At 41.6% G+C, this 57,671-nt stretch carries 64 protein-coding genes and 5 tRNA genes; 54 read left to right on the top strand and 15 right to left on the bottom strand.

Going from position 1 to position 57,671, the window contains the following annotated elements; all coding sequences use genetic code 11:
- The first annotated feature begins 69 nt into the window (after window positions 1–69).
- Genes CSV61_RS04535 through CSV61_RS04520 form a run of 4 tightly spaced genes read left to right on the top strand, consistent with a single transcriptional unit; the run spans window position 70 to window position 4,208 of the window.
- Window positions 70–732 carry a uracil-DNA glycosylase gene (locus CSV61_RS04535; RefSeq protein ID WP_099638273.1) on the top strand — a complete coding sequence of 221 codons (663 nt, stop codon included), beginning with the start codon at window positions 70–72 and terminating at the stop codon, window positions 730–732.
- Window positions 733–752: 20 nt separating this feature from the next.
- On the top strand, window positions 753–2,489 hold the full coding sequence (locus CSV61_RS04530; protein ID WP_099638272.1) for an ABC transporter ATP-binding protein: 1,737 nt from the start codon (window positions 753–755) through the stop codon (window positions 2,487–2,489).
- A gap of 21 nt (window positions 2,490–2,510) precedes the next feature.
- Window positions 2,511–3,107: a DNA-3-methyladenine glycosylase gene (locus tag CSV61_RS04525; protein WP_083034184.1), complete on the top strand. Its 597-nt coding sequence runs from the start codon at window positions 2,511–2,513 to the stop codon at window positions 3,105–3,107.
- A gap of 51 nt (window positions 3,108–3,158) precedes the next feature.
- Window positions 3,159–4,208 (top strand): YkvI family membrane protein, encoded by a 1,050-nt coding sequence (locus CSV61_RS04520; RefSeq protein ID WP_099638271.1) that lies wholly within the window; start codon window positions 3,159–3,161, stop codon window positions 4,206–4,208.
- Between the two features lie 39 nt (window positions 4,209–4,247).
- Here the strand turns inward: CSV61_RS04520 and hmpA are convergent, their stop codons facing one another.
- Window positions 4,248–5,435 (bottom strand): NO-inducible flavohemoprotein, encoded by a 1,188-nt coding sequence (hmpA, locus tag CSV61_RS04515; protein WP_099638270.1) that lies wholly within the window; start codon window positions 5,433–5,435, stop codon window positions 4,248–4,250.
- Window positions 5,436–5,649: 214 nt separating this feature from the next.
- Here hmpA and CSV61_RS04510 point away from each other — a divergent pair, with 214 nt between their 5' ends.
- Together CSV61_RS04510 and CSV61_RS04505 are read left to right on the top strand one after the other, a co-directional pair.
- On the top strand, window positions 5,650–6,096 hold the full coding sequence (locus tag CSV61_RS04510) for an RrF2 family transcriptional regulator (RefSeq protein WP_099638269.1): 447 nt from the start codon (window positions 5,650–5,652) through the stop codon (window positions 6,094–6,096).
- A 53-nt stretch (window positions 6,097–6,149) separates the two neighbouring features.
- A complete protein-coding gene (locus CSV61_RS04505; RefSeq protein WP_099638268.1) occupies window positions 6,150–7,076 on the top strand; it encodes a manganese-dependent inorganic pyrophosphatase in 927 nt (308 codons plus the stop codon).
- Between the two features lie 49 nt (window positions 7,077–7,125).
- On the opposite strand, the gene CSV61_RS04500 is transcribed toward CSV61_RS04505, so the two are convergent.
- A complete protein-coding gene (locus CSV61_RS04500) occupies window positions 7,126–8,505 on the bottom strand; it encodes an FAD-dependent oxidoreductase (protein WP_099638267.1) in 1,380 nt (459 codons plus the stop codon).
- A 98-nt stretch (window positions 8,506–8,603) separates the two neighbouring features.
- On the opposite strand from CSV61_RS04500, the gene CSV61_RS04495 reads away from it, so the two are divergent.
- Complete coding sequence (locus CSV61_RS04495) at window positions 8,604–9,314, top strand: DsbA family oxidoreductase (RefSeq protein WP_083034178.1); 711 nt, start codon at window positions 8,604–8,606, stop codon at window positions 9,312–9,314.
- Between the two features lie 125 nt (window positions 9,315–9,439).
- Here CSV61_RS04495 and CSV61_RS04490 read toward each other — a convergent pair whose 3' ends face one another.
- Window positions 9,440–9,955, bottom strand: coding sequence for a YceI family protein (locus CSV61_RS04490; RefSeq protein WP_099638266.1), 516 nt, complete (start codon window positions 9,953–9,955; stop codon window positions 9,440–9,442).
- A gap of 166 nt (window positions 9,956–10,121) precedes the next feature.
- Between CSV61_RS04490 and murB the strand changes: the two genes are divergently transcribed.
- Window positions 10,122–11,042: a UDP-N-acetylmuramate dehydrogenase gene (gene murB, locus CSV61_RS04485; protein ID WP_099638265.1), complete on the top strand. Its 921-nt coding sequence runs from the start codon at window positions 10,122–10,124 to the stop codon at window positions 11,040–11,042.
- 206 nt (window positions 11,043–11,248) lie between these two features.
- Here the strand turns inward: murB and CSV61_RS04480 are convergent, their stop codons facing one another.
- Window positions 11,249–11,923: an adenine nucleotide alpha hydrolase family protein gene (locus tag CSV61_RS04480; protein ID WP_099638264.1), complete on the bottom strand. Its 675-nt coding sequence runs from the start codon at window positions 11,921–11,923 to the stop codon at window positions 11,249–11,251.
- A gap of 297 nt (window positions 11,924–12,220) precedes the next feature.
- Here CSV61_RS04480 and CSV61_RS04475 point away from each other — a divergent pair, with 297 nt between their 5' ends.
- From CSV61_RS04475 to CSV61_RS04435, 9 genes are all read left to right on the top strand, one after another.
- A complete protein-coding gene (locus CSV61_RS04475; RefSeq protein ID WP_199173587.1) occupies window positions 12,221–14,635 on the top strand; it encodes a Na+/H+ antiporter subunit A in 2,415 nt (804 codons plus the stop codon).
- Entirely contained in the window at window positions 14,622–15,047 is a 426-nt protein-coding gene (locus CSV61_RS04470; protein ID WP_083035955.1) for a Na(+)/H(+) antiporter subunit B, read from the top strand. The genes CSV61_RS04475 and CSV61_RS04470 overlap by 14 nt, the downstream gene beginning before the upstream one ends.
- Complete coding sequence (locus tag CSV61_RS04465) at window positions 15,047–15,379, top strand: Na(+)/H(+) antiporter subunit C (protein WP_083034174.1); 333 nt, start codon at window positions 15,047–15,049, stop codon at window positions 15,377–15,379. The genes CSV61_RS04470 and CSV61_RS04465 overlap by 1 nt, the downstream gene beginning before the upstream one ends.
- Entirely contained in the window at window positions 15,372–16,856 is a 1,485-nt protein-coding gene (locus CSV61_RS04460; protein ID WP_099638263.1) for a Na+/H+ antiporter subunit D, read from the top strand. Before CSV61_RS04465 ends, CSV61_RS04460 begins: the two co-directional genes overlap by 8 nt.
- Window positions 16,857–16,871: 15 nt before the next feature.
- A complete protein-coding gene (locus tag CSV61_RS04455) occupies window positions 16,872–17,354 on the top strand; it encodes a Na+/H+ antiporter subunit E (RefSeq protein ID WP_099638262.1) in 483 nt (160 codons plus the stop codon).
- Window positions 17,351–17,623, top strand: coding sequence for a Na(+)/H(+) antiporter subunit F1 (locus CSV61_RS04450; protein ID WP_099638261.1), 273 nt, complete (start codon window positions 17,351–17,353; stop codon window positions 17,621–17,623). Before CSV61_RS04455 ends, CSV61_RS04450 begins: the two co-directional genes overlap by 4 nt.
- Window positions 17,613–17,981 (top strand): monovalent cation/H(+) antiporter subunit G, encoded by a 369-nt coding sequence (gene mnhG, locus CSV61_RS04445; RefSeq protein ID WP_099638260.1) that lies wholly within the window; start codon window positions 17,613–17,615, stop codon window positions 17,979–17,981. Before CSV61_RS04450 ends, mnhG begins: the two co-directional genes overlap by 11 nt.
- Window positions 17,982–18,080: 99 nt before the next feature.
- Window positions 18,081–18,440 (top strand): ArsR/SmtB family transcription factor, encoded by a 360-nt coding sequence (locus CSV61_RS04440; RefSeq protein ID WP_099638484.1) that lies wholly within the window; start codon window positions 18,081–18,083, stop codon window positions 18,438–18,440.
- 48 nt (window positions 18,441–18,488) lie between these two features.
- A complete protein-coding gene (locus CSV61_RS04435) occupies window positions 18,489–19,586 on the top strand; it encodes a GNAT family N-acetyltransferase (protein WP_099638259.1) in 1,098 nt (365 codons plus the stop codon).
- Window positions 19,587–19,617: 31 nt separating this feature from the next.
- Here CSV61_RS04435 and CSV61_RS16535 read toward each other — a convergent pair whose 3' ends face one another.
- A complete protein-coding gene (locus CSV61_RS16535; protein WP_143561055.1) occupies window positions 19,618–19,773 on the bottom strand; it encodes a lmo0937 family membrane protein in 156 nt (51 codons plus the stop codon).
- A gap of 119 nt (window positions 19,774–19,892) precedes the next feature.
- On the opposite strand from CSV61_RS16535, the gene mntR reads away from it, so the two are divergent.
- The 5 genes from mntR to CSV61_RS04410 all read left to right on the top strand — a co-directional run bounded on the left by mntR (window position 19,893) and on the right by CSV61_RS04410 (window position 23,081).
- Complete coding sequence (gene mntR, locus CSV61_RS04430; RefSeq protein WP_099638258.1) at window positions 19,893–20,300, top strand: transcriptional regulator MntR; 408 nt, start codon at window positions 19,893–19,895, stop codon at window positions 20,298–20,300.
- A gap of 15 nt (window positions 20,301–20,315) precedes the next feature.
- Complete coding sequence (locus CSV61_RS04425) at window positions 20,316–21,167, top strand: CvfB family protein (protein ID WP_083034166.1); 852 nt, start codon at window positions 20,316–20,318, stop codon at window positions 21,165–21,167.
- Between the two features lie 66 nt (window positions 21,168–21,233).
- The gene (locus tag CSV61_RS04420; RefSeq protein WP_099638257.1) at window positions 21,234–22,121 is read left to right on the top strand and encodes a DUF1002 domain-containing protein; all 888 of its coding nucleotides are present in this window, start codon (window positions 21,234–21,236) and stop codon (window positions 22,119–22,121) included.
- Between the two features lie 55 nt (window positions 22,122–22,176).
- Window positions 22,177–22,494 (top strand): GNAT family N-acetyltransferase, encoded by a 318-nt coding sequence (locus CSV61_RS04415; RefSeq protein WP_369824290.1) that lies wholly within the window; start codon window positions 22,177–22,179, stop codon window positions 22,492–22,494.
- A gap of 113 nt (window positions 22,495–22,607) precedes the next feature.
- Window positions 22,608–23,081, top strand: coding sequence for a DUF4064 domain-containing protein (locus tag CSV61_RS04410; RefSeq protein WP_158233778.1), 474 nt, complete (start codon window positions 22,608–22,610; stop codon window positions 23,079–23,081).
- A gap of 126 nt (window positions 23,082–23,207) precedes the next feature.
- On the opposite strand, the gene CSV61_RS04405 is transcribed toward CSV61_RS04410, so the two are convergent.
- Complete coding sequence (locus CSV61_RS04405; protein ID WP_099638255.1) at window positions 23,208–23,705, bottom strand: GNAT family N-acetyltransferase; 498 nt, start codon at window positions 23,703–23,705, stop codon at window positions 23,208–23,210.
- A 270-nt stretch (window positions 23,706–23,975) separates the two neighbouring features.
- Between CSV61_RS04405 and CSV61_RS04400 the strand changes: the two genes are divergently transcribed.
- From CSV61_RS04400 to CSV61_RS04385, 4 genes are all read left to right on the top strand, one after another.
- Complete coding sequence (locus CSV61_RS04400) at window positions 23,976–24,368, top strand: hypothetical protein (RefSeq protein ID WP_233193516.1); 393 nt, start codon at window positions 23,976–23,978, stop codon at window positions 24,366–24,368.
- Window positions 24,369–24,541: 173 nt separating this feature from the next.
- Complete coding sequence (locus tag CSV61_RS04395; protein WP_158233777.1) at window positions 24,542–25,324, top strand: helix-turn-helix domain-containing protein; 783 nt, start codon at window positions 24,542–24,544, stop codon at window positions 25,322–25,324.
- 57 nt (window positions 25,325–25,381) lie between these two features.
- Complete coding sequence (gene yidC, locus CSV61_RS04390; protein ID WP_083034160.1) at window positions 25,382–26,164, top strand: membrane protein insertase YidC; 783 nt, start codon at window positions 25,382–25,384, stop codon at window positions 26,162–26,164.
- A 63-nt stretch (window positions 26,165–26,227) separates the two neighbouring features.
- On the top strand, window positions 26,228–26,476 hold the full coding sequence (locus CSV61_RS04385) for a hypothetical protein (protein ID WP_083034159.1): 249 nt from the start codon (window positions 26,228–26,230) through the stop codon (window positions 26,474–26,476).
- 39 nt (window positions 26,477–26,515) lie between these two features.
- On the opposite strand, the gene CSV61_RS04380 is transcribed toward CSV61_RS04385, so the two are convergent.
- Window positions 26,516–27,676 carry an MFS transporter gene (locus CSV61_RS04380; RefSeq protein ID WP_099638252.1) on the bottom strand — a complete coding sequence of 387 codons (1,161 nt, stop codon included), beginning with the start codon at window positions 27,674–27,676 and terminating at the stop codon, window positions 26,516–26,518.
- Between the two features lie 172 nt (window positions 27,677–27,848).
- Between CSV61_RS04380 and CSV61_RS04375 the strand changes: the two genes are divergently transcribed.
- Window positions 27,849–28,799 (top strand): M15 family metallopeptidase, encoded by a 951-nt coding sequence (locus tag CSV61_RS04375; RefSeq protein ID WP_233193515.1) that lies wholly within the window; start codon window positions 27,849–27,851, stop codon window positions 28,797–28,799.
- Between the two features lie 41 nt (window positions 28,800–28,840).
- Here CSV61_RS04375 and cls read toward each other — a convergent pair whose 3' ends face one another.
- From cls to CSV61_RS04350, 5 genes are all read right to left on the bottom strand, one after another.
- Window positions 28,841–30,292, bottom strand: a complete 1,452-nt coding sequence (cls, locus tag CSV61_RS04370; protein ID WP_099638251.1) for a cardiolipin synthase — start codon at window positions 30,290–30,292, stop codon at window positions 28,841–28,843.
- Between the two features lie 99 nt (window positions 30,293–30,391).
- The gene (locus CSV61_RS04365) at window positions 30,392–31,567 is read right to left on the bottom strand and encodes an MFS transporter (RefSeq protein ID WP_083034156.1); all 1,176 of its coding nucleotides are present in this window, start codon (window positions 31,565–31,567) and stop codon (window positions 30,392–30,394) included.
- Window positions 31,568–31,940: 373 nt separating this feature from the next.
- Window positions 31,941–34,346, bottom strand: a complete 2,406-nt coding sequence (locus CSV61_RS04360; RefSeq protein WP_099638250.1) for a heavy metal translocating P-type ATPase — start codon at window positions 34,344–34,346, stop codon at window positions 31,941–31,943.
- Window positions 34,347–34,366: 20 nt separating this feature from the next.
- Window positions 34,367–34,576, bottom strand: coding sequence for a copper chaperone CopZ (gene copZ / locus CSV61_RS04355; protein WP_099638249.1), 210 nt, complete (start codon window positions 34,574–34,576; stop codon window positions 34,367–34,369).
- A 12-nt stretch (window positions 34,577–34,588) separates the two neighbouring features.
- Window positions 34,589–34,915 carry a metal-sensitive transcriptional regulator gene (locus tag CSV61_RS04350; protein ID WP_099638248.1) on the bottom strand — a complete coding sequence of 109 codons (327 nt, stop codon included), beginning with the start codon at window positions 34,913–34,915 and terminating at the stop codon, window positions 34,589–34,591.
- 232 nt (window positions 34,916–35,147) lie between these two features.
- On the opposite strand from CSV61_RS04350, the gene CSV61_RS16695 reads away from it, so the two are divergent.
- Entirely contained in the window at window positions 35,148–35,297 is a 150-nt protein-coding gene (locus CSV61_RS16695) for an Lmo0850 family protein (RefSeq protein ID WP_156890545.1), read from the top strand.
- 69 nt (window positions 35,298–35,366) lie between these two features.
- On the opposite strand, the gene CSV61_RS04345 is transcribed toward CSV61_RS16695, so the two are convergent.
- Both CSV61_RS04345 and CSV61_RS04340 read right to left on the bottom strand, forming a co-directional pair.
- On the bottom strand, window positions 35,367–35,711 hold the full coding sequence (locus CSV61_RS04345; RefSeq protein WP_099638247.1) for a zinc ribbon domain-containing protein YjdM: 345 nt from the start codon (window positions 35,709–35,711) through the stop codon (window positions 35,367–35,369).
- A gap of 74 nt (window positions 35,712–35,785) precedes the next feature.
- Window positions 35,786–36,970 carry an FtsW/RodA/SpoVE family cell cycle protein gene (locus tag CSV61_RS04340; protein WP_099638246.1) on the bottom strand — a complete coding sequence of 395 codons (1,185 nt, stop codon included), beginning with the start codon at window positions 36,968–36,970 and terminating at the stop codon, window positions 35,786–35,788.
- Between the two features lie 217 nt (window positions 36,971–37,187).
- On the opposite strand from CSV61_RS04340, the gene CSV61_RS04335 reads away from it, so the two are divergent.
- The 6 genes from CSV61_RS04335 (at window position 37,188) to CSV61_RS04310 (ending at window position 44,415) form a co-directional block, all read left to right on the top strand.
- Complete coding sequence (locus CSV61_RS04335; RefSeq protein ID WP_099638245.1) at window positions 37,188–38,249, top strand: D-alanine--D-alanine ligase; 1,062 nt, start codon at window positions 37,188–37,190, stop codon at window positions 38,247–38,249.
- Window positions 38,250–38,263: 14 nt separating this feature from the next.
- Window positions 38,264–39,634 carry a UDP-N-acetylmuramoyl-tripeptide--D-alanyl-D-alanine ligase gene (locus CSV61_RS04330; RefSeq protein ID WP_099638244.1) on the top strand — a complete coding sequence of 457 codons (1,371 nt, stop codon included), beginning with the start codon at window positions 38,264–38,266 and terminating at the stop codon, window positions 39,632–39,634.
- Window positions 39,631–40,323: an alpha/beta hydrolase gene (locus CSV61_RS04325; RefSeq protein ID WP_099638243.1), complete on the top strand. Its 693-nt coding sequence runs from the start codon at window positions 39,631–39,633 to the stop codon at window positions 40,321–40,323. The genes CSV61_RS04330 and CSV61_RS04325 overlap by 4 nt, the downstream gene beginning before the upstream one ends.
- Before the next feature lie 429 nt (window positions 40,324–40,752).
- A complete protein-coding gene (gene cshA, locus CSV61_RS04320; protein WP_083034147.1) occupies window positions 40,753–42,270 on the top strand; it encodes a degradosome RNA helicase CshA in 1,518 nt (505 codons plus the stop codon).
- Window positions 42,271–42,407: 137 nt separating this feature from the next.
- Window positions 42,408–42,887, top strand: coding sequence for a PH domain-containing protein (locus tag CSV61_RS04315; RefSeq protein ID WP_099638242.1), 480 nt, complete (start codon window positions 42,408–42,410; stop codon window positions 42,885–42,887).
- Window positions 42,880–44,415: a PH domain-containing protein gene (locus tag CSV61_RS04310; protein WP_099638241.1), complete on the top strand. Its 1,536-nt coding sequence runs from the start codon at window positions 42,880–42,882 to the stop codon at window positions 44,413–44,415. Before CSV61_RS04315 ends, CSV61_RS04310 begins: the two co-directional genes overlap by 8 nt.
- Window positions 44,416–44,587: 172 nt before the next feature.
- On the opposite strand, the gene CSV61_RS04305 is transcribed toward CSV61_RS04310, so the two are convergent.
- Window positions 44,588–45,193, bottom strand: a complete 606-nt coding sequence (locus CSV61_RS04305; protein WP_083034144.1) for a rhomboid family intramembrane serine protease — start codon at window positions 45,191–45,193, stop codon at window positions 44,588–44,590.
- Between the two features lie 68 nt (window positions 45,194–45,261).
- Between CSV61_RS04305 and acpS the strand changes: the two genes are divergently transcribed.
- From acpS to CSV61_RS04205, 20 genes are all read left to right on the top strand, one after another.
- Complete coding sequence (gene acpS, locus CSV61_RS04300; RefSeq protein WP_099638240.1) at window positions 45,262–45,618, top strand: holo-ACP synthase; 357 nt, start codon at window positions 45,262–45,264, stop codon at window positions 45,616–45,618.
- A 95-nt stretch (window positions 45,619–45,713) separates the two neighbouring features.
- A complete protein-coding gene (locus CSV61_RS04295) occupies window positions 45,714–46,763 on the top strand; it encodes a LolA family protein (RefSeq protein ID WP_099638239.1) in 1,050 nt (349 codons plus the stop codon).
- Window positions 46,764–46,850: 87 nt separating this feature from the next.
- The gene (gene alr, locus CSV61_RS04290) at window positions 46,851–47,963 is read left to right on the top strand and encodes an alanine racemase (protein WP_099638238.1); all 1,113 of its coding nucleotides are present in this window, start codon (window positions 46,851–46,853) and stop codon (window positions 47,961–47,963) included.
- A 154-nt stretch (window positions 47,964–48,117) separates the two neighbouring features.
- Complete coding sequence (locus CSV61_RS17285) at window positions 48,118–48,423, top strand: transcriptional regulator (protein WP_099638237.1); 306 nt, start codon at window positions 48,118–48,120, stop codon at window positions 48,421–48,423.
- Between the two features lie 4 nt (window positions 48,424–48,427).
- Complete coding sequence (locus CSV61_RS04280) at window positions 48,428–48,778, top strand: type II toxin-antitoxin system PemK/MazF family toxin (RefSeq protein WP_029054722.1); 351 nt, start codon at window positions 48,428–48,430, stop codon at window positions 48,776–48,778.
- A 186-nt stretch (window positions 48,779–48,964) separates the two neighbouring features.
- Window positions 48,965–49,792: an RsbT co-antagonist protein RsbRA gene (locus CSV61_RS04275; protein ID WP_099638236.1), complete on the top strand. Its 828-nt coding sequence runs from the start codon at window positions 48,965–48,967 to the stop codon at window positions 49,790–49,792.
- Window position 49,793: 1 nt separating this feature from the next.
- The gene (locus tag CSV61_RS04270) at window positions 49,794–50,156 is read left to right on the top strand and encodes an STAS domain-containing protein (protein ID WP_083034138.1); all 363 of its coding nucleotides are present in this window, start codon (window positions 49,794–49,796) and stop codon (window positions 50,154–50,156) included.
- Between the two features lie 2 nt (window positions 50,157–50,158).
- Window positions 50,159–50,560 (top strand): anti-sigma regulatory factor, encoded by a 402-nt coding sequence (locus CSV61_RS04265; RefSeq protein ID WP_083034137.1) that lies wholly within the window; start codon window positions 50,159–50,161, stop codon window positions 50,558–50,560.
- A 13-nt stretch (window positions 50,561–50,573) separates the two neighbouring features.
- Window positions 50,574–51,578 carry a PP2C family protein-serine/threonine phosphatase gene (locus CSV61_RS04260; RefSeq protein ID WP_199173586.1) on the top strand — a complete coding sequence of 335 codons (1,005 nt, stop codon included), beginning with the start codon at window positions 50,574–50,576 and terminating at the stop codon, window positions 51,576–51,578.
- A 102-nt stretch (window positions 51,579–51,680) separates the two neighbouring features.
- Complete coding sequence (locus CSV61_RS04255; RefSeq protein WP_083034136.1) at window positions 51,681–52,022, top strand: STAS domain-containing protein; 342 nt, start codon at window positions 51,681–51,683, stop codon at window positions 52,020–52,022.
- Window positions 52,009–52,482: an anti-sigma B factor RsbW gene (gene rsbW / locus CSV61_RS04250; protein ID WP_083034135.1), complete on the top strand. Its 474-nt coding sequence runs from the start codon at window positions 52,009–52,011 to the stop codon at window positions 52,480–52,482. The genes CSV61_RS04255 and rsbW overlap by 14 nt, the downstream gene beginning before the upstream one ends.
- Entirely contained in the window at window positions 52,457–53,242 is a 786-nt protein-coding gene (sigB, locus tag CSV61_RS04245; RefSeq protein WP_029054715.1) for an RNA polymerase sigma factor SigB, read from the top strand. The genes rsbW and sigB overlap by 26 nt, the downstream gene beginning before the upstream one ends.
- Window positions 53,242–53,838 carry a PP2C family serine/threonine-protein phosphatase gene (locus tag CSV61_RS04240; protein ID WP_099638235.1) on the top strand — a complete coding sequence of 199 codons (597 nt, stop codon included), beginning with the start codon at window positions 53,242–53,244 and terminating at the stop codon, window positions 53,836–53,838. Before sigB ends, CSV61_RS04240 begins: the two co-directional genes overlap by 1 nt.
- A 111-nt stretch (window positions 53,839–53,949) precedes the next feature.
- Window positions 53,950–56,091 (top strand): Tex family protein, encoded by a 2,142-nt coding sequence (locus tag CSV61_RS04235; protein WP_099638480.1) that lies wholly within the window; start codon window positions 53,950–53,952, stop codon window positions 56,089–56,091.
- Window positions 56,092–56,105: 14 nt separating this feature from the next.
- Entirely contained in the window at window positions 56,106–56,558 is a 453-nt protein-coding gene (locus CSV61_RS04230) for a SprT family protein (protein ID WP_083034133.1), read from the top strand.
- Between the two features lie 257 nt (window positions 56,559–56,815).
- Window positions 56,816–56,887: transfer RNA gene (locus CSV61_RS04225), tRNA-Glu, on the top strand.
- Between the two features lie 52 nt (window positions 56,888–56,939).
- A tRNA-Gln gene (locus CSV61_RS04220) sits at window positions 56,940–57,014 on the top strand.
- Between the two features lie 72 nt (window positions 57,015–57,086).
- Window positions 57,087–57,162 (top strand) — tRNA-Lys (locus CSV61_RS04215).
- 78 nt (window positions 57,163–57,240) lie between these two features.
- Window positions 57,241–57,327 (top strand) — tRNA-Leu (locus tag CSV61_RS04210).
- Between the two features lie 38 nt (window positions 57,328–57,365).
- Window positions 57,366–57,439, top strand: a tRNA-Gly gene (locus tag CSV61_RS04205).
- Window positions 57,440–57,671 lie beyond the last annotated feature (232 nt).

Genomic DNA, 57,671 nt, shown 5'->3' with positions numbered 1-57,671 from the left:
GCTTTTTTGATGGTTAATATTTTTTATTCAACAGCGAAACCTTTATAATTGCAGAAAGGAGTGAATACAATGTTTCGTGTACCAGATGAAATTGCGCGTGTTGCTTTAGAACGTAGCGAAGGATTTCCAGTAGAAGGCTTTGTTCACGGAGAAGGTCCGAAATCACCGACACTCTTACTGGTTGGAGAAGCGCCAGGAGAACATGAAGCGATACATGGTATTCCGTTCATTGGCCGTGCAGGTGACGAATTAATGAAATCCCTTGCATCGATCGGGTTAACACGTGAAGATGTCTATATGACGAGTTCGTTCCGCAGTAGACCGTATAAATGGGGGACCAAGAAAGAACGGGATGGTAGTTTGACGGAGCGTAAGTATAATCGTCCACCCACACAAAAAGAACAATTGGCTCATGCGCTCGTTCTCGATTTTGAAATAGCCAATCTTCAACCGAAGCTCATCGTCACACTAGGCAATATCGGTCTGCAGCGATTGCTAGGCAAACATGCGAAAGTCACGGCGCTTCATGGGCAAATGCTGACGCAACCTGTGCAATATTTAGCGACATTAGAAGATAAGCAATATAGTTTAACGGATGAATCGTACACTATAATTCCGACATTCCATCCAGCGTCCGTGTTTTATCGACCTTCTCTAAGGCCCGATTTGGAAGCCGATTGGCAACGCATTGGTGAATATCTTCAAAGACAAATGCAACACCCGTTTGAATGAGATAGAAAAGAGGAAACACCATGAATGATCAAGTAAAATCTAAAGGATCTGTAAAAAACTTTATGAGTCTGGTCAAGACATTGCATTGGCCAGTTGCCGTAACAATCTTTGCACTAGTACTATCTCTCGTTGAAACCGCTGCAGGACTAGCTGTTCCACTAATCACCAAAGATTTAGTAGACTCGTTCACAAGTGAATTATTGAACTGGAAAACGGGTGTTTTTCTGCTCATTTTATTCGTAGTACAAGCAATTGCTGGTGGTTTCTCCTACTATATGCTGGCCTATATTGGTGAGACGGTAGTGGCGGATCTACGCGATCAATTATGGCAAAAGGTATTGCGTTTACCTGTACCATATTTTGATCAAAATGAAACGGGTGAAACGATGAGTCGGATTACACAAGACACGACTGTATTAAAATCACTTGTTTCAGAGCATTTAGTATCGTTCATTTCGGGCATGATCTCGATTATTGGAGCGGTTATTATTTTATTAGTGCTTGATTGGAAAATGACGGTTATCATGTTGATCAGTGTACCTGTTAGCATGGCGATCTTGTATCCGCTTGGACGTTTAATGCACAAAGTAGCGAAAGCAACACAGGCTGAAATGGCGAAATTTTCAGGACATCTCGGCCGAGTGCTTGGAGATATCCGATTAGTGAAAGCATATCGCGCAGAATCTGCTGAAGGTGAAAAAGGCAAAATCGCTATTCAATCTCTATTTCGATATGGACTAAAAGAAGCAAAAATACAGGCTGTTATTTCACCTGTCATGATGTTGACGATGATGGGTATCCTAGTAGTAATTCTTGGTTATGGAGGAGCGCAAGTTGCAAAAGGCGCGTTGTCAGCAGGAACACTAGTTGCAATTATTTTCTTGCTATTTCAGATCATCGTACCATTTGCGCAGATGGCTCAATTTTTCACTTCATTCCAAAAAGCAGTAGGAGCGACAGAGAGAATTCAAGGGATTCTGCGAATGAACTCAGAGCCAGCAGACGGTGAATATATGCCGAAAACGGAAGGCGCCATTGCATTTTCAACTGTTCACTTTTCATATGAAGAGGGAAAAGATGTAGTGAATGGAATATCGTTCACTGCGGAGCGAGGAACTGTAACGGCGTTCGTTGGACCAAGCGGTGGAGGGAAGACGACGATCTTTTCATTGATGGAGAGATTTTATCAACCGACTTCTGGTGAAATATGGCTTGGGGCAGATCCAATCCAAATGATTCCGTTATCGGAGTGGCGTAGACGTATAGGCTACGTATCGCAGGAAAGCCCGTTATTGAGTGGAACCATCTTAGATAACATTGCGTACGGTCTTGAAAAGAGACCCCCTCTTGAACAAGTAATTGAAGCTGCGAAAGCCGCCAATGCGTATACTTTCATCAGTGATATGCCGGATCAATTCGATACGATGGTAGGGGAGCGTGGGATGAAGCTGTCAGGTGGCCAACGCCAACGTATTGCCATCGCGCGTGCATTATTGCATAACCCTGAAATTTTATTGTTGGATGAAGCGACGTCGAATTTAGATAGCGGTTCGGAAACGCATGTCCAAGAAGCGTTACGCCATTTGATGCAAGGTAGAACTACGCTTATTATCGCACACCGATTGGCAACTGTACTGCATGCAGATCAACTACTATTTTTAGAAAATGGTCAAATTACCGGTAGAGGAAGTCACACCGAACTATTGAAATCACATAATCTCTATCGCGAGTTTGCAGAAGGTCAAGGATTGGCATGAGAACTGAAAGGAGAAGATTGTATGTATGAACCGATTGATTCGTCTTTCTTCAATGTACCTGTACTAGAGCTTGCCCGTAATTTGGTCGGTCAATATATTGTCCATGAACAACCCGAAGGTCTATCGGTGGTCAGAATTGTGGAAACCGAAGCGTATCATGGAGCAGAAGACCGTGCTGCGCATAGTTATGGTAATCGCAGAACAAAGCGTACTGAAATTATGTTCGGTGAACCGGGTTCCGTCTATACATATCAAATGCACACGCACACACTGATGAATGTTGTCTGTGCACAAGAGGGAACACCGCACGCTGTATTACTGCGGGCAGGTGAACCAATAGAAGGAATAAATCATATGCAACAACGTCGTGGCATACACATTAAAAAAGAGACCGATCTTACAAATGGTCCCGGAAAGCTTTCCAAAGCTCTTGGTGTGACGATGTCATACTACGGCCACCATTGGACTCAAAGGCCTCTCTTTATAGCAGAAGGCTTACCTCAGGCTGAAATAGAGGCTGGTCCGCGAGTAGGGATTGGAAACACGGGTGAAGCCGTGTATTATCCTTGGCGTTTTTATGAAAAAGACAACCCGTTCGTCTCAAAATATAGAAAATAGACGAACGAACATCTCAAATTTGTTTGGTTACAGAGAAGAATAGGGGAAATTATGAAAAGAATATTGAAAATGGGCAGTGCGTTTATTGGAATTATCGTAGGAGCAGGATTTGCTTCCGGTAATGAAATCATGACGTATTTTACGAGTTTCGGTTATTTAGGTATGATTGGCGCAGTGATTTGTACAGCACTGTTCGCTTACTTGGGAATGACATTAACGCGTCTAGGAAGTCGAATGCGAACACCTTCACACAAAGACGTGATTTACAAAATCAGTGGGCGCTATTTAGGTGTAATAGTAGATGGCATTATTATCTTTACACTATTTGGCGTGGGTGTAGTAATGCTGGCGGGTGCCGGTGCCAACCTACATCAGCAATTTGGCTTACCGACATTTGTAGGCAGTTTGCTTATGATAGTTTTGGTGTTCTTGACGATATTATTAAACGTAGATAAAGTGGTGGCTGTAATCGGAAGTGTAACACCGTTTTTAATTATTACAGTAGTTGCCGTATCCGTTTACAGTATCGTCACGATGGATACAACATTCGCGATTCTTGATCCAGTTGCACAAGCATTGCCTACGACATTGCCGAATTGGTTCATATCTGCTATTAACTATGTGTCATTTAATATTGCGGTAGGTGCTTCGATGGCAATTGTTATGGGCGGTGCAGAAAAAGATGAAAAGATTGCAGCACGAGGTGGATTCGTAGGTGGCCTTATGTTAGGTATTTTAATACTGTTAAGTCACTTGGCGATTTTTTCACAGGTGGAAAACGTTGCAGGATCAGATCTGCCGATGCTTGCGATTATCAATAATATTTCACCGATCTTTGCAATTTTCATGGCGGTTATTTTATACGGTATGATCTTCAATACAGCAGTCAGTATGTTCTATGCGTTTGGTGCTCGATTCATTCCAGGTGGAACAATGAAGTTTAAGTTATTCGTAGCATTTTCACTAGTCGTGGGCTATGCTTTAAGTTTTTTTGGATTCACGAAATTGGTCAATACACTATATCCAGTTGTCGGTTATTTAGGTCTGTTTTTAGTAGCTGCACTCATTATGGCATCGATTCGTATGCCAAAGAGAATATAAAAAATACCCCCGCGAATGATTTCGCGGGGTTGTTTATGCTTAAACAGATTGTAATTGAAGTGCCACAGCAGGGCCGAAGAACTCGAAGTGGAGTTTATCTTCAGGTACGCCCATAGCAGTAAGTTGTTGAAGTACGAACTCCATGAAACCAGTTGGTCCACATACATAGACATCACTGCCTGCAATCACGTGTTTTTCTAGGAACTCACGTGTGATAATTCCGTCTCCCTCTTCTGAATAAAGGGCTTTATACGTAGAGTTTGGAAGTTTTGCATTTATTTGCTCTAGTTTACTCGCAAATGCTTGCTGATTACGTGTACGTGCAGAGTGCAAGAATGCGACTTCGCGTTCTGGAGACAAGTCTGCAATGGTTGAATACATAGCTTTCATTGGTGTAATACCAACTCCACCACTGATTAATGTAACAGGTGTTGTGCCAGTAGGATCTAAGTAGAAGTCACCTGCTGGTGCACTAACTTCTATAATGTCGCCAACACTTGCACTTTCGTGTAAATAGCAAGAAACTACGCCGTTTGGTGATAATGTATCTTCACGTTTAACCGAGATACGGAAAGTCTCGTCGTTTGACTTTTGAGACAAGCTGTACTGACGGTTGACAATGTTTTTCGCGCCTGGGATTTCCAAGCGAATTGTAATGTATTGTCCTGGCAAGTAGTATGGTAATTTTTTTCCGTCAACCGGTTTTAAGTAAAATGAAGTAATAACATCACTTTCATCTACTTTATCGACGATTTCGAAGTCTTTGAATAAGCGCCATCCGCCGTCGGCTTGTTCTGTATTCTCATACATATCTTTTTCTACGTCAATGAACGCGCCAGCAATCACACCGTAAGCTGCTTCCCATGCATCCATAATCTCAGGAGTCGCTGCATCGCCAAGTACTTCTTTAATAGCTTTTAACAGATACTCTCCGACAATTGGATAATGTTCCGGCAAGATTCCGAGAGACACGTGTTTGTGTGCGATTTGTACAACAACCGGTAGAATGGCTTCTAGGTTATCAATATGTTGCGCTGCTGCGTATACTGTGTTTGCAAGAGCTGTCTGCTGACGTCCTTGAGATTGATTAACGTGGTTGAATATATCTAGTAGTTCGGGATGAGCTACAAACATATTTTTGTAAAATACTGTAGTAATAGCTGTTCCGTGTTCCTCTAATACTGGTACTGTGGATTTGATAACGTCAATAGTTTTTTGATCTAACATGGATCATGCACAACCTCTCCGTATTTGATATCTCTATCATAAATCATTTGAAATTTAAAAGCTATATATTATATACATGTTTAAAAATAAAATGTGAATGTTGTCACATTCTATTCAAAAAGTAGCCAGGCTTTTACACGTGACACTCAGTGTCAATGAATGATTTTTCAATTGAAAATGCTATAATGAAGTGAGAGTAGAAAGTGGTGATATTATGCGTTTAACGATGTATACAGATTATTCGCTGCGTGTTCTGATTTTTTTAGCTTCCAAGCAATCGAATGAACTGTCCACTGTTCAAGAAATTTCGGATGCTTATCAAATTTCAAAAAATCACCTCACCAAAATAGTCCATGAGTTAGGAAAACTGGAATTGATCGAAACCACTCGCGGTCGTGGTGGTGGAATTCGTCTCAGTGTAGATCCAAATAGCATTAATGTAGGCGAACTAGTTCGAAAAACAGAAGACGATTTCCATCTAGTCGAATGTTTTGATCCAAGCAAAAATATGTGCGTGTTGTCTCAAGCCTGCCGGCTAAGAGGGGTATTATACGAAGCACTTCAAGCTTACTTCGCTGTATTAGACCGTTACACGATTGCAGATTTTCTTCACAATAAGGAAGAAATACAGTCTTTACTATTTCCCACTAGTCAATCCTGAATAGTGTGGTAGAATATAGTTAGTAAACATAGTGAAATAGGAGGAATTAAATCATGTCAAAAGTGTTAGTCATCGGGCATAAAAACCCAGATACAGATTCCATCGCATCTGCAATTACGTATGCTTATCTTAAGCAACAAATCGGAATGGACGCAGAAGCTGTTCGTCTAGGGAATATTACAAAAGAAACAGCATATGCGCTAGAAACTTTCGGTTTTGAAGCACCACGCTTCATTGAAAAAGCAGCACCTGAAACATCTCAAGTCATCCTAGTCGATCATAATGAGAGCCAACAAAGTGTGGATGACTTGGAGGATGTACAAGTGTTGGAAGTGATTGATCACCACCGTATCGCGAACTTCCAAACAAACGATCCATTGTATTACCGTGCGGAGCCAGTTGGATGTACGGCAACGATTTTGAACAAATTATTCAAGGAGCATGGCGTTGAAATTCCAAAGAACATTGCAGGTTTAATGCTATCTGCAATCGTATCGGATTCATTATTATTCAAATCGCCAACATTTACAGATCAAGACCAGGCAGCAGCTGAAGAGCTAGCTGCAATTGCAGAAGTCGATGCTGCTGTCTACGGTTTGAACATGTTGAAAGCTGGAGCAGACTTAAGTTCGGTACCTGTAAAGGATTTAGCTAATCTGGATTCGAAAGAATTTATTTTCGGTGATGTGAAAATGGAAATTGCACAAGTCAATGCAGTGGACTTACAAGATATTCTTGGTCGACAAGATGAACTGGAAGCGGAATTAAATGAAGTAATTAAGCAAAAAGAGCTAGACTTATTCCTATTTATTGTGACGGATATCATCAATAGCGATTCCGTCATCATTGCATTAGGAAAAGAAGCTGAACGTGCAGGATCTGCATTTAATGTAGCGTTCACTAATAATGCGGCATTGTTAAAAGGTATCGTTTCGCGTAAGAAGCAAATTGTGCCTGTATTGACTGAAGCACTTTCATAATCACCAGACTGTCATGGAATCGGTAGCCCGATATTCTATGACAGTTTTTTTAACCTAAATCAAGTGGCTGTGTGGCTGGACCTTCTAACACGGTTCCGTCCGCACGAAAACGTGACCCGTGACATGGACAGTCCCATGTTTGATCTCCTTTATTCCAACGTGTACGGCAACCCATATGAGTGCAGATCGGGGAATCAGTCCGAGCGATATGTCCACCGGCAAACTCCTTGACGGTACGGCCCGCCAATAATAAAGCGCGGCTAGACAAAGAGCCGAAATCTGTTCTGCTAGGAGAAAATAATTCGCTTGCAGCATTTGATCGCCCCACAATCGCATCCGAAATGATTTCTGCACAAGCTAAGGAATTAGATAGCCCCCATTTTCGATAGCCTGTACTAATGTAGACATCGGGCATAGAGTTTGAGATAGCTCCTGCATAAGGTACTAAGTCAGGTGTTGACGGATCCTGCGCCGACCATTTGTATATCACATCAGGATGCCCCAATGTTGTCTTCATATCCTCTGTTAAGCTGTCGTAATGTAGTTGTGTTTCTTTTTCTGAACCGGCAGGGTGAGATTGAGCGCATAGCAACAAGTAAGACTGGTCATCGATTGTCGCTGTCCGTATCGAGCGTTTGGGCTCATCCACTGAAATATACTGATGGTCAAAAGTAGTCTCCGTTTTTGCTGCAGCGATGTACGAGCGTCCGACGTCCAGCTTAAGGATTTGCATGCCAACTAAAGCTTCGATCGGGTAATGTGAGCAAATAATAAGTTGTCGATAATTGACTACCTTAGATGAAGAGAGTTTAACAAAATGACGATCGGTATCTAGAGCGGCTACTTGTGCATGTTCAAAAATACGTGCACCTTGTTTCACAGCAAGCTGTGCTAATTGTTGTCCAAAACGCACTGGGTGAATTTGTGCTTCGTCTTCAATTAGTAAAGTATGGTCCGTTTCAAAAGGTAGGTAGGATGCGTTTCCTGCAAGAGTAAATGGAATGCCGATTGATTCATATGCCTTTTTCTCCGCCAGTAATCGTTCTGTACCTTCGGCTGTTTGAGAATATAGCGCGGAGTGTGCAGTTTGCAGCTGATCCGCTTCAGCGATAGATCGCGCGAAATCAACAGCTTGTTCATTTACATTGAAATATTGTTTTGCGCTCTCCACACCAAATTGTTCAATCATGTCCGCATATACCAAGTCATGTTGGGCAGTTAATTTACCTGTAGAATTTCCCGTTGCTCCATGCAATAAACTATTTTTCTCTAGCAACACAACGTCCTTTCCTTGTTTAGACAAAAAGTAAGCATTTGCTATGCCGCTCAGCCCTCCTCCGATGATTAACACATCGCAAGTTACATCGTCATCTACTGTTGGATAAGTAGACTTCGGATAAGCGGTGGCAAGCCATAAAGATTCATTCATTCCAACACCTCATTCTGTAAAATTATATAATCCAAGCATTAACATTGTTGCCAACTTTCCTTGAATCTAAAATAGAGAATAGAAAGGTGGGGCAAAAAATGAAAATTGAAGTATGGTCAGATTATGTTTGTCCGTTTTGCTATATTGGAAAAAGACGTTTGGAGCATGCCTTGAAACAAGTAGGGCTTGAAGAGAAATCGGAGGTTATATTCAAAGCGTATCAGCTAGATCCGAATACCCCAGTAGCTTCAGACCAATCAGTAATGGAAGGGTTAGCCGGAAAGTATAATGTCAGCAAACAAGAAGCAAAAAATATGTTGAATAATATAGGAGAGCAAGCAAAAACTGTTGGTCTCCACTATCAAGTGGATAAAATGAAAACGTCTAATACGCTTGATGCACATCGTCTAGCGAAATTAGCAGAGAAGCATGGTGTAGAGAAGGAAGTAACAGAGCGTCTCCTGCATGGCTACTTCGTAGAGGGAGAGCGTATCGATACGGAGGAAGTACTCGTAGCGATCGCAACGGAAGTTGGATTAGATGCAAAGAAAACTAAAGAGATGCTTCATAGTAATGATTTTGATGATGAAGTAAAAAATGATATAGAAGAAGCGCAAGAGATTGGTGTTCAAGGTGTACCATTCTTCGTAATTAATCGCAAATATGCTATAAGTGGAGCGCAGCCTACGGAAGCGTTTGTTGAAGCACTTGAAAAGATTGCTGAAGAAGAGGGAATGCCAAAGCCTAAGTTGCGAGTGCTTGGCACACATGATGGTGGGCAGTGTGACGATGGGGCTTGTGATATCTAAGTAATAAAAAGACAATAAAATTGAACCGCTTTATAGGACTGAAGAAAACTCTATAGAATGAAGAGTTTCGTCTTCAGTCTTTTTTAATTTGTCTTGAAACAGACCGTCAATTCATGGTGCTTCCGTTATATTTCATCTTTGCAAATTACAACCGACATCTTAATATCTATTATCTCTCCAACCATCACACCACCAGCTTCGATTGCACGATTCCACATTAACCCAAATTCTTTTCGTTTGATTTCACCCTCAACGAAATATGTAGCACCGAATACGGTTATTTCTTGAGGAGCGATGTAAAATATTGCTCTTTTGGTTGTTTGTTTAACAGTCAAGTCTCCCAACATTTGATATCTGCCATCTGTATCGTGATAAATTGTGCGAGAAGAGAATGCCATTTCGGGGAAAGTTTCGGCATCAAAAAAGTCCCCGGAGCATAGATGTAGATCACGGTCTCTATTCTTCGTCTGGATGGAAGAAACGATTACTCGAAAATCAATCTTAGCTTTCGTCAGATCCGCTATGTTTCCTTGTAATTCTCCTGAAAATTTTTCAAACGTCCCCGTGACAGTTGATACCATCATATGTGGAACGGAAAAACCGACAGTGGACGCCTGAGGATCTACTTTCCATGTATTCACTTTCACTCCTCCTTATGGATATTTAGTTAGCTAAACTGTAAAGGAAAAAACGTTGAAAGTCAAAATGAAAAACCTTGTCAAACGGACTGATTGCAAGCATACTAATAGATGGATAAGTTTGTTTCCGTAAAACAGGGGACACGTATACTGAAAGGACTTGATGTAGATGTCAAAACATCGATGGTTTGAAGATCTTCAAAAGAATATAAAAAGCGGTTGGTTAGTACTTGATGAGCCACTAAACAAATATACGAAAACACGTCTGGGTGGTAAAGCGGATGTTGTCGCGGCACCTGGCACAATAGAAGAAGTGCAAGCAGTCGTTAGCTATGCTTATAATCATAAAATTCCTATTTTGTTGCTGGGGAATGGTTCCAATATGGTCGTTCGGGACGGTGGCGTTCGAGGAATTGTGTTGTATATGGCAAATTTTAATGCTATCAAGATTGATGGTACTAGAATGATAGCGGAAGCTGGCGCGAATATTATTGATGCGTCCAAAGAAGCCACAATGGCTTGTTTAACAGGACTGGAGTTTGCTTGTGGAATACCGGGTTCAATTGGCGGTGCAATGGCAATGAACGCAGGAGCATACGGTGGAGAAATTAAAGATATTATTCATCATGCTACTGTCATGGATGTTACCGGGAAAATTTTCGTGCTTTCAAAAGATGAGTTGGAGCTAGGTTACCGTAAAAGTATCATTACTACAGAGGGCTACTATGTTTTATCTGCAGAGTTCTGGCTCACTCAGGGTGTACAGTGTGATATTGATGCAGCAGTTGCTGACTTAACGTTTCAGCGTGAATCCAAACAGCCACTTGAATACCCATCAGCTGGAAGTGTGTTCAAACGTCCGCCGGGCTACTTTGCTGGAAAGTTGATCCAGGATAGCGGCTTGCAAGGTAAAGGGTTTGGTGGAGCGGAAGTGTCTACTAAACATGCAGGTTTCATCATCAATAAGAACAACGCGACAGCAGCAGATTATATTCAGACGATTGAGATGGTCAAGTCGGAAGTGAAGAAGAATTTTGGAATTGACCTGGAGATGGAAGTGAAAATTGTAGGAGAAGAACTTTCGGAATAACAGTAGCGACAGGAGCTGTCTGCGAAGTCATTATGTAATGACTTCGCAGACAGCTCTTTTTGATGTGAAAAGTTGGGGGAAAAGGTTGGCAGAAGAATAGAAGTGCTAATCCTTCCGTACGTACCATTAATTTTTCATAAACTCTTAGATCTCAAACTTAAATCAATGCAAAAGAGATGCCCCGTTCCGGGACATCTCTCAGGATGTTATTTTCCTATCTTGCATTGAATCTTGCTTGAGTCGAGTACTTGATCGTCTTCTATTTGTACCTGGCATATCTTACTATTTTGCATAAATTTAAAAATCCCGTTGTTGAAGTCGGTCCCAATCTCTTTAAAGAAGATTCCCTCGTATTGAGCATGCTTCGAAAGTGTGAAGTTGATACGGAAAGTATCGCCATCCGGAATCAAATACGCACGTACGCCTTTTTCAAACGATCCTTCTGTCTCACTCTTTATCGCCCGATCCACTGACACAACATGGAAATCAACAAATGGAATTTCTCTCAACAAGACGTTCATGAAAGAGCCTTTTGTAATTTCCTCCCAGCGGCTTTGCGCAGTTTGTCCGATGATGATTTGTGTAATACCGTATTGGTGAGCCACTTCTTTAATCACTTTTGCGGTAGGGCGCTTTTCATCGTCACGAATAATGAACGCTTCCACTTCTAACTCATCTGCAAGCTCTTTCCAGCGGTCAATATACTCAGACTTATCCACGTCGAAATCATCGAGTGGAGCCGGATCAACCGTCAAAATATAGAGCGGACAATCCATGATAGTTGCAATTTTATACCCTCTATTAATGAGACGTTCACCATTTGGACCGTAATACACACAAACGAGAATTCCCTCGTCCATACGGCTTTTCATTTTGCCCATAATGACTCATCACCTCTTCGAATTCTATATATTATTACTAACGGGTTCAAACTTTAGAGAAATGCTTTCCGTTGCAATTTCAACAGAGAACCCCATCCTGTATATAGGTTTACGAACCTGACCTTACAGTATGCTGACCGCGCTTTTTATGCGGTTTTTGATAAAGTAGTGTATACTTTCGAGTAGAGATTGTACTCTATGCTTAGAGTCTCATTATGCATAACGTACAGTGTGCAGTCAAGAGCCTCTGTGCATTCTATTGATACTTATAAACAATTGATTCTGGGAGGTGTTAGATTGATCACTGTCTTACTAGCAATATTCATTCCATTTATCGCCGCGAGTTTGATTCCGTTAATACACAAAGTGTTGACTGGAAGACGGATCGGTTGGTTCGTAATTACCATTCCACTGTTCTTGTTTATCTTACTGATTCGTCTCGTTCCTTCACTTTCGGAAGGAGCGTCTTATTTATATTCGTTTCCTTGGATTCCTTCTGCCGATGTCTATTTTTCCACGCATTTAGATGGATTGAGTATGATTTTTGCGTTGTTGATCACAGGAATCGGTAGTCTAGTTGTATTGTATTCAATCTATTACCTTTCTGAACGGGAAGCGATTGGTCGCTTTTATACATATTTACTGTTGTTCATGGGGGCTATGCTAGGCGTTGTGTTATCCGATAATCTAATCGTCCTATATGTCTTCTGGGAATTGACGAGTATTTCTTCCTTCTTACTTATTGCATTCTGGTCTCACCGGAAACAGTCAAGGTATGGTGCGAAGAAATCGATGTTGATTACCGTCACGGGCGGTATTTTTATGCTAGCTGGATTTTTAATACTTTACACCATAACAGGAACATTCAATTTACAGGAACTAATTTCTATGCGGGAAGTGATTGCCGCAGATTCATTGTTCATACCTGCAATGTTGCTTGTGTTGATTGGCGCTTTCACTAAGTCTGCACAATTCCCATTCCATATTTGGCTACCTGATGCGATGGAAGCTCCTACGCCTGTTAGTGCCTACTTACATTCCGCTACGATGGTTAAAGCGGGTATTTATTTAGTAGCGCGATTTACCCCGATTTTCGCAGGCCATGCGACATGGTTTTATGTCGTATCTTGTGTAGGGCTATTGACGATGTTGTGGGGATCTGTCAATGCGGTAAAGCAAACGGATCTAAAAGCGTTACTTGCGTTCTCCACAGTGAGTCAGCTAGGTATGATCATGAGTTTGCTTGGTATCGGTTCATTAGCATTTGCTTCTTCTGAGAGCACGCAAATAGCGTTATTCACCGCTGCTACATTCGCTGCACTATTTCATTTGATTAACCATTCTACCTTTAAAGGTTCTTTATTTATGGTCGTTGGTATTTTAGATCATGAGCTAGGAACACGTAATATTAAACGGCTTGGTGGCTTGGCGACAATTATGCCCATCACGTTTACCATTGCGCTGATCGGCAGCTTTTCTATGGCAGGACTACCGCCATTCAACGGCTTCTTAAGTAAGGAATTATTTTTTGAAGCCATGCTATCATTAAAAGAAGCTAATCTACTATCAGTGGATTCGTTGGTCCTATTGTTCCCAATTATTGCGTGGGTCGGCAGTATATTCACATTTATTTATTGTATGATCATCGTGTTTCAGACGTTTTTCGGCAAAGTACACGCACCGGCTCCTGGACAACGACCTGCCCGTGAGGCGCCGATTCAAATGTTAATTTCACCTATGGTACTTGGCAGTCTAGTTGTACTTATTTTCATCTTCCCAAATTTGCTCGGTACGTATATTTTAGGGCCAGCAATGAATGCAGTATATCCACAATTTGAAGGGATGCCTGGTCTAGTACCCGAAATACACGTGTGGCATGGTTGGGAGATGCCAATCTTTATGACGATCGGTGTCATTATCCTGGGCGTTTTGTTATATGGATTATTACGTTACTGGAAGTGGATTTATAGTGTTGGATTTTTACAATGGACACTTGATCGTTTATATAATGCATGGTTACAACGAATAGAACGTGTGGCTTCTGTCGTGACGAAAACATATATGACTGGATCAGTGCGAGATTACATTGCGTATATCATGCTGTTATTCATTGCGCTTGTCGGAATAGGTTTGCTAGGTTTCCAGCAATTCATCTTTGACTTCTCAAATGATGCTGTGATCGAGATCAATGAAAGCATTATTATTTTTGTGATGATGTGTTCGAGCGTAGCGATTTTATTTGCTAAATCCAGGATTACTGCCATTATTCTTAACGGTGTGTTGGGTTATTCAATCGCCATTCTATTTGTCGTATTCCGTGCGCCAGATTTGGCTTTGACGCAAATAATTGTTGAGACGGTTACGACGGTGCTGTTCTTACTGTGCTTCTATTATTTACCGGAGTGGAAAAACGAGCATAAGTCGATTTCCATGCGCGTACGAAATGGACTGATTGCAGCGGCTTCAGGTGTTTCTGTTACCGTTATCGCTTTGCTCGTGCAAGGCCATTCATTGTATCCGTCTATTTCCATCTATTATGAAACGGCATCACGGCTTGCTGGGGGTTTGAATGTAGTGAATACGATACTCGGTGACTTCCGTGCATTCGATACGATGCTTGAGGTATTGGTATTGTTTATCGCAGGTCTTGGGGTCTATTCATTAGTCAAGCTTCGACGCAAGAAGGGAGTGGATCACACTGAAGAAAAATGATGTGATCTTACAGACGGTGACGCGGATCGTGTTCTTCATCATCTTAACGTTTGGCGTGGAGTTGTTTATATCGGGGCATAATAATCCGGGGGGCGGCTTCATTGGCGGGCTTGTGCTTTCTTCTGCGTTCGTATTATTGTATTTAGTATATGGCATAGAAACGGTTCACCGGGGAACACCGTTTGATTTTAAGCGAGTGGCGGCACTTGGCGTGTTGCTTGCGGTTAGTACCGGCATGTTGTCGTTATTGTTTGGTGAGTCCTTCCTGTCACAAACGACATGGCTTGTAGACTTACCTGTTTTTGGTGAGACGGAACTTGGAACGATGACGATTTTTGAAGCGGGAGTCGCACTGACTGTCCTCGGTGTTGTCGTAACCATTATTTTGGGAATCAGTGAGGATGTGGAGTAATGGAGACATTAATTACCCTTCTGGTTGGTGTGCTAGTGGCAGTTGGCGTTTATTTACTCTTATCAAAAGAGATGTTGCGAATTATTTTAGGGACAGCGATCCTGTCGCATGCCATTCATTTATTATTATTGACGATGGGCGGATTAAAAAAAGGCGATGTGCCTTTGCTTACAGAAACGGCCGCGGAATATACAGACGCTCTGCCGCAAGCACTTATTCTGACGGCGATTGTCATCAGCTTCGCAGTGACGGCATTTTTGCTCGTATTATCTTACCGTGTGTATCAAGAGGCTGGCCGTGGACCTAGATTGCGAGGGCGACAAGATGAATAATATATTGGTGTTGCCTATGATCCTGCCTGTTTTGGTAGGTGTGATTTTAGTATTTTTACGTCCTTATATTCGTGTACAACGTATGCTTAGTTTACTAACGACGATGGCTTCCGCTGCTGTAGCTGCTTATTGTCTCCATCACATACATCTGAATGGCATCATGCGTTTAGACTTTGGAGATTGGTTACCACCGCACGGTATATTATTTGTAGGCGATTCATTTGCGATGTTACTAGTACTGGGTGCATGCGCTGTTTCCAGTATTATTTTACTATATGCATTCGCTATGACAGGGATTGAGACAGAGGCAATGTTCTTCTATCCATTCTTCCTGTTTTTGGTGGCAGGAGTCAATGGCTCGTTTCTGACTGGTGATTTATTTAACCTATTTGTTTGTTTTGAAGTTATGTTACTAGCTTCCTATGTGCTGCTGACTCTTGGAGGACGCAAAACACAGTTAAAGGAAGGTATTACGTATGTATTGATCAATGTATTAGCTTCTTGGTTCTTTTTGTTGGGCATCGCGTATTTATACGGTGTACTGGGTACGTTAAACATGGCACATATCGCTGCGCGTGTAGCAGAAACGGGACAAGGACCGCTACTAACGTTGATCGCAATTATTTTCTTGATTGTCTTTAGTTTGAAAGCAGGCTTACTACTGTATTTCTGGTTGCCAGGTTCTTATTCAGCACCACCTACTGCGGTCGCTGCACTGTTCGGTGCGTTACTGACGAAAGTCGGAATTTATGCGCTGTATCGTATGTTCACATTAATATTTATACATGATCCAGTCATTTATAAAATCATCGGTGTGCTAGCTATTGTTACAATGGTTGCGGGTTGTCTCGGAGCCATAGCCTATTCAGATATACGTCAGATTGTCTCCTACAACGTCATTATTTCTGTTGGTTTTGTGTTGACAGGTCTAGCCATTGCTACAAATACTGCATACCAAGGTGCGAGCTATTATTTGATCCATGACATGATTAGTAAGGCACTGCTGTTTTTATTGGCAGGTACCGTTGTGTATTTGACGGGGCGTTCGAAATTCAATGAAATTAGCGGCTTAATTCGAAACTACCCGCTAGTCGGTTGGTTATTTTTCTTGACAATGCTTGCAATTGCTGGAATTCCGCCATTCAGCGGATTTATCGGAAAAATATATATAGGATTAGGTGCAATTGAGACGGGTTCTTACGTGTTACTCGCGGTGTCATTTTTATCGGGTATTGGTGTATTGTATTCACTTCTTCGAATTTTCCTCAATAGTTTTTGGGGAGAAACGATAATTAGTGAAGACGATCAGAAACCATTTCAAAAGAAAATCGGTTTACCACTCGTATTGCTTGCGGTACTCATAATTGGATTAGGTATAGGTGCAGAATGGCTGTCACCATATATCCAAGATGCAGCTGATGGATTAGCAGACCCTAAACAGTATATACGGGCCGTGATGGGTGACGATTTAGAGTAGGAAGGGGGAGACAACATGCCGTTACAGCTTCTGCTGAATTTGTTCATCGCTTTTTTATGGATGACATTGATTGATGAAGATGAACTGTTATTCACTACATTTTTCATGGGATTTTTAGTCGGACTCGGTATCATATTTGTTATGAGCCGTTTTTTCGATACGCATTTCTATTTACGCAGAGTATATGCTGCCTGCAAGCTCTTGTTAATTTTTATCAGGGAACTGACGCAGTCGAGCATTGTGGTCATCTCCCAAATCGTGCGACCTACACTACGTATCAGGCCAGGGATCTTTAAATACAAGACTATCTTGACGAGCGATGTGGAAGTGACCATGCTATCTATGCTACTTACCTTAACACCGGGATCGGTCGTGATGGAAGTATCTGCCGAGGGTAATGAGTTATACATTCACGCAATGGATGTCGAGGAATCGCGCGACGGATTGATTAAGCAACTGAAAAGTTTTGAGAAGGCGATTATGGAGGTGACACGATGATAGCAGGTATGTTGACAATATCGGTCATATTATTCGCGTTGACTATTTTGGTGGCGGTCATCCGAATTATCTTAGGTCCTTCGCTTCCAGATCGTGTGGTGGCACTCGATATCATCGGAGTGAATTTAATTGCTACAATTGCCGTCGTGTCGGTAATTTTAAATACAAAAGCATTTTTGGAAGCGATCTTGATTCTTGGTATACTTTCCTTTATTGGGACAATTGCATTTTCCAAATTTATTGAGAGGGGGAAAATAGTTGAACGGTAGCGAGATCGGTGAATTTGTAGGAGCTTTATTAATTTTGACAGGCGCTATTGCCAGTATATTAAGTGTCTTTGGATTGATCCGCTTACCGGATGTCTATACTCGGTCACACGCTGCGACGAAAAGTTCGACATTGGCAGTATTATTGACATTATCCGGTGCGTTCGTCTATTTTCTCTTCTCCGAAAAATTTATCAGTGTACGGTTGCTTCTTGGTATTGGCTTTGTTTTTTTGACGGCACCAGTTGCTGGGCATGTAATTATCCGTGCTGCCTATCGGTCGAAAGTGAAGCTAGCCGATATTTCTACGCAAGATGAATTATATGAAAAAATTCATGGCAAACAGACAAATAAAAAATAGCGATGGTTGATCAAATGAACAATAGAGTCAATTGATTTTTCAACTTCCTGTCTATATAATTGCCGTAATCTATAGCTGAATGAATGGGGTGAGAAAGTGATAAATCAAGATGCTTGTGAAGTAACAATAGTGCATGAAAATGTAGTTCGTAAAATACGGAAAGAGTTGCCTGATGTAACGGAGATGGTACAAATATTTAAAGCGTTGGCTGATGAAACACGTTTACGAATTGCTTATTCATTAACTTTGGAATCGGAAATGTGCGTCTGTGATGTAGCGGCAGTGATTCAATCTTCATCCGCTACCGCTTCCCACCATTTACGTTACTTACGGGATCATTCATTAGCTAAATCAGAAAGACGCGGAAAGATGGTATACTATTCTTTAGCAGACGAACATGTTGCAGACTTAGTGAAGATTGCATACGAACATGCAATTGAAGCACAGCAAACGATGTAATGTTACGTGAAGCGCTTGTATATAGGCAGGCATGATGGAGGAGTTTTAATGCGCTTACAAGAATGGACGATTGAAGAACAAGATTTGCTTATTCAATTTATGACGACAAACTCATGGCCTTATCATGATAGTAGTCAGCCAGGACGCGAGTTGCTTGAAAAGTCGATAGAAGAAGGTGGCTATGCATCTGATGATGTCAAGACGTTCTGGATCGAGAACAATGAAAACGAAAAGGTGGGGATTGTAAAAGTCTATGACTTACAAGAAGATGTCCCATTATTCGACTTGCGGATTGCTGATGAGTTCAGGGGATACGGTTATGGTTCGCGAGCGCTAAAAAAACTCACGCAATACGTGTTCGAATTACCGGAACATAAAATTCGTATAGAAGGACATACACGCCACGATAATGCGGCGATGCGTAAAGCATTCGAGCGGGCTGGTTTTGTGAAGGAAGCCCATTTGCGACAAGCATGGTTCCTTCCGAAAGAGAATACGTATTATGACGCAGTAACATATGGGATGACTAGAGAAGATTATGAAGCTGGTACGACAACACCTGTGCGCTGGGAAGATCGCGATCGATATGTAAAAAGCATACCCGGTTTCAAAGAGGAGCTACAATCTGAACGGCTACATATTCGAGCGCCAGAATTACATGATTCGATGGATGTTTGGGGTGCGGTATCACATTCAATGCCTGTGTTGCGAAAGTGGACTGGATGGGCGCAGAAAGAATTGACGATCGAATCGACGGAAGAATATGTACGTCAATCAGTTTCGGAATTCATCGGTAGAAAATCTTTGAACTTTCATCTGTTTTTAAGAGAAACGGGTGAATTTATAGGAAGCGCGGGTTTCCAGCGTATCGATTGGAGTATTCATAAATTTGAAGTAGAGTATTGGCTAGATACGAAGTTTGAAGGCGAAGGGTATATGACAGAAGCAATTAAAGAGCTTGTAGAGTTTGCCTTTACAGATTTATCGGCTGCACGGGTGGAGTTTGTTTGTGACGAAAACCACAGTAAAGGTCGAGCAGTTGCAAAACGGTCAGGTTTTCAACTAGAAGGAATTTTACGTAAAAATGCTCCTTCCGCGAATGGGCAAGGCTTGCGCAACACATGTGTGTATGCAATCGTTACCTGATCGTAGAAGGAGCATAGTAAAATAGCTTTCACTATACCGAACGTCTTCCAGTTATTAATTGAATGACAAAGATAATGCCCGCAATGACTAAAAGTGTGTGGATTAAGCCACCGCCAATATTTGCTACTAAACCAATTACCCATAATGCTATTAGAACTATAATAACAAGCCATAATATACGACCCATAGTAAATCAACTCCTTTTCGTTGTGATTTGTTATGTAAGTAATTTACCCCAGCATTCAAATCTTAAACTTTAAAAATAGTTATTCGTAGATGTTGACAGTCAAATGAGGAGGCGATAGTTTGGCTACACCGAGTATGGAAGATTATATTGAACAAATTTATTTACAATTAGAAGCAAGAGGTGAAGCGCGTGTGTCTGACGTGGCAGAGGCGCTTTCTGTGCTACCTTCATCTGTAACTAAAATGGCTCAACGTCTGGATCGTGAAGGCTATGTGCACTATGAGCGCTACCGGGGTTTGGCATTGACAGACCGCGGTTTGCGCTTTGGTAAAAAACTTGTGCATCGCCATGAATTACTAGAGCAATTTCTGCGTATCATTGGTGTGGAAGAAGAAAATATCTACGGGGACGTAGAAGGGATTGAACATCACCTTAGTTGGAATGCGATGGATCGTATTACCGATCTGGTGGAGACACTCGAGTCCGATCCTGATTTTGTGAAAAAGTTAAAAAGTAGAGCACTCTAGAGAGGATTATCTTATATGACATTACTACAACCAGGTACACTCGCAACACTCAAAATTCTTCGCAAAGAAGGATCACGCTTTGTATTGGATGCAGCCGGAGAAGAAATCTATATGAACGAATCAGAAGCACCGGATGCAGAGGAACAATCGACAATCGAAGTTTTTCTTTATATCAATAGAAGGGGCGAACTGACAGGCACTGCGCAGATTCCGTCAGTTACCATTCATTCATTCGGCTGGGCAAAAGTGATTCGTTTGGATAGAAGTGAGGGAGCCTATGTAGATATCGGTGCATCCTTTGAAGTGCTGATCAATCGAGCGGACTTCCCACAAATGAAGGAACTGTGGCCGCAACCAGGTGATGAGCTGTATATGACACTTCGTTCAGATCCTGGGGGTAACTTATTCGGACGTCTAGTGACAGAAGAAAGAATTCAGGAGCACTATACATTGGCAGAAGCAACTATGTACAATCAAAACGTCAAAGCCAGAGCGTACCGCTTGCTACCAATAGGCACATTCTTATTGACTGAAGACATCCAACGTATTTTCGTCCACGAAACGGAGCGTAAAGCAGAGCCTAGATTAGGTGAAGAAGTCGATGTTCGTATTATTGAAGTTCATGATGACGGTACGATGAACGGTTCATTATTGCCAAGAAAGCAAGATCGTTTACAGTCAGATGGTGAGCAAATATTAGCCTATTTAGAACAGTCGGGCGGTAAAATGCCGTTTACTGATAAATCCACCCCTGAAGAAATTGACGAAATGTTCCAAATGAGTAAGGGCGCCTTTAAACGGGCACTTGGCACGTTGATGAGAGAACGAAGAATTACACAACAAGACGGTTGGACCACTCTTATATAATAATAAACGCAACTTTTCCACGATCCTCAACGTATCTATACATATAGAACAAGGAGGAATGACTGTATGAAAAGAGGATTAGCCTCTCTATTGGCTTTTATGATAATGTTCGCAATTATAGCGCCCGCTTCAATCTCAGCAGATGAAGTCATCAATGAAAAGCTTGGAGTTCCAATTGTAGTATATGGTTCAAATTTATCGGATAGTGAAAAAGCGAGTGTGAAAGAAAGTCTAAAAGTGGCTGAGGAAGCCGAAGTAGAAGAGCTATCAGTAGACGGCAATGATTTAATCAAATATATCCCTGGTGGCGACCGAAATGCCCGAATGTATTCTTCTGCTAAAATCACTAGACAAGAAGAAGGGGAAGGTCTCGTCATCAATATTGTGACACCGGATTATATCACGCAAGTAACGGCGGACATGTATGCAACTGCTATGCTGACGGCAGGCATTGAAGATGCTGTCGTGGAAGTGGCGGCACCCAAAAAAGTAACAGGTCACTCAGCTCTCGTTGGAATCTACAAAGCGTATGAAGTGTCTGGAGAGGTCCTTGATACTGAACGTACAGACGCAGCGAATGATGAATTGAGTCTGGCAACGAAGCTCTCAGAAAAAGCAGGCGTTGATCAAGACGAAGTAGCTAAATTACTTACGGAAATCAAAAAACAGATTTCCGAGAAAAAGCCAGCAACAAAGGAAGATGTAGAACAGATCGTCCATGATCAATTGCAGAAATTCAATATCGAGTTAAGCGAGGCAGATCGCCAATTATTAATTGATTTAATGGATCGGATTTCGAAATTGGATATCGATTTCACAAAGCTTAATGAACAACTAACCGATATGGCATCGAAAATTAAAGATAAATTAGGAGATCTAGATCCAAGTTTCTGGGAAAAGGTAAAAGAGTTTTTCAGGAATATGGCAGATTCTTTTAAATCTTTGTTTAGTTAAGTTGTCATTGTGGTACGCTATAGGGTAGAGGAATAATTATAAAGGAGAGATATGCATGAGTGAAAACAAAGAGACAGAACAGCGCGAAGGAATGGATTTTGAGCTTGTTGAAAAAGGTGGAACGAAGTATGCGTATCAGTATAAAGTGGAGGGCGATGTAAAAGCGGAAATCGAGTGGACTGAAGACAATGGGATTATGACGATGACACATACCTATACAGATGACTCATTACGTGGCCAAGGTGTAGCAAAGAAACTACTTGATCAAGCGGCTAATAATGCACGTGAAAAAGGATTGAAGATGAAAGCGGTCTGTTCATACGTAGTGAATGCGTTCGACCGAAGTGATGAGTATAACGACGTAAAAGCATAAGATATACGATGGAATGGCTACGTGCTGGATGTTTCACATCGCACTTTGAAACTTTTCTCATTTCCTAGCGTATAAGTAATAGAGATACAAACTAGCAGAAAAGGATGATGTGGATGATTAATCGTACAGCAGAGCGCGTGCTCGGAATCATATCAGCCATTTTATTGGTGCTAGGTGTGATCGGTTCCGCTCTCGTAGCATTCATTTGGAATATGGCAAGCACGGATCCGGCATTCATGGATGAATTCCGTGAAGGCATTGTAAGTGAAGGTGTATTAAACACAGAAGAAATAGACATGTTCATGTCGTTCATGGGCTCTTTTTCAACTATCATTTGGGTCTTGGTTGCTGTAGCTTTCATAGGTTTGGTTTTGAACATTATTGGTCTAGTAAAAGTTTGGAACAATAAGAGTCCAAAAACAGCCGGTACAGTATTCATCGTTGCCGGCCTGCTAGGTGGAATCCTATCCTTGGCATCCATCTTACTCTACATTGCGGCCATCCTTTGCTTCACAAAGAAGCCACCAATGGCACCCGGACCTTCACCTGATGAATACGTCTCAACACAGTCCAATTGGATGAGCTAAATAGCTGTAAACATGCAAAGACCCTTTTCCTAAAGAAAAGGGTCTTTGCTAGTAGATCAGTATTCATCCTACATTTCACAAAATACTCTACTTGATCAACGTGCAAATACCATGCCCGCTCTTTTTTCATGTATGTGCAGGTTGTGAAATAGGCAATGTATAATGAAGAGTATTTACGGCAATGCCTTCAAATAATTCGGGGAACGACTCTACGAAATGAAATCCTTGTTTTGCATAGAAGTCTTGAAGCGTCATGTCATTCTGGTCGACGTAGACATCCACGTTAACGGCATTCTGCAACGTCGCTAATGCTTCTTTCAATAACGCATCTTCGTATCCGCAGTTCAAATGTGTTGGAAGTATATGAAGTGCTGTTACCTCACTCTCGCCATCTACATCAATCGGTGTATAGCTTAAATATCCTACAGGGTTTTCTTGTTCATCTAACGCAAGTAAAACCATTGTTCTTTCCAATTGCTTCTTCAACATTAGATCTGAATAGGTTCGCTCGATAAATGTCTCAATCACGTCTGCGGGTATATGTTTTGAAAATGTATGCTGCCAAGCGGTAAGGGCAATCTCTTGAACTTCTTGAATATCGTTTACTGTCATTTTACGAATCATAGTGATCTCACCTCTAGTTCTCTTTCTACACAGTATAGCAAATTACACTTTGCAAAACTACTATGCGACGAAAACGAGAACCACTATTTAAGCAACTGATAAAGTAATCTAGTATACGTTAAGCATAAACAGGAAATAAAAATGGATATCTTAAATGAACAATTGCTAAGTAACTGACTGAATTGAAAACGTTTGAAACTAAGACTACTGGGTATATTAAGCAGTAGATAGAAATTCGCTACAATTACATTACGACGGAGGATGATAAATATGGCTAAAAAATCAAATGGGTTATTACTGGCAACACTTGCTGCAGGAGCTTACGCTTTCTTTAGTAAAAAAGAAAACCGTGATAAGGCAATGGAGACAGTGGGTGTGTTGAAGGAAAAGGTAGACACATTTGTTAATAACAATAAATTGGTTGATCAAGCAACTGAAAAAGTAGGACATTCAGATCCAACCGATTTACGAGATAACAATATGGTTTCCGAAGGAGCACAGACAAGTGTTCATTATTACAACCAAGAAGTACAGGATCCAGATAAAAAGGCAGCAGAAAAAGATGGTCTTTATAAGAAAAATGAAGATAAGAGTGACAATAAACCATTATATAACAAGGACGAAACAACTAAGGAGGCGGAAAAAAACAGTAAATCGAACTAAATCTAACCGTATTAAAACACTAAAAGCGCCTCTTTTTAAGGGGCGCTTTAATATATATATAGCGTTAAATATATAAAGGGTAGATAATCCCAGGGAATCAGGTAATATAATATACATATAGTAATACGTCTTGCGTAGTCATAAATATATATAGAATGAGTGGGGGGATATTCATGACTGGCAAGAAGACAGAGGCCTCTAGTTTGGATTTAATTCATGTTATGGAGAAAGAGGGAAATACGGAGCGGGCGAAGTTGTTTTTTTACCTAGAACAACAATTCCTTACACAGATCTTTAATTTGGAGCTAGGTAAGGCACGCTCTACACTTAAGGAAATTCAAGAAATTTTGTATGAGTATAAACCTAAATACTCATTTGAAGTCATAAAATATTATTTCATTATCCTTTCTTCTATCATGACAAGGCGATTACAGAAAGAATCTATTTTCGCTGAAGAAAATGCCCTTATATTCAATTTAGCCTGTATAGAAATGATCAATAACAATTTACATACAGAAAACGTTAGGGAAATCGGAGATGAGTTAGTCGAGTTCTACTGTTATATCCTCAAGGGAAAAGTAAAACCTTCTCTTTCGCATAAAACGGTCAATGAAGTGATTCAGTACATAAATGAAAACGTTGAGAAGCCATTAATCGTCGAGGAGATTGCCAAACAGTTTAATGTCAGTACTAGCCACCTTTCTCGCATATTCCGAGAACATACATCGGTAACATTAGTGGAATATATCACCATCCGAAAAATAGAAGAGATCCAGTTTTATTTACGTTTTTCTAATTTAAAGATCGCAGAAATTGCAGAGAACTTTCATTTCTGTAACCAAAGCTACTTCACACGTGTGTTTAAAAAGTATACCGGCTTAACACCTCGACGCTTTCGAAAAGTCATGGATGGAAATTACTTTCGTTTTACTATGAAAAAAGGTGATTCACTGTAATTTTCTCGCTATTTGCTGTATACTTTTCTTTAGTTTGAGATAGCGTAGGTGAAACCATTGAAAAAAAGAATAGGGCTCGTAAGTTTATTGGCAATTACTGCTGTGTTTTTGAGCGGTTGTTCTGGTGTGGAAAACAAAACAGGTATTTTCTACAGTACCTTTGTAAGACCGATGGATTGGCTACTTCATTATCTGGGAGAAGCTTTCAATGGTAATTATGGCTTTGCGATCGTACTAATCACTGTAGCGATTCGTATCGTCTTGATGCCGTTGATGTTAAAAAACTATAAATCTCAACAAGAGATGAAGGTAAAGATGGATGCACTACGACCAGAAATGGAAGATATCCAAAAACGTATGAAAGCATCGAAGGAATCTCAGGATAAAGAAGAGCAAATGAAGTTACAGCAGGAAATGATGGGACTGTATTCTAAGCATGGTGTCAATCCGTTAAATATGGGTTGTTTACCACTTGTGATTCAAATGCCAATCATTATGGGCTTGTACTTTGCTATCCTTTATGCACCACCTGAAGTGAAAAATCATGAATTCTTATGGTTTAAACTTGGTGAACCGGATTTAATTATGATGTTAGTAGCTGGGGCTGTATACTTTGTCCAAGCACGCGTGTCATTGTGGACAATGCCTGAACAGCAACAGAAACAAATGAAGTTATTCATTTACATGTCACCTATTATGATTATGTTCATTTCGTATACTGTAATGGCTGCTTTGCCACTATATTGGGCAGTCGGAGGTTTACTGTTAATCTTCCAAACGTATCTTGGACGTAAATTTTACTTTAAACATGTTGAACCACCAGTCGCGGAAGAAAAGTAAGGTACTGAGAAAGCTGGTGTATACCAGCTTTTTTTGTTGCCGACAAGGGAGAGGAAGAGTCGCATGAAATTGAAATGGATCATGGGCTTGGCAATTACAGCTTCTGCAGCCGCAGCGTTGTATTTTATCATCAAGTTGAATTTAGAATTCGCCATTCTGTTCATGCTGATCATGTTTACCTTTACTAATGCCGCACGAACCATTATGTATAGAAACCAAGGTTTGCTGCGCGAAGCGAAATGGATGCTTTGGATGGCTTTATTTTTCGGAGTAGGTTCACTTGGAGCATTAGTGTATGTCTTGCTGTTTTAGCAAAAGGGAAGGTCGCTATTGAATTAGCGACCTTCTCTTTTATTCAATCTCATGAAAAATACGCTGCTTTGTCCGAAGAAGTAAAAGTAGTGCGCTAACGGAACAAACCGCCATGCTTAGGAATGCAAAGCGCGGAGACTGGTCATATAAATATCCAGCAGGGAATGTCAGAATTGCGATGCTCAGACTCAACGCCACTGCTGCGTAAACACCTTGTGCAGAAGCAATGAGATGATGTGGTACACTTTTTGATATGTATTGAATGAATGCAAAATGTGCCATACCAAAAGACACTGAGTGGAGTGTCTGTGTTGCGATAAATACACTAGTAACAGGGAAGAGGAAGATGGAAATCCAACGAATGGTAGAACCAATTGCCGCCACGATGAATATAGTTGACGTTTTAGCTCCTGAAAGCAACCGATCTGCCTGCGTGAAAAATATGATCTCAAATAGCACAGCGATATTGAGGATCAACCCGATATAAAAACCGTTGATTCCCATCTCACCCAAAAATATAAAGCCGTAATTATAATAAGAAGCATGTGAACCTTGCAGTAATGTCGCAATACATAGCACGACGACAAAAGTTTTATTCGCAAACAAAGCCCGCAATTGACCTCCTGGCGCAGCCGAACCTCTAATGGGGTGTTGTTGTAACACGGCTGGAGCGGATTGGAAGAAAAATATCAACCCCACACCGAGGCTGATGATCATCATATACAAAATCGCTTGTTCACTCCAGATTGTCGTTACCGTACCGATCAATAGTAAGGCGACAGTGTAGCCGATTGAACCGAATGAGCGACTCTTACCATAATGAATTCTCTCATGTTGCATCAATAGCGAAGCACCACTTTCAGCACTTGGGAGGATAAGAGGGTATATGGCACTGAATAAAACGGTCAATCCAAACAAGATCGCAAAAGAACTTTCGGGAAGATAGGCAAGCGCGAGAATGAAGGATAAAAAAGTAGTCCAACGTATAACGCGTAGAAGTGACATATTTCTTGTAGCGTAGGGAAATAGAAAAAAAGTTGAAAATGACCTAGCGATCATACCAACGCCCATCATGACGCTAGCTTGTGTTACGGATAGACCTTTTGCCGAGGTCAACCAACCTGTCCAATAAGGTAAGAAGATGCCCCATGTAAAGAAAAATACAAAAAAGCTCATCGAGAGCCAACGTTGAGTATTCAAATGCAGAACCTCACAATAATGACAGAATCTTAAGTTAGGTAAATACTAGCATAAACAGACGTAAAAGAAAAATGGTGATACACTAGAATACGTAGTTTGAAACAAATCGTAAAATGTATCTAAAAGAGAGTAGAAATTTAATAAGCGAGTTAGAAAGAAAGCAGGGTATAGCATGAGAAATAAAAAGGATGAAACGTTTGCCAGAAGGCGCAGACGGAAAAGTAGATGGATAGATGGAGGTATCGCTCTGCTCTTTATAATCCTTGCAGGTAGTGTGATATGGATTGGAATGAACGGGTGGAGTATGCAAAAGGCGATTGATACTATTCGAAATGAATCAGAATCGACGGCTGAGTTCGAAGAAATAGAAAAGCCTTCGGATTCAGATCGTGTGGATACAGCGGAACGTAGTGAAGAAAACACTTCTTCATCTGATAGTCCAAGTGAAGAACTACTTCGAGAGGTAGAAAAACCAGTAATTGAAGAAGAACAAGAGAAAGAGGTAATACAAGACGAAAAGTCTCAAGAGATAGCAGTACCGTCAGATCCAGTGCAACCTTCTAATCCCGTTGGTTATATAAAAGGACAAAAGTTACCTGAAGAACCAAAGCGCATTAAAGGGGTAGTGCTTGCCAATAAACAATATCCTTTACCAGAGGACTATGCCCCTGGAGAAAGCGAAGAAGCGCGAGAAGCATTCAATGAGTTAGCAGCATCAGCTGTTACATCTGGCATTAATCTGCAGGCGTTCAGTACGTATCGTTCCTATGACTATCAAGTCACTCTATATAACCGATATGTGGAAAGAGACGGGCAAGAAGCGGCTGATCGGTATAGTGCGCGTCCTGGTTATTCAGAGCATCAGACAGGTCTTGCATTTGATATCGGTGAAGTGAATCATGAAAGACATTGGGCATCGAATTCATTCGGTGATACTGAAGCAGCTAAGTGGCTTGCTGCCAATGCCCATCAATACGGTTTTATCCTTCGCTATCCTGAAGGCAAAGAAGATAAAACTGGGTATATGCATGAATCTTGGCATTATCGTTATGTAGGGAAAGATAAGGCAGAACAGATATTTAAACAAAATATCACGTTAGAAGAATATTTAGGCGTACGATAAAACAGCCGACAGAAGATAGATCTTCTGTCGGCCGTTTTTGTTTATAAGATCGGTGAAAGTAAACGAGAGATAGACTCCTTTACTTTAATCAAGCGTTCACGCTCCAAATAAGCATCCAATGTCAGCTCGGTTGAGTTTTGAATATCTTGCTCAAAAATTTCTGCCAACTCATGTGATTTTCGTCGATCATAGATGAAAGCATTCACTTCGAAATTCAAGCGGAAACTACGCACGTCTATATTCGCTGTTCCAACAGATGATACTTGATCATCCACTACAATTTGTTTCGCATGGATGAAACCATTTTCATAGATATATATTCTTGCACCAGCTTTTAATAAAATGCCGACGTTTGAATAGGTTGCCCAGTAAACGAACATATGATCTGGTTTATTAGGGATCATTATTCGTACGTCTACCCCTGAAAGACAGGCAATCCGAAGTGCATCCAGCATACTTGTATCAGGAATAAAATAAGGCGTCTGAATATAGATATAGTCTTTTGCTAGAAAGATCATTTTCAAGTAGCCATCTTTTATATCTTCCCACTCAGAATCAGGTCCACTAGAAACAATTTGCAAGCCGACATCTCCTTTACGAGGAATGGCTGGGAAGAATCGTTCATCGTATTGAATATTCGTTTTAGGAGATGCTTGATTCCAATCGAGTATAAAGCGTGTTTGTAATGGATGAACTGCACTTCCCTCGATTCGGAGGTGTGTATCGCGCCAGTAACCAAACTTTTTGCTGAGTCCCAAATATTCATCCCCGACGTTAAATCCTCCGATATAGCCAATCCTTCCGTCGATAATGACGATCTTCCGATGATTTCGGTAATTTAAACGAGGATTGATCAATGGCAGCAAGGCGGGGAAGAACGCGGCTACTTCACCACCGCTATCAATCAATTCCTGAAAGTTCTTGACGTGTAAACCACGTGAACCAATATCATCAAACAGCATACGTACTTTCACACCTGATTTAGCTTTATTGATAAGAATCTCTTCAATCTGCTTTCCTATACCGTCTAGTCGGAAAATATAATACTGAATATGGATATGATCACGGGCGTGTTCTAGGTCTTCAAGCAATGCGTCAAATTTATCGCGACCATCCGTATATACTTGCACATCATTATCCTGTGTCAGTACGGAATGATTATTGCGTAAATGCAAATAAATCATATCATCATATTCTTCTGTGTCCTTTTTTAGAAACTCGAATGTCTCGTTTTCTATGGCCTCGAGCTGATAACTAATCAGCTTTTCAATACCAATCTTATTCCTGCCTTCCCAACGGAATAAATGTTTTTCACGTAATTGCCGACCGAGTAATAGATAGATAATGAAACCTAAAATAGGGATAAAAAATAGCACAAGCAGCCACGCCCAAGTACTTGTAGGATCTCGACGCTCTAAAAATATCAAAGCAATCGCGAGAAATATATTAATAATCAACGTGCTTGTGATAATCAAACTAATTACTTGCGTCATATGCTTCCTCCCGTAGGGTATATACTATTCCTTTAGTATAGCGAAGTTGCGAATAAATAACCTATTTATAAATGAAGTTAAATTTTCTTCTGCTTTATCTTAGGCAAATGGTTCTGCTGTGTATCGCAAGGACCGAGTGGATTTCCGGAATATAAAAACGAGTCCTATGGATAGCAGCGCTATGATGGCAGAAATGAAATACATAGTACCTGCCTGCATTGTGAATACCCAAGTAAATAACAACGGTCCAATGATACGCCCCATATTATCCATCGAGTAGGAGAGACCGGCTGCGGTGCCATACATACCACCTGATTCTTTAGTGGTGAGAGAAACGAGTACTGTCCGAACAAGTGCGTTACCAGCCGTGAATACGCTCATTGCAAAACCTGCCCATAGCAAGCTTGTAGAAAAAGGAATGAGTACGAGACCAATTGCTGTAACGACCTGCGCGACAATAATCCACGAAGTTTCCGCTCCGTTTTTCACACGTCGTACTACACCGCCTTGAATAGCTGCATCTACGAGACCACTAGCCATAAACAAATAGCCAAGTTGCAATGGTGTAATTTGTATTTTATCAATCTGGAAAAGTTGGAATGTTGCTTCCACGCCGGCAAGTAAAAATGTGATGATGAATGAAGTGATAAATAGATAACGGATACGATACGACCATAATGTAGAGGCACCTTTAGGAATAATCGTTCGTTTATTTCCTTCGCTATGACGATCAGGCTCTTTTAAAACAATCATAGCGTACATTGTTAATAATAATGTTAAAGTTCCAGAAGCGATGAATGGTAATTGTAAATGGACATCGCCCAGAATACCCCCAATGGCTGGGCCGAAAATGAAACCGAGACCAATTGACATACCAAGCAAACCCATATACTTATTGCGACTTTCTTCTGTCGTGATATCAGCGACAAATCCAGTTACGGCCGTATACAGCGCACCTGAGAAAATACCACCTACTACGCGTGAAACATACAGCAGTACAATATGGTGCATGAATGACGCAAATAAAAAGAAGCTGGCACTGAAGCCGAGCAACCCGATCATAATTAGCTTTTTTCTGCCAGTGCGGTCTGAAAGAGCACCCCATAATGGTGCAGTGAAAAATGAAGACAAGGCATAAATCGTCAACAAGCCACCGACATGTACTTCCGAAAAGTTTTCGGCTAGGATGACTTCGGGTAAAATGGGGATGATGATGCCGAATCCAAGATAAACGAAGAACTGAACAGACATCAATAATAAGATCGTTTTCTTCATATGTAACCTGCTTTCTGAATGAATAGTCTCTTTCTCATCGTACGATGAATAAGGTATGCATTCAAGTCTCAGCGGGGAATAAGCAGTTAGTAACCACGGGGAATTGCATTTCCGTTAGGGGTCATTGTTATACGCACGGGATTGGAGTACAGGAGTCAATGATCAATTCGACAAATGAGGCAACCAACGAAGTTTGGGGCTGGTTGGCTCACCACGGATCTTTGGGAGGAAATGAGGTGACCCCCGAAACGGAAATCCTCAATCGAACACCTTCGCGCACCTTTCAATTTAATCCTTAACGTTCCTGCCGCAAAGACAGAAAAAACTGTCCCAAGAAGTCATTTACAACTCCCAGGACAGCTCTTTACTTTTCTTAATGTAGCTTCACACGTTGCAAACGTAAAGCGTTCAACACAACAGATACCGAACTAAACGCCATTGCAGCGCCTGCTAGCCACGGGGCCAACAAACCAATTGCCGCAATTGGAATACCAATTGAGTTATACGCCAACGCCCAGAACAAGTTCTGCTTTATATTCCGAACCGTCAACTCACTCATCTTCAGTGTGTCAACTACACGTAACAAATCGCCATGCATAAGTGTCACGTCGGCCGCTTCCATCGCGACCGCTGTACCAGTCCCCATAGCCATACCGATATCAGCTACCGCAAGAGCAGGAGCATCGTTAATGCCGTCACCGACCATAGCTACGCGCTTACCCTCAGCTTGTAAGGAGCGGATGACCTCTGCTTTACGGTCTGGCAATACGCCTGCAATGACGCGATCGATGCCTGCGGTATGTGCAATCGCTTGCGCTGTCATCTGTTGGTCTCCTGTTAACATGATGACGTCAAGATCCATCGCACGAAGCTCGGCAATTGCTTGCTTCGATGTATCTTTAATTGTATCTGCGACTGCAATGATTGCTTCGTGTATACCATCTACCGCCATGAACATAACGGTCTTGCCGTCGCCCTCCATTTGTTCTACAGAGGCAATCGTAGAATCAAAGTTCACGTCATGGCTAGAAAGTAGATTTCTAGTTCCCAGCAAAATGTTTTGTCCATCAATTACAGTGTGAATTCCGTAACCAGGAATCGCTTCGAATGACTCCACGGTAGGCAGGGTAGAGAAATGCTGCAATCCATAGGACGTGATGGCTTTTGCAACTGGATGTTCAGAGTCACTTTCAGCCGCCGCAGCAAGTGAAAGTAGAGACATACGTTGTTCTTCATTGCGAACATGGAAATCCGTTAATTCTGGATGGCCTTTTGTAATGGTCCCTGTTTTATCAAACACAATAGTATCAATCGAACGGGTTTGTTCCATTGCTTCAGCGGTTTTAAACAACACGCCTTCCTCCGCTGCTCGTCCTGAACCCGCCATGATAGAAGTAGGGGTAGCAAGACCAAGTGCACATGGACATGCGATAACTAAAACTGCAATCATGCTTGTGAGAGAAACTTCAAAATTACCGGGTGCGACTATGAAATACCATATGAGGAACGTAATGACCGCAATGCCGACGACGATAGGTACGAACACACCCGAGATCCGGTCAGCTAGTCTCTGGATTGGAGCCTTTGAACCTTGGGCTTCCTCTACGACGCGGATAATATTGGAGAGCATCGTGTCTTTACCGACATTCGATGCTTTTATCCGTAATGAACCATTAGCGTTCACGGTAGCTGCAAACACTTCATTACCTTGGCGTTTATCTACAGGCAAACTTTCGCCCGTTAGCATCGACTCATCTACCGCCGAAGATCCAGATATCACCAGTCCGTCTACGGGAATGGAAGCTCCTGGTCGAATGACTAGAATGTCTCCGTGCGTTACTTCGTGGATGGAGATTTCCACAGTTTCTCCGTTGCGCTCTAAAATAGCCACTTGTGGTTGCAGCTTCATAAGATTTTTGATTGCATCTGACGACCGACCTTTTGCGCGTGCCTCAAATAATTTACCTAATAAAATCAACGTAATCAACACTGCGCTCGTTTCGAAGTATAAGCCGTGATCCAGTGCATACCCCGTCAACACAAGGTAAACGGAATAGAAATATGCAGCGGACGTACCGAGTACAACCAGTACATCCATATTGGCACTGCCGTTACGGAGTGCTGCATACGCGCCTTTATAGAACGTAGCGCCAATCCAAAACTGTACAGGTGTTGCTAAGACCCACTGGAAATATGGATTCATAAAGATTTCAGGCACATACATCCAAGAAGTGAAGGAAAAATGTGCAAACATAGTCCATAAGAGCGGAAGTGAAAGAATGGATGAAATAATCAGCTTGCGCGTCTTGTCATCAATATCTTTCTGACGATGGTCAGTTTGACTATCTGATTCCTCTGTACGAGGTACTGCCTCATAACCAACTTTTTTGATCTTCTGCAAAATCTCTGACAGTTCTAATACGGCAGGATCATAGCTTACGTGAGCTGTTTCAAGTGCTAGGTTGACAGTGGCGGATTGAATACCGGGCATACGCGACAACACTTTCTCAATTCGTGCAGAACAAGCAGCACATGTCATACCACTAATGTTGAGGTTCGCTTCTTCCATTAACACGTCGTAACCTAACTTGCGAATTCGTTCTTCCACTTCAGTTAATTCGATTTGGTTAGAATCAAATGTTACGGCTGCTTTTTCCGTAGCAAAATTGACGTTAGCAGCCGATACACCTTCCAATCGTTGCAAACCTTTTTCGATACGGTTAGCGCAAGCAGCACAGGTCATGCCTGTAATAGCAATTTCCCTTTTTTGCTCATTCATGATGCAGGTCACCTTTCTTGTTACGCTTCGACGTCATATCCTTGATCTTCAATGGCTTCCGTCATTTGACCAACGGTTACAACAGATTCGTCATACTCCACGGCTACGCTATTCGCTTTCAAATCAACCAAAGCACGCTCTACTCCCGATAATTCCGTTAATGCTCCCTCTACTGCTTGTACACAGTGATTACATGTCATACCTTTTACGTTCAATGTCGTTGTAGTCATTTACAATTCCTCCTATTTTCTAATTAATTTAGCTATAGTTTTAGCCAGTTCATCTAACACTTCTTCGTCACCTTCAGCTAACCTGTTTTTTACACAGCTTTTTAAGTGTCCATCTAATAAAACATTCGCGACACTATTTAAGGCAGATTGTGTAGCGGAAAGTTGAGTGATGATATCATCACAATAAACATCGCGCTCTACCATACCTTTTATACCTCGTATCTGACCTTCGATTCGGTTTAGACGATGAGTCAAGTTCGTCTTAATTTCGTCCGAATGATGACTCTTACGGCAAGAAGTTTCCACTTCTAGAGAATGATCTTCAGGTAGTAACGTCATTCGTGATCTGCCACCTTTCCCATATATTCACTTTAATATACGTATAGGGGGTATGTCAAAACATCCGTTTTTACCTATTCAGGCTTTAAACTTGCGTAATTGATGAAAATTTAACATAAATGAAAGATTTAAAAGGTAATTAAAGTGGTATAATAAAGAACATAAGAAAATTTAAAAAATCTAGAACTTCACGAGTGATCATACGTCTATATAACTAACTAGGAAGGTTGAGGTGGAAGAAGTGGCTAAAGAAATGGATTTCAAGAAGATTATTTCCAACTTGGCAAAGCTTGGTGTTTCCGCAAAACTCACAAAATCCAGAAGTGATATGTTGCAAGCATTGACGCCTGCCGTACAAGCACCACCCGTTCAAGCTAATTAATCAAGAGAGTATACGAAAAGCTCATCCCCGAATATATTCGAGGATGAGCTTTTCGCGTTAGTTTATGCTTTAAATTTTCTTAACAAATTCCGATTTTAGTTGCATAGCACCAAACCCATCAATCTTACAATCGATGTTATGGTCACCGTCGACTAAGCGAATGCTTTTCACTTTTGTCCCCATTTTCAATGCGTTCGAACTACCTTTCACTTTCAAATCTTTAATGACTGTTACAGAATCCCCATCCTGCAACACATTGCCATTTGCGTCTTTGATCTCGGTCATACTGGTTTGATCAGATTCTTCCGTCGATCCTGGCAACCACTCGTATGCGCATTCAGGACAAACGAGAAGATTCCCATCCTCATATGTATATTCGGAATGGCATTTTGGACAATTTGGTAAAGTTGACATAAAAAAACCTCCCTTTCCTATACATTCTACACAATTTGTGAGAACTCTGAAAGGGAGTCGGTATTCGTTTGTAGTTAGCCGTTATCATCTGCATCGAATAAATACGTTCTCTGATGGAACTTCATACTGAAAATTAGGCCGATCGCTAGCATATTACTGAATAAAGAACTTCCTCCATAACTGATGAACGGAAGAGGGATACCTGTAATAGGCAACAGCTGAATATTCATGCCGATATTTTCGAATACGTGGAATGCGATCATCGCAATGACGCCTGTACAAATGTATACGCTGAACGGGTCATGCAAAGAGAGAGCAACTTTCGTCAAATGATAAATCAAAATGAAATACAGTGTGATAACTAAACAAGCACCGATAAAGCCATACTCTTCTCCTATTACACTGAAGATAAAGTCCGTGTGATTCTCTGGGATATATACAACGCGCTCTAGAAAACCTTTACCGGTAAGTTGCCCTGATCCGATTGCGGTCATGGCGGTTATCAAGTTATACCCTTCGTCTGTTGGATAAGAGTACGGATCAAGCCAAGAATAAACACGTTTGAACTGATAAGGTGAGAATCCGAATTTATCGAGTAAATCCTGTGCAAACAATGACATCCACAGAATACCTCCTGCAGCAGCGGCACCGAGTGAAAAGACAGGCACGAGTATTTTCCACGAAATACCCGAAACGATGACGATAGCTGCAGTAATTGAAATGAATACTAGGGAAGTTCCAAGGTCGGGCTGCTTCATAATGAGGAACAGTGGAACGACAAGCATCAATGCGATTTTACCAAGCAACAGTAAATCTGTCGTATACGTCCTGTTTAACGAGCGCTCATTATGCGTGCTGACCAACTTGGCGAGGCCAATAATAAAAAATGTCTTAATGAACTCGGCGGGTTGAATCGTTCCGATGACAGGTAAATGCAGCCATCGCTTTGCGCTGTAACGCATTTCTGCGATTTGACCGGGTCCTCCAGGTGCCAACATGAGAAAGACCAACAAGAAAATACCAAATCCATAAAAATACCAAGCGAACTTTTTATACTGATCGGGTTCAAAGTACATGACCATTGCTACGATGAGAGAACCGAGTAAATACCATTTCACTTGTTTTAAAACAAAGTTCTGTGTATATTGCTCAGAGGTTTGAGCAGATCCAATGACGAAAAAACTGACAATCGCGAAAAGCAAAATGATAAAGGCAAGTGTCCAGTCGAATCGTTCACCTAGCCTGTTTGTTTGTTTCAATTATGAACTCACCTTTTCTTAAGCTAGTATTCTCTTACTATAATCACCTATTATATCGCAAAACTTTTTAAGAAGTACACCCATTACTAGACGAGTTATGAAATGTTTAGTTTCTATATGAAGTAAAAAGAATGTAGAACGTTGGTTTTTCATTCATGAATTGGCTTTGTTCATGGTAAACTGTATGAATGAATACTACGGAATGCGAGGAGATTACATGAAAAGACGATTAGGTTTAGTATACGGCGGGAAATCCGCAGAGCATGAAGTGTCACTTTCAACAGCGCGCGCAGTAACAGAGGCGCTAGATTTAGATAAATATGAAGTCTTACCAATCTATATAACTATGCAAGGTGAATGGTTGAAAGGCGATCCGTTAACGGGACCTGTTTCAAGTATAGAGGCATTACGTCTGAAAAGTGAACAGCCAAAGCCCGATCATATTGAGGGCTTTTTACAAGGCGATACGCCCGACGTCATTTTGCCGCTACTGCATGGAACGAACGGAGAAGACGGAACGGTACAAGGACTATTTGAAGTGTTGAATATTCCATACGCAGGTAACGGAGTTCTTGCTTCTTCAGCAGGAATGGATAAAGTCGTGATGAAGCAATTATTCGCTCAAGCAGGGTTAGCGCAAGTTGCATACGTCCACTTTATTCGCAGTACGTGGAAAGAGCACGCAGAGCAATTATTAGATCAGGCGGAAAAAGAATTGTCTTATCCAATGTTTGTCAAACCAGCTAATCTTGGATCAAGTGTCGGTATTAGTAAAGCGGAAGATCGCGAGTCGCTTGAAAAAGCCGTTAATTTGGCATTAAAGTTTGACCGTAAAATCATAGTTGAACAAGGAATTGTAGCGCGTGAAATTGAAATGGCGGTTCTCGGTAACGACCATCCTAAGGTATCAGTAGCAGGGGAAATTCGCCCAGTTGCAGATTTTTACGACTATGAAGCGAAATATAAAGATCAAAGCACGGAGTTATCCATTCCGGCTGAAGTGCCGGATACCGTGGCAGAACATATGAAAGACATGGCAATCCGTGCATTTAAAGTTCTGGATTGTTCAGGACTCGTACGGGCCGACTTTTTCGTCACAGCAGATGATGAAGTATTGATCAATGAAGTGAATACATTACCTGGTTTCACGCCAACTAGTATGTTCCCTTTACTGTGGCAGAAGTCTGGGCTGACTTACCCCGAATTAATTGATCAGCTAATTGAACTGGCAGTAGAACGACATACAGAAAAGCAGCAACTACACTATACAATGGACTGAGTGGAGGAAGTAACGTGAAACGAAATCTATCAACGATCCAGCAATGGCTTCAAGCAGAAGGACAGCATATCGCAAAGCAACAAGTGACAGGTGTCTGCATCGATTCACGGAATGTGCAAGCGGGGGACTTGTTTATCCCTTTTAGAGGAGAACAAGTCAATGGGCATCAATACGTCAGAGGGGCAATTGAGCAAGGTGCAGTCGCAGCGCTTTGGTTGAAGGATGAACCGAATCCACCAGCCGATATCCCGCTATTATTTGTTGAGGATTCGGAGCTTGCATTGCAGCAAATGGCCCGTAGCTACCGAAGTGAATTGACGTGTACTGTCATAGGAGTCACAGGGTCGAATGGCAAAACATCGACAAAAGATTTAATTGCAGGCGTCCTATCACCTTATCGCAAAGTCAAAAAAACAGAAGGTAACTTCAATAATGAACTCGGCTTGCCACTGACTTTGCTGGCTGTTGAAGACGACACGGAAGTTGCGATCCTTGAAATGGGAATGAGCGGCTTTGGAGAAATCTCTTTCTTGTCAACGCTTGCTAAGCCACAGTTTGTAGTCATAACTAATATCGGTGAGGCGCATATGCAAGATCTCGGTTCCCGTGAAGGGATTGCAAAGGCGAAGTTTGAAATCATCGATGGTCTAGCGAATGGCGGTATGTTGCTGTACGACGGCGATGAACCGTTATTACAAGGGTTAGTCAATCAACAAACCAATTTGTGTAGCGTGTCATTTGGCTACGACCAAGCAGATCTGATTGCGCAGCAAATTACATCTACCGATAAAGGCAGCTCGTTTACTGTATGTGGTAAACTCGAAGCTCATTTCACAATTCCTGTTTACGGTTCTCATCAGGTGAAGAATGCACTTGCCGCGATTGCAATCGCAACAGAGTTGGGTCTGACAAAACAGCAAATCGAAAAGTCATTAAGTGAAACCACATTAACAAATATGCGTATGCAACCTATTGCGGGGAAAAACGGTTCATTGCTTATTAATGATGCATACAATGCAGCGCCTACCTCCATGCGTGCAGCCTTCCGCTTTATCGCCGATACATCCGTTAAAGAAAACAAATGGCTTGTTCTAGGTGATATGCTCGAGCTTGGCACCGATGAACAGCGCTACCACGAAGAGTTGGCGGACGAACTGAAAAAAATGGACGTAAAAGGCATCGCGTTATTTGGTCCCCGTATGAAGTGGTTGTCGGATGAGTTGAAAAATCATCCGATAGATATCATGTGGACAGCAAATGATACAGAGTTGCTTGCAGATGCGTTACGCCCAAAATTAACGGATCAGACAGTGGTGCTTTTCAAAGGGTCTAGGGGAATGAAGCTGGAACGGATTATAGAGTTGCTTACTGAGGACGAATTGTGACGACAGGTGTCCTCATGATTCACGGATTCACGGGTGGTCCTTTTGAAATCGCTCCGTTTAAACGATTTCTAGAGAATCATACTCAATGGAAAGTGGTAGCGCCTGTGTTACCGGGACATGAAATGGATCCAGGCGTACTATGGGGCTCAGCTAGGTCATGGATGATGGTCGCTGAATTAGAGTTAAGAAGACTACAGAGAGAAGTGGATGACGTCATAGTAGTCGGTTTCTCTATGGGCGGCCTGATTGCCATGTACTTAGCAATGCGCTATCCGATTAAAAAGCTGATCTTATTAAGTGCTGCAGCGAAATATATTAGTCCGCGTATTTTATTGGGGGACGCACGAATCATGGTGAAGTCCTTACAGCGTAAAGCGTATCCCCCCAACTCGTTCTATCATTTGTATAGCTATAAGCTGACACATACACCAGTTCGCGTGGCGTTAGAGTTTTTACGCGTCGTTCGCTTAGTACGACCGTACTACCATCAGGTCAAAACGCCTGTTTGTATTGTGCAGGGGAGGCAAGATGGCATTGTTCCTGCATTCACAGCAGACATGTTGTACGAACAACTTGGGTCAAAGGAAAAACATCTAATTTTTTCTGAACATGGCAAACATCATATTTGTTATAGCGAAGATCGCCATGTATGGTTTGCGAAAGTACTGAAATTTATGGATGAAGACTGATTAATGGAACTTAAGCCGATTCGTTGCAGTCTTGTGTAAGCCATGGTAGAATGATAAAAGGAATTGGATACATTTACACGGCACTCTTCCGTTTTATTTTACGGAGAGTACTTTTTTTTGAATAAAACGGTGATTAGTAGGCAAACTAGCAATGACTTGCCGTTTTCACCGCTCGGCAAGGACCGAGCTTTCCTTGTATGTCACAGATTTTACATTGTGCTGTATAAAAATCTGGACGCAATTACGATAAGTGTAATTGATATGACTTCTCTCGACCACAAGAATCCTTCTAGAAGATTCTTCTTATAAACCAGAGATGGATATATCGGAAACGCTCCCAATTTTCAAAGTACATGGCTCGAATTTGCCGCGCTTTCATTTGCAGATGTAACCAATTGTCAAATGGAGAAATAAAGGAGATTGAATATTTTGACGAAGTTTTCAGAATTGAATATTAACGAAACAACACAAAAGGCTTTAATACGCATGGGGTTTGAAGAGGCGACTCCAATCCAAGAGGGGACAATCACTTTTGGTATGGAAGGCCGCGACGTAATCGGGCAAGCACAAACAGGTACTGGTAAAACGGCAGCATTCGGTATTCCGATCATTGAAAAATTGGATCCAAAGAGCACTGCAGTTCAAGCGTTGGTCATCGCACCAACTCGCGAATTGGCAATCCAAGTATCAGAAGAAATTTATAAAGTAGGCTACGGTAGCCGCGCGAAAGTACTGTCCGTTTATGGCGGTCAGGAAATTGGACGTCAAATCCGTGCACTTCGTAATAATCCAAATATCGTAGTGGGTACACCAGGACGTATTTTGGACCATATCAACCGTAAAACATTGAAGCTTGATCACGTTCAAACACTTGTTTTGGACGAGGCAGACGAAATGTTGAACATGGGATTCATCGAAGATATCAATACAATTCTTGCAAGCGTACCGGCTGAGCGTCAGACGTTGCTATTCTCAGCAACTATGCCTGCCCCAATTCGTAAAATTGCAGAGACATTCATGAAAAATCCGGAAGTTGTGAAGATCAAATCCAAAGAAATGACTGTTGAGAACATAGAACAGTTCTTCGTAAAATCTCACGAACGTGAGAAGTTTGATGTATTGTCAAGATTGTTGAATGTTCAACAACCTGAATTGGCTATCGTATTCGGTCGTACAAAGCGCCGGGTAGATGAGTTAGCTCATGCCCTGAGTATCCGCGGCTATATTGCTGAAGGAATCCACGGTGACTTAACGCAAGCGAAGCGTATGTCAGTTTTGCGTCAGTTTAAAGACAATAAGATTGATGTACTTGTAGCAACAGACGTAGCTGCGCGTGGATTGGATATTTCAGGCGTAACACATGTATACAACTTTGACATTCCACAAGATCCAGAGAGCTATGTTCACCGTATTGGTCGTACTGGTCGTGCTGGTAAAAGTGGAGTGGCTGTTACATTCGTAACGCCACGTGAAATGGGTTACCTTCGCATCGTTGAGGAAACGACTAAGAAGCGTATGACTCCCCTACGTCCACCGACTTCTGACGAAGCATTACTTGAACAGAAGAAAAACGCAGTGGATTCACTAGTAGAAGTAATTGAACAACAAAACTCAGAAGACTACGCTGGATTAGCAGCGCAATTGCTTGAGAAGCATGATGCGAAAGAAGTTGTGGCGGCAGCTCTTAAATCATTGACTAAAAATATTGATGAAACACCAGTAAGTATTACAGAAGAGCGCCCATTACCTTCACGCAGACCTTCTTCATCTCGTTCAGGTGGAGGCTATAAAGGTGGCAACCGTAGCGGCGGACGTTCTCAAGGTGGACGCAGCAGAAACTTCAGCGGCGGTTCTGGCGGCGGTTCAAGACGCAGCAGCGGACCACGTGATGGTGCAAGAAGAGATGGCGGTTCAAGACGCAACAATAGTAATCGTTCTGAACGATAAGAATAGAAAACATAAAATCCGGGCCTGCATTATAGCAGCCCGGATTTTTTTGTCGTGAATATGATATGATCGAATGGAGCGAAATATTTTGATGAAAGTTTGATAGTAAAAGTAGAATTCTGAAAAGAGGTGGATCTATGAGGCAACAACCTTCAAATCAAATATCCAGAAAAGGATTAACTGTTTGGAGATTATACGGAACAATTCAAAGTGTAATCATATTGGCAGTAGCAGTTGGTTTTGGTTTTTTATCGTACTTTTTTGATTGGCCAACTTGGATTATAATTGTCATTGCAGTAGTTGTATTAGTACATGCATTTTTATCGATTTATTTATTCCCGAAAATTCGTTGGCAACGTTGGCGTTATGAAGTACGTGAGGCGGAAATTGAGCTTCAACACGGATTGTTTATTGTCAATCGCACACTCATTCCGATGGTGCGCGTTCAGCACGTGGATACAGCAGAAGGTCCGATTTTACGTAAATACGGTCTAGCTTCCATCACGATCTCTACTGCAGCGACTAATCATTCCATTCCTGCGCTCGTGACGCAAGAGGCAGACGAACTGCGCAACCGTATATCCACGTTTGCAAGGGTGGCGAAAGACGATGTCTGAACCACGCTACAAACTTCATTGGATATCTGCTGTCGTTGAGACTGCGAAAACGCTGAAAGAATTGATTGGACCTTTCGTAGTATTGGTTTTCGTGAATGGGTTCAAAGGAGAGAGTACAGCACCTTGGTATATCCAATATTGGTCGTTAATTTTATTTGGCGTGCTGATTGTATTCACGTTAGTTTCGGGTGTCGTGAAATGGCGCCGTTTCGATTATTGGTTTGAAGACCAAGAATTGCGCATCGTATCGGGTTTGTTTGTACGGAAAAAGCGTTACGTTCCATTTGATCGTATTCAAAGTCTGGATTACACAGAAGGCATATTTCACCGACCATTTCAGTTGGTGAAAGTCAAAATAGAAACAGCGGGTTCATCTTCAGGTAAAGACGCCGAAGCCGAATTAACTGCCATCACAAAAGAAGCGGCACAACAGATAGAAAAAGAAATTAAACAGGCGAGGAAAGTAGAAGTTCTAGGTCCGGAGCCTGCATTATTTGATCAAACAGAGTGGCAATTGATCAAGGATTCGGAGGAAGAAGTGAGGGTAGCACAACAACCAGCACCAGTAATTTTCTCCATGACGACAGGTGATCTGCTTATGCTTGCGACAACCTCAGGTGGTATCGGGGTTATTTTATCTGGTGCAATCGTATTCTTATCGCAAATTGAGGAACTCATCCCATATGACTGGTTGTTCGGAGAGTTGAAATCGTTCATTCGCATCGGTGTCTTCGTCATTGCGATTTTAGTAGCACTCGGTTTCCTAATCGTTTGGTTACTATCCGTTGCGATGACATACCTTGCAAATTATGATTTCAAAGTCATGCGTGAAAAGGATGATTTAGTCATTACGAGGGGGCTACTCGAGAAAAAAAGAGTGACTGTACCGTTGAAACGAATACAAAATATCACGATCACTGAAAATCCTTTTCGGCAATTATTCGGCTATGGAGCAGTCGTCATTAACAGTGCGGGGGGAGTGGGAGAAGGTTCTCGAATTAAGCTTTTCCCGTTAGCGAAACGAAACCGCATTATTGAGCCGTTACAGGAGCTATTTCCGAATATAGACTTCAGTGAACCGACAGAAAAAATTGGTGAGAGAGGAAAACGTTTCTACTATCGTTTTAAGTTATTTGTGACACTCATCCCGATAGCGATTGTCTCGTACAACTTCTTTCCATACGGCTTGCTGATGTTAATATTGTTGCCGTTGGTAGGTTTGCATGGAATTTGGCAGCATAAGACAGCAGCCTATACCATTTTGCCGAAACAGTTGACGATGCGTTTTCGCACAGTTAGCCGGCAGACGGTGTTCACGGAGAAGAATCGGATCCAGTCAATGGAGTTGGATCAGAATTATTTTCATCGTAGAAGAAAGGTCGCGACCCTTACGGTCAATGTCAAATCTGGCATGACGCTTGACGCCCCGGCCATTCGCCATATGCCTCAGGAAAACGCGGAAAAGTTCTTGTCCTGGTATGAGTTCCATCCAGATAGCGCAGAATCACAAACAGAGCCAGACAGCTAAACTTGTCTGGCTTTTGAAGCTTAATGAAGTAGAGAGGTTGATGGCGGTGTAGAGGAGTGCAAAGGCTGGTCCCCAGTTAGAGTAGAACTTCTCTCGTCCTCACTACTTTCCTCTCTAAATCAGCACAATTTTAAAAGCCAGACAAGGTACCCCTGCCTGACTCTGCAACACATTATTTCTTTCGCCAACTAACGATGTTCTTCGGATTGAAAAAGCTCAGCCCGATCAGGAAGCCTGTAATCAGCCCTGCTATGTGCGCCGTCACGTTGATATTCGTCCCTACAAACGTCATCACAATACTAATGACGATGATCGGCAAAATAACTTGTCTCAACTGCGGAAACGAGTGCTTCGTGTAATACACAAGCGCACCAAACGCACCGAACACACCGAAAATCGCACCGCTTGCACCGACGTGCGTGTAAGCAACGGGTTGCACGAAGAATGTTGCGATATCACCGAATAAGCCGGCTAACATATACACGGTAATAAAACGTGCTTTCCCCGCAATTTTCTCAAGCTCTGGTCCGAAAACGAAAAGCGAGAACATGTTAAATAGTAAGTGCATAAAACCGCCGTGCAAAAACATCGGAGTTATTAAACGCCAATACTCTCCATTCGCAATGAGGAAGTTATCTCCCAGGCCGAATAAAAAGAGCTGATTACCAATGCCGGGAATCAATGTATAGATAAATATCCCGATATTCAGAGCAAGCAAAAATGTCACGACAGGGTAGGCACGAACATATTGTGAAAAGTTTTCCGTTCGTATAAACATGGTTTCACCTCAATCTTCTGTACTGATTATACATATTATTTAACTTGAAGGGAAAGGAGTTGTTCATTTTGATACAAGGAATTGGATTAGATATCGTGGAATTGAATCGCATAGCCCGTTTGGATAACCGTAACGCTAAATTTAGGGAACGAATCTTATCTGAAATGGAATTGCGCGTATATGAAACATTGAGTGGCCATCGTAAAACTGAATACTTGGCAGGGCGCTTTGCTGCTAAAGAGGCGTTCTCGAAAGCGCGAGGTACTGGCATCGGAGCAGATTGCAGTTTTCTAGACATCGAGGTCATCTCGGAAGCAAGTGGTCGCCCGGTATTGCATTTCCATAGTCAACCAGTTCAAGGGTTTGTTAGTATTACGCACACCCAAACTGTAGCTGCTGCACAAGTAGTCTTAATGGAATCTTAAAAGCATCTAAATAGAATTTAAAACAAGCTCGCATATTCGATTCATCCCTCTCATAAGATAAGCTACCCGAATTGATTGGAGAAAGGATGAAAAGAATGCGGAAAAAAATGATCATGTTAGTAGTCGTCGCAGTCATGTTAGTACTAGGAGGGTGCGGTAAGCCCTCCAAAGAAGATGTTATGAAGAAGCTTAGCAATAAGTGGAATGAAACAAAAGGGTATGAATTAAATGCCTCGATGGAGATCAAAACAGGTTCGGAACCTCGGGTGTACAATGTGGAAGTATGGCATACTAAGCCAGAGTTTTACAAAGTAAATGTAATGCAATCGGGTAATGATGAGTCACAAATGATTGTTCGTAACGAAGAAGGCGTATTCGTCATTACACCGTCACTCGGCAAAACGTATAAATTCCAAAGTGACTGGCCAGCACAAAACAGTCAAGGGTACCTGATCGGAACGCTTGCCGAAGATATTAAGGCAGACAAGGCAGCGGTCATGGAAGAAAAAGAAAAAGAGTATATCTTTGAAACGGCAACACGCAATAATCATAAGTCACTTTTACCAACTCAGAAAATTCATATCGATAAAAAGACTTTGTTGCCAAGCAAGGTGACGATCCATGATGAAGCAGGTGAAGAAAAGATCTCTATCAAGTTCGATAAAATTGCATTGGGTGTAGAGCATAAAGTCGCCGAGTATAAGGTAGAGATGGATAAACCGAAAGCGGACGGTGATGAAGCGGATTCCGAGAAAGAATCGACAGACGAAGAATCAGCGGACGATGATGGGGAAGATCAAGCTAAGCTAAATCAACAAACATATTATCCAGTTGCTAATTTACAAGGTACCACACTGTCAGATGAGAAGAGTGTGGAAATTGAAAATGGTCAGCGTGTGATTATGACATTCAGCGGGGATCGGGAATATGTTGTGATTCAAGAACCAGCTGAAAAACCATTGAATCAAATGCCTGTTTCTATAGAAGGTGATCCAGTTGATCTAGGGTTCGCAGTAGCGGCATTGACAGAACAATCTATTCACTGGGAAGCAAATGGTATGGCGTTCTTTGTTGCATCCGACATGTTAAGCAAGGAAGAATTGATTACTGTAGCTAATTCAATGACAGCCACTGAATCGAAGTAATGAACGACTGAATCAATTGACTAGACTGTGCCTTTGGATAGATAATTATTGCATGCAACAGTCTATCCTATAACGAGGTGGAAAGAAATGTTTAACGAAACACAATATCGGCCAACACGAGCGGTTATTAATACAGCAGCTATTAAGCACAATGCAGAACGTCTGATTTCGTATTTGCCCACAAAAACCAAGTTGATCGCGGTCGTTAAATCAGATGGATATGGTCATGGAGTCGCGAAGGCTGCTTCCGCTGCGTTACAAGCGGGAGCAGAAATGTTTGCGGTTGCTACTCCTGATGAAGCTATGACGCTTAGGAAAACACAACCAACAGCCGATATTCTCGTATTAGGGCTCTCACCGGTATCATTTGTGTCTATAGCAGCACAACATCGTATTATTTTAACAGTCACGAGTGAGAATTGGGTAAAACAAGTGATTGCACAGCAACCAGTAGAAACAAAATGTAGAATTCATGTAAAAATCGACAGCGGGATGGGTAGAATTGGGGTGCGGACTGAAGAAGAACTCGCACGATTGGTGCAGCGTATTCAACAGTCCAACTTATCTATTGATGGTGTATTCACACATTTTGCACGCGCGGATGAAGAAAACCGGGAACCGACGCAACGACAGTTTGAACGATTCATGCACCTAGTGAATTGTTTGCCTGAAAAACCGCGTCTCATTCATGCATCAAATAGCGCAGGAACCTTGTTGTTTCCTGAATATGCACTTGACGCTGTCCGTTTTGGTATAAGTTTATACGGTATTCCACCGTCACATACCGTGGCAAAGCAATTGCCATTTAAGCTTGAACGGGCATTGACGATTGAAACTGAATTAACTTACGTGAAACAGATGACTGTCGGTGAGGCGATTAGCTATGGCGGTACGTATGAGGCGGTTGAAGGAGAATGGATCGGTACTTTACCGGTGGGCTACGCGGACGGATTAAAGCGTTCACTTACAAATCAGGAAGTACTGATTGATGGCAAGAGGGTACCAATTGTTGGTGCCATTTGCATGGACCAATGCATGATCCGATTACCTCGTGAATACCCTGAAGGTGAAAAAGTGATATTGATCGGTAAACAGGGCGACGAAGAAATCATGATAGAGGAATGGTCTGATCGCCTAAACACAATACCCTATGAAATAGCTGTAACATTTTCTACACGGATACCTAGAGTCTATACGTGAAAAGTCGAAACTATCTAGTGGAATATATGACGCAACGATCATCCGATTCGACATTCTACTGACGAAACTAGTATTTCTTGTCAAAACACTTCAAACCTTGTCTTTTCATATTCCAATATAAATGGTAAGATAGAAATGATATAGAAATAGAGGGATGGGTTTGTCGGAGGTGCTCGATTTGCGTACGGATAAAAACGATAAAAGAATACTTAGTATAGCCTCAACCAGATTGCAACAGCAAAATGAAGACGCAATCTTTCAATGGGAGCAAGTGCAAGAAGATTTCGTTTATACGACAGATATGAAACATATCGAACATGGTGAAGCTTCCTTAATACGTGAAGCCATGATAAGAGGTTATGTGGAAATGTCGCAAATCAACCTCAACATAGCGGCAGAATGTTTATATGCGGAATTTGAAGCTCAGCATACCGTGGAACGTTGCGTCAGCGGAGGATGAAAAGTTGGCAATTAAACGCGGAGACGTCTTTTTTGCAGATTTGTCACCTGTAGTCGGTTCTGAACAGGGTGGGACTAGACCGGTACTGATCATCCAAAATGATATTGGTAACCGATTCAGTCCTACAGTGATTGTAGCAGCCATTACTGCACAAATTCAAAAAGCAAAATTGCCGACACATGTCGAAATTACTGCGGCCCGGCATGGATTCGAGCGGGATTCAGTCATCCTGCTCGAGCAAGTCCGCACAATCGACAAGTCAAGGCTTACAGACAAAATAACACACTTAGACGATGCGTTAATGAAACAAGTCGACGAAGCGTTGCAAGTAAGCTTCGGGCTTATTAAATTTTAGCATACATATTCTAACAAACTTTATTGCAGATGGCGCCAGCAACTAATGGCTGCTTGAAACACTATAGCCAACAGGTTATAGTGTTTTTTTTATAGTAATTTTGAAAAAAACGATTAAATACATGTAGTTTGCAACGAAATTCGATACAATAGAGATAATAGATGATGTAGGGAGGAACAAATAACGATGAACGAAGTCATGAGAAAAGGTATAGTTGAAAATATAGATACCATTACAACACGTTGGGTAGAGGAGATGAAAGAGAATGCGGATGAGCGGTTTCTAGAATTAATGCCAGCACCTGTAGTTGCAACAACAAGCAGGGAGTTTACAGAGCTGATGACATCGAATCTAACGTACCGCGATACAGTGGACAAGGCACGATTGGATGAGTTCACAGAGAAAATCATTCATTTTGGCTGGTCTATTAAATTCATCAATCGAGCAATTGATACGTTTTCTTCTGTCGTATATAATCTATTCTTTGAAACGGGGATTTTACAAGAGTCCAACTTACGCGAAGGGATTCACATTTTTTCAAATTGGATCAATCCGTTAAGAGAAAGCATTATTGAAGAGTATTCCACGAAATGGGAACGGACGGATATCTTGCAGAAGATCGCACTGCAAGAACTATCAGCTTCATTAATTCCTGTATTCGACAAGATCTCTGTCATGCCGTTGGTCGGTACGATTGATACGGAACGTGCGAAATTGATCATGGAGAACCTATTAGAAGGTGTGGTCAAGCAACGCGCTGAAGTCGTGTTACTAGACATTACAGGCGTACCAGTAGTGGACACGATGGTTGCACACCATATCATCCAGGCGGCAGACGCGGTTCGTTTAGTAGGTGCAAAGTGTATGCTAGTAGGTATTCGTCCAGAAATTGCACAGACTATTGTAACGCTAGGCATTAATCTGACAGATTTTTCTACGACTAGTACGCTACGCAGAGGTATGCAAAAGGCGCTTGAAATGACAGGTCGAACAATTGTAGAGGAGGAAATGTAGTATGAAAATGCGAATCCCGATTCTAAAGCTAAAGGATACATTGATTGTATCTATTCAAGTAGAGCTTGATGATCAGACGGCATTACAATTCCAAGAAGATTTATTAAATCAACTACATAAAACGTCTGCACGAGGCGTTGTGATTGATTTGACGCCAATCGACTTTATTGACTCATTCATCGCTAAAGTACTTGGGGATGTTATTCATATGACAAGCCTAATGGGTGCGAAAGTTGTTATTACAGGAATACAACCATCTGTAGCCATCACGCTAATTGAATTAGGTATACGTTTGGAGAACGTGACAACTGCATTAGATCTAGAGAATGGGCTAGAGAAATTGACTAGAGAATTGGAGGCCTGACCATGGAACACAGGTCTTCTATAGAGATCAAAACAGAGTGGGATATTGTTGCTGCTAGACAACTCGGACGTAATGAGGCGAAAAATACGGGTTTCGGGACAGTAGACCAAGCTAGAATCACGACTGCCATTAGTGAATTAGCAAGAAATATTTATCTTTACGCGGGAAAAGGTCAAATTGAAATTGTGCCTATTACAGTAGGTGCACGGGTAGGGTTACTGATTACTGCTACCGATGAAGGACCAGGAATTTCTGATTTACAAAAGGTTATGACGGATGGCTATACGACATCAGGAGGATTAGGTGCAGGAATGCCAGGAGTCAAACGACTGATGGATGATTTTCGTGTAGAAACAGAAGTGGGCGTAGGTACCACAATTACAGCGACTAAATGGTTGCACTAGGAGTTGAAGGGTATTGCCACAAGAGGCGGGTAGGCAGTATAAGCAAATGCTGGAGAATTATCTGCACTCCAAAGGGGAAGAAGATCTCTATTTGGGACAGCAATTCAGCCGCAGCTTCATAGAAAAGAATATCGCACCAGAAGATGTTATCAGTATTCATAAAACGTCTATTGAAGAACTAATTGAAGATATGCCAGCCGACGTCAGCGTATCTTTCGATTTTCTAATCGAAATGATGATTCATTATGGACTAGCGCTAAAAGAACACCAGAGTTTAATCCGAAAACAAGAAATTATTCAAACAGAGATGGATATTGCGGTTAGAGTACAAAATACTTTGCTACAAACAACAACTCCTATGTTGAAGGGTCTGGATATAGGTTGGATTTCTAAACCGTCGAAGCAAATGAACGGTGACTATGTATACTTTTTAAAGGAAACTGAACAAGAAGTTTGCCTGGCAGTTGCCGATATTATCGGCAAGGGCATGTCTGCAGCTATGCATATGTCCATGGTGAAGTTTGGTATGGATAGTCTGCGGTACGAGAAAAGAAGTCCTTTTGAAGTATTGAGCTTCATCAATAAAATGGTGGAGCAAAGTATTGCTGATTCTATGTTCATTTCTATGTTTTACGGAAAATACGATATGGAAAACTCAATATTTCGTTATTCTTCAGCTGGACATGAGCCAGCTCTCTTTTATCGTGCTGCCAAAGATTCGTACAGTTTGCTAGAAAGTAAAGGTTTGTTGCTTGGTGTTCAAGCAGAAGCGGTGTATGAAGAACGTACGGTGCGTCTTGAAGAACATGATTTTGTTGCGATTATGACAGATGGTGTAACGGAAACTAGAACAGATAAAGGTTTTATTGAAATGGACGTTATAGAAAATTTATTGCGAGAAGTGCGTTCGGAAAGTGCACAAGCAATGGTTGACTATTTATTTAGTGAGCTTTCCAAAATGCAGAATTACGAACTTCATGATGACTTCACGCTTGTTATTTTGAAAAAAACATCATGAAGGTTTAAGAAGTCGTAGAATGGGTATAAAACAATGAGGGTGTAGTGGATATGATTACCCTATACATTCATAGAAAATAGAGAAAGCGATTGAGGTGGCGAAATGAATTTACAAGTTGAGCAAGTTGATCAAGATCTAGTGCATAATTTTAAAATTATCGGAGAAATCGATATATATACAGCGCCAAAATTGAAAGAACACTTGGCTGCTTTAGAGTTAGTAGATGGAATCGAAGTAGAGTTAGAGTTATCTGAAGTAAACTACATGGACAGTACAGGTTTAGGCATATTTGTCGGATTCTACAAAGAAGTAAAAGCGCATAATGGGAAATTAGTCATTAAAGGACTAAACCAACGCCTTTACCGATTGTTTGAAATTACGGGCCTTAGTGACATTATGGAAATTGAACAATCTAAAGGTGGCGAAGACAATGCAAGCGTTTGATTACATCGAAATAAAAGTCCCGGCAAAAGCTCAGTATGTAGGTGTGGCTCGTTTAGCTATATCGGGTCTTGCAAGTCGTATTGGATTTACATATGATGAAATTGAAGATTTGAAGATCGCTGCAAGTGAAGCAGTGACCAATGCTGTGCAACATGCGTACAATGACGAGAAAACAGGTGAAGTGATTTTGGGCTGTGCCCTTTATGAAGACCGTCTGGAAATCGTTGTGACGGATCATGGTCAAAGCTTCGATTTTGAAGAAACGAAGAAAAAAGTTGGCCCATATCAAGATTGGAATGAAGAATCACCTCTTAGAGAAGGTGGTCTAGGGCTTTACTTGATGGAAACTTTAATGGATGAAGTAAAAGTTGACCATGGGGAGGGTGTCATTGTTTTCATGACCAAATATTTGGGCAGAGAGCGGGGAGAGGACCATGTCAAATCAACAGTCTTCTCGTGACAGTGAGACGAAAGAGCAAGTCATTAAATGGATACATGAATACCAAGAAAATAATGACGACCATGCGCAAACACAGCTAGTCTTGCATTACGAGCGACTGGTTCATTCAATCGCGCGTAAATATTCACGTGGACAATCCCATCATGAGGATATCGTCCAGGCAGGAATGCTCGGACTATTAGGAGCGATTCGAAGATACGATCCTGAGCAAGGACGGAACTTTGAAGCGTTTGCTGTACCGACCATCATTGGAGAAATTAAACGTTTCCTACGTGATAAAACTTGGGCTGTTCACGTACCACGACGAATCAAGGAGTTAGGGCCGAAGATCAAAGCGGCTGTTGAAACGTTAACGACTGAATTTCAGCGTTCGCCAATGGTCTATGAAATAGCAGAATATCTTGGCACCGACGAAGAACTAGTGCTTGAAGCGATGGAAATGGGCAGAAGTTACCAAGCGCTATCGATCGACCATACACTAGACGCGGATTCAGAGGGTGGAACAATTACACTGCTTGATATCATTGGTGAGACTGATGGCGGTTTTGAAAAAACAGATCAGCGTATGCTTGTTTTGAATGCACTGAACGTTTTAAGTGAACGCGAACGTCAAATTATCCAGTACACATATATCGATCAGATGAGCCAAAAAGAAGCTGGAGAATTACTGGATATTTCCCAAATGCACGTTTCAAGACTGCAACGCAAAGCGATCAAAAAGCTACAAGAAGTAATTCTGACGAGTGGTGGTGCAAACTAGTGGAGACTTTTGAGAATGACTATGTAGAGGCATATATATACCAACAGTCCAAAAAAGGCAATAAAGATTCTGGGGATGCATACTACATTCATTCAGAAGAAGACTATTTCATTTGTGCTATTGCAGACGGCTTAGGCAGTGGAACAGAAGCAAGAGAATCAGCTGAAATAATTCCGCAAATCTTAAGGATCTATCATCACGAATCACCTGACGATTTGTTACTACGTTGTAACAAACAGATGTTGCATAAACGCGGTGCGGCAGTAGGGATTGTGAAAGTATATTTTAAACAGCAAACCCTAGAATATAGTTGTGTCGGTAACATCCGGATCTACATACTGCAGTCGAATGGTCAGATGATTTATCCATTACCAGTAATGGGTTATTTGTCGGGACGACCGCAATCGCCCCGTACGCAAAGATATCCTTATAATAAGAATGACCGGTTCTTTCTTCATTCTGATGGTGTGAATTTGCGAAGTCCTAAAAAATACTTACAAGAAAATTCTACTCCGTATCAATTGTATAAAAAGGTTGAAAGTACGATTGAAGATAATGATGATGCAACATTCATCGCAGCTAGCCTGCTTCATTAGGTTGAAGCGGCTTTTTTTTGCTTAAAAATAAATGGTTGCGGAAGGAAAGCCCATTGGAAACATGCTATTATATGGAAAGGGGAAAGGGTGATTGAATTGTCAAAAGATCTTATGGAAGCAACAGCAAGTCGTGCAGGTATCAGCAAGACCCAAACGGCAAGCGTCATCACGCTATTGGAAGAAGGGAACACAGTACCTTTTATTGCGCGTTACCGGAAGGAAGCGACAGGTTCACTTGACGAAGTACAGATCAAGGATATTGAAGATGCCTATCATTATATAAAGTCGCTTGAACAGCGAAAAGAGGAAGTTCTGCGCTTGATCGATGAACAGGGGAAGCTGGATGATACGTTAAAGGCGGAGATTGAACGCGCAACAGTATTGCAGCGAATCGAGGACTTGTACCGCCCTTACAAACAAAAACGGCGCACGAAAGCAATGATTGCGATTGAAAATGGCTTGGAACCTCTTGCGGACCAAATCATGCAACAGTCATCCGAGAAAATTGAATCTATAGCACAATCCTATATCAATCTTGAAAAAGGAATCCTTACATTAGAGGATGCATTGGAAGGCGCTAAGTTCATCATTGCGGAGAGGGTGTCAGAAGAAGCAACAATACGGGAGAAAATCCGTAAAATTACATGGGCATCCGGGAAGTTAACAGCCGCTCTGAAAAAAGGCGCGGAAGATGAAAGAAAAGTATTTGAAAACTACTATGAATACGAAGAACCGCTCAGTAAAATAGTACCTCATCGCGTTCTAGCTATTAATCGGGGAGAAAAAGAAGACGTATTGCGTGTAGGGGTAGATTTCCCGGCGGATCGCATCATTGGAGATCTTGAGCGTGTGTACCTGAAGCGACATCCTTCTTCATCTACAACCTATATAAAAGAAGCATTAGAGGATTCGTTTAAACGATTAATTGCCCCTTCAATAGAAAGAGAGGTACGAACGACATTGACCGAAAAAGCGGAAACGCAAGCAATTCACGTCTTTTCGGAAAATCTACGTAGCCTTTTACTACAACCACCTTTAAAAGGGAGAACAGTACTTGGAGTAGACCCAGCATTTAGAACAGGATGTAAACTTGCGGTAGTGGATGAAACAGGAAAGTTACATGATATCTCTGTCATCTATCCTCATCCACCAAAGCCACAAAAAGAAGCATCAAAAGAAATAATACGTGATCTATTAAATAAATACCCAATATCCATTATTGCGATTGGTAACGGAACTGCATCGCGTGAGACAGAGAAGTTCATCGTCGATCTAATTAAAGAAGTGGACGAGTCGGTTTCCTACGTAATTGTCAATGAAGCAGGCGCGAGTGTATATTCAGCATCTGCAAAAGCGCGAGAAGAGTTTCCAGATCTGCAGGTAGAACAAAGAAGTGCGGTATCCATTGCACGAAGACTGCAAGATCCGTTGTCTGAACTTGTGAAGATAGATCCTGAATCTATCGGTGTAGGACAATACCAGCATGACGTAGCGAAAAAGAATCTGGCGGAATCACTTTCATTTGTTGTAGAGACAGCGGTGAACCGCGTAGGGGTTAATGTCAATACCGCTTCATCTTCGCTGTTGCAGTATGTTTCAGGTCTGTCAAAATCCGTTGCGGAAAACATTGTCAAAGCAAGAGATGAAGCAGGTAAGTTCACAAAACGTACAGAGCTGAAAAAGGTACCGAGACTAGGAGCAAAAACTTACGAACAGGCAATAGGCTTCTTACGTATACCGGAATCAAAAGAACGCTTCGACTCGACAGGCATTCACCCAGAGAGTTATAAAGTGGCAGAAGCAGTATTGAAAGAGTTGCAACTAGACAAATCACAGCTTGGAACAGAAGAAGCGACGGTTGCTCTCGAACATGTCGATATCTCACAGCTTGCTGCGCAGCTAAACGTAGGGGAAATAACATTGCAAGATATTATACAAACATTACAGCGTCCGAACCGCGACCCGCGAGACGATTATCCGCAGCCTTTATTAAAAGCAGATGTACTTGATATCAAAGATGTATATGAAGGTATGGAAATGCAAGGAACAGTGCGTAACGTAGTGGATTTCGGTGCATTTGTAGACATTGGCGTTTCGGAAGATGGATTAGTACACATATCCAAAATGAAAAAAGGTTATGTGAAACATCCACTAGACGTAGTTGCATCCGGTGATATTGTCACAGTATGGATTGATTCTGTTGATCGCCAAAAAGGGCGTATTGCTTTATCTATGCTTCCTCTTAAGAAATAAAGGAGAGAATCAGCATGTCAGAAGAACAATTACAACAGCTGGTTGAGCACATCTCATTGGAAATCTTCCATAAGCCGTTTGTCCATCAAGCAGTTTTTAACAGTAGACTGCGGACGACGGGCGGTCGCTATAAGTTAAGTAATCATTTTATAGAGATCAACCCATTAGTTATTAAGCTTCATGATAAAGAAGAATTGATTGGGATCATTAAACATGAACTTTGCCATTATCACCTTCATATAGAAGGAAAGGGGTATAAACATGGAGACCCAGATTTTAAACAGCTACTGAAAGAGACGAATTCACCTCGTCATTGCAAACCCCTGACGGAACGTAGAGCGAAGAACACGCTCATCCATCTATATCGTTGTATGGCTTGCGGACTGGATTATCCTAGGCGGAGAAGAATGGATTGCGCAAAGTATCGCTGTGGAAAATGTGCAGGGGAGATCGCGAAAGTAGAATGAAACATAAAAGGCATTCAATCACAACGATTGAATGCCTTTTATACAATTAGATAAAAAGTAGTGAAAGACAGCTATGTAGCTTAAGAATTTTCTAATGAGAAAGGCTGTCACATCAACGTTTTAAAGCATGTTGAAAAGTTTTTTAAAAAAGATTGTTTAAAAAGGTTGACGAATGACTAAACCCTGTCTATAATAATAAAAGTCGACTAAGACAAGCGCAACAAACCAATAGCTTGCTGAACTGACATTACCAGTAAGGCCCCTTGGTCAAGCGGTTAAGACACCGCCCTTTCACGGCGGTATCACGGGTTCGAATCCCGTAGGGGTCACTTTTAATAAAACGAACAAATCCCTGAAGAGACGATAATGATTGATCATTGATGGGGTATAGCCAAGCGGTAAGGCAACGGACTTTGACTCCGTCACTCGTTGGTTCGAATCCAGCTACCCCAGCCATTTCTTTTGTGAGTCACATGCATTAGAGAGATCAAAGGTATTTGGGACAAATTGTTCCTTTCATTTTAACATGAGCCGTTAGCTCAGTTGGTAGAGCATCTGACTTTTAATCAGAGGGTCACAGGTTCGAATCCTGTACGGCTCACCATTCACTTTAAAAAGAATTCAAGAAAGTTCTTGACTTATTAAACTGAAGGTGTATAATAGTAATTGTCGCTGAAACAAAGCGGTAGTGGCGGAATGGCAGACGCGCTAGGTTGAGGGCCTAGTGGGGGTTAACCCCGTGGAGGTTCAAATCCTCTTTACCGCACCAAACATTCTCAACCGTTACACATTAATTACAACTTATATGCGGGTATAGTTTAGTGGTAAAACCTCAGCCTTCCAAGCTGATGATGGGAGTTCGATTCTCCCTACCCGCTCCATTATTTTAAAGAATAAATGAACCTTGAAAACTGAACAGCAAAACGTTAACGAAATACAGTTTGTGCATCTAACGATGACACAAACAAAATGAGTATCTTAATTGATGCCAGCAAATGAAACTCGAGCTAATCGATTTTTCATGTAACTGGTTGACGAGATGTTGTGGAGTGCTAGGAAGTGATCGAGCGAAAGAGGGAGCGTACTCAGGTACGTGACCGACTGAGCGAGTGA

Origin of the sequence: Sporosarcina sp. P3 (assembly GCF_002743415.1) — a bacterium.
In the GTDB taxonomy this organism is placed as follows: Bacteria; Bacillota; Bacilli; order Bacillales_A; family Planococcaceae; genus Sporosarcina; species Sporosarcina ureae_A.
This window is presented reverse-complemented; position numbering and strand designations above follow the sequence as displayed.

Bases quoted from the DNA above. Each gene is read 5' to 3' on its own strand.
- CSV61_RS04535 (WP_099638273.1), top strand. From the start codon at position 70: ATGTTTCGTGTACCAGATGAAATTGCGCGTGTTGCTTTAGAACGTAGC.
- CSV61_RS04530 (WP_099638272.1), top strand. From the start codon at position 753: ATGAATGATCAAGTAAAATCTAAAGGATCTGTAAAAAACTTTATGAGT.
- CSV61_RS04525 (WP_083034184.1), top strand. From the start codon at position 2,511: ATGTATGAACCGATTGATTCGTCTTTCTTCAATGTACCTGTACTAGAG.
- CSV61_RS04520 (WP_099638271.1), top strand. From the start codon at position 3,159: ATGAAAAGAATATTGAAAATGGGCAGTGCGTTTATTGGAATTATCGTA.
- hmpA (WP_099638270.1), bottom strand. From the start codon at position 5,435: ATGTTAGATCAAAAAACTATTGACGTTATCAAATCCACAGTACCAGTA.
- CSV61_RS04510 (WP_099638269.1), top strand. From the start codon at position 5,650: ATGCGTTTAACGATGTATACAGATTATTCGCTGCGTGTTCTGATTTTT.
- CSV61_RS04505 (WP_099638268.1), top strand. From the start codon at position 6,150: ATGTCAAAAGTGTTAGTCATCGGGCATAAAAACCCAGATACAGATTCC.
- CSV61_RS04500 (WP_099638267.1), bottom strand. From the start codon at position 8,505: ATGAATGAATCTTTATGGCTTGCCACCGCTTATCCGAAGTCTACTTAT.
- CSV61_RS04495 (WP_083034178.1), top strand. From the start codon at position 8,604: ATGAAAATTGAAGTATGGTCAGATTATGTTTGTCCGTTTTGCTATATT.
- murB (WP_099638265.1), top strand. From the start codon at position 10,122: ATGTCAAAACATCGATGGTTTGAAGATCTTCAAAAGAATATAAAAAGC.
- CSV61_RS04480 (WP_099638264.1), bottom strand. From the start codon at position 11,923: ATGGGCAAAATGAAAAGCCGTATGGACGAGGGAATTCTCGTTTGTGTG.
- CSV61_RS04465 (WP_083034174.1), top strand. From the start codon at position 15,047: ATGGAGACATTAATTACCCTTCTGGTTGGTGTGCTAGTGGCAGTTGGC.
- CSV61_RS04460 (WP_099638263.1), top strand. From the start codon at position 15,372: ATGAATAATATATTGGTGTTGCCTATGATCCTGCCTGTTTTGGTAGGT.
- CSV61_RS04455 (WP_099638262.1), top strand. From the start codon at position 16,872: ATGCCGTTACAGCTTCTGCTGAATTTGTTCATCGCTTTTTTATGGATG.
- CSV61_RS04450 (WP_099638261.1), top strand. From the start codon at position 17,351: ATGATAGCAGGTATGTTGACAATATCGGTCATATTATTCGCGTTGACT.
- CSV61_RS04435 (WP_099638259.1), top strand. From the start codon at position 18,489: ATGCGCTTACAAGAATGGACGATTGAAGAACAAGATTTGCTTATTCAA.
- CSV61_RS16535 (WP_143561055.1), bottom strand. From the start codon at position 19,773: ATGGGTCGTATATTATGGCTTGTTATTATAGTTCTAATAGCATTATGG.
- CSV61_RS04425 (WP_083034166.1), top strand. From the start codon at position 20,316: ATGACATTACTACAACCAGGTACACTCGCAACACTCAAAATTCTTCGC.
- CSV61_RS04420 (WP_099638257.1), top strand. From the start codon at position 21,234: ATGAAAAGAGGATTAGCCTCTCTATTGGCTTTTATGATAATGTTCGCA.
- CSV61_RS04415 (WP_369824290.1), top strand. From the start codon at position 22,177: ATGAGTGAAAACAAAGAGACAGAACAGCGCGAAGGAATGGATTTTGAG.
- CSV61_RS04410 (WP_158233778.1), top strand. From the start codon at position 22,608: ATGATTAATCGTACAGCAGAGCGCGTGCTCGGAATCATATCAGCCATT.
- CSV61_RS04405 (WP_099638255.1), bottom strand. From the start codon at position 23,705: ATGATTCGTAAAATGACAGTAAACGATATTCAAGAAGTTCAAGAGATT.
- CSV61_RS04400 (WP_233193516.1), top strand. From the start codon at position 23,976: ATGGCTAAAAAATCAAATGGGTTATTACTGGCAACACTTGCTGCAGGA.
- CSV61_RS04395 (WP_158233777.1), top strand. From the start codon at position 24,542: ATGACTGGCAAGAAGACAGAGGCCTCTAGTTTGGATTTAATTCATGTT.
- CSV61_RS04385 (WP_083034159.1), top strand. From the start codon at position 26,228: ATGAAATTGAAATGGATCATGGGCTTGGCAATTACAGCTTCTGCAGCC.
- CSV61_RS04375 (WP_233193515.1), top strand. From the start codon at position 27,849: ATGAGAAATAAAAAGGATGAAACGTTTGCCAGAAGGCGCAGACGGAAA.
- cls (WP_099638251.1), bottom strand. From the start codon at position 30,292: ATGACGCAAGTAATTAGTTTGATTATCACAAGCACGTTGATTATTAAT.
- CSV61_RS04365 (WP_083034156.1), bottom strand. From the start codon at position 31,567: ATGAAGAAAACGATCTTATTATTGATGTCTGTTCAGTTCTTCGTTTAT.
- CSV61_RS04360 (WP_099638250.1), bottom strand. From the start codon at position 34,346: ATGAATGAGCAAAAAAGGGAAATTGCTATTACAGGCATGACCTGTGCT.
- copZ (WP_099638249.1), bottom strand. From the start codon at position 34,576: ATGACTACAACGACATTGAACGTAAAAGGTATGACATGTAATCACTGT.
- CSV61_RS04350 (WP_099638248.1), bottom strand. From the start codon at position 34,915: ATGACGTTACTACCTGAAGATCATTCTCTAGAAGTGGAAACTTCTTGC.
- CSV61_RS04345 (WP_099638247.1), bottom strand. From the start codon at position 35,711: ATGTCAACTTTACCAAATTGTCCAAAATGCCATTCCGAATATACATAT.
- CSV61_RS04335 (WP_099638245.1), top strand. From the start codon at position 37,188: ATGAAAAGACGATTAGGTTTAGTATACGGCGGGAAATCCGCAGAGCAT.
- CSV61_RS04315 (WP_099638242.1), top strand. From the start codon at position 42,408: ATGAGGCAACAACCTTCAAATCAAATATCCAGAAAAGGATTAACTGTT.
- CSV61_RS04310 (WP_099638241.1), top strand. From the start codon at position 42,880: ATGTCTGAACCACGCTACAAACTTCATTGGATATCTGCTGTCGTTGAG.
- CSV61_RS04305 (WP_083034144.1), bottom strand. From the start codon at position 45,193: ATGTTTATACGAACGGAAAACTTTTCACAATATGTTCGTGCCTACCCT.
- CSV61_RS04295 (WP_099638239.1), top strand. From the start codon at position 45,714: ATGCGGAAAAAAATGATCATGTTAGTAGTCGTCGCAGTCATGTTAGTA.
- alr (WP_099638238.1), top strand. From the start codon at position 46,851: ATGTTTAACGAAACACAATATCGGCCAACACGAGCGGTTATTAATACA.
- CSV61_RS17285 (WP_099638237.1), top strand. From the start codon at position 48,118: ATGGGTTTGTCGGAGGTGCTCGATTTGCGTACGGATAAAAACGATAAA.
- CSV61_RS04275 (WP_099638236.1), top strand. From the start codon at position 48,965: ATGAACGAAGTCATGAGAAAAGGTATAGTTGAAAATATAGATACCATT.
- CSV61_RS04270 (WP_083034138.1), top strand. From the start codon at position 49,794: ATGAAAATGCGAATCCCGATTCTAAAGCTAAAGGATACATTGATTGTA.
- CSV61_RS04265 (WP_083034137.1), top strand. From the start codon at position 50,159: ATGGAACACAGGTCTTCTATAGAGATCAAAACAGAGTGGGATATTGTT.
- CSV61_RS04255 (WP_083034136.1), top strand. From the start codon at position 51,681: ATGAATTTACAAGTTGAGCAAGTTGATCAAGATCTAGTGCATAATTTT.
- rsbW (WP_083034135.1), top strand. From the start codon at position 52,009: ATGCAAGCGTTTGATTACATCGAAATAAAAGTCCCGGCAAAAGCTCAG.
- sigB (WP_029054715.1), top strand. From the start codon at position 52,457: ATGTCAAATCAACAGTCTTCTCGTGACAGTGAGACGAAAGAGCAAGTC.
- CSV61_RS04235 (WP_099638480.1), top strand. From the start codon at position 53,950: ATGGAAGCAACAGCAAGTCGTGCAGGTATCAGCAAGACCCAAACGGCA.
- CSV61_RS04230 (WP_083034133.1), top strand. From the start codon at position 56,106: ATGTCAGAAGAACAATTACAACAGCTGGTTGAGCACATCTCATTGGAA.